The organism is Paraburkholderia tagetis (genome assembly GCF_022213065.1).
GTDB lineage: Bacteria > Pseudomonadota > Gammaproteobacteria > Burkholderiales > Burkholderiaceae > Paraburkholderia > Paraburkholderia tagetis.
Map to the genome: position 1 here is coordinate 1 of NZ_JAKLJA010000040.1, position 57551 is coordinate 57551.

Below are 57551 nucleotides of genomic sequence, written 5' to 3' on the forward strand. Positions count from 1 at the left end.
TCTGAACCCCGTTTCGCGCTCTGCGTGATCGTGTGCATTTCCATCAAAGCGCGAGACGACTCGATTCGTTTCACCCCGAATAGCGCGGGACGTCACTTCTTAAATATCCCGGGACGTTACAGTTATCAACGATCCTGAGAATGAGTTGAGCCGATGCGTTGCACCAGACCCCATCAAGCTCGAAGATGCCGCGCCCTGTAACTGGCAACAGCCGGACTTTACTGAATTTGTCAGCATGGAGCGGGAGACGCCGACTTATCAGAAATATGGCTGGACAAGAACTGAGCGCATTGTGGATGGTAACAATCCTGTGATGTGCTCGGGAACGGATACCACGACGTGTAAATTCACTTACGACTCCAGCAGCAAGACTTTGACGGCAAAGGTCGTTACGGCGCTGGTGCCAAAACTGCTAGTTAGAAAGAACCCTTCAACCGGAGAGCCGTTGCGTGACGAGAAGAACAACTACGTGGTCGTGGAGTATGAAACTTTTAAAAACGGAGCGAATTCTCGCAAGACTTTTGCAGCGCAAGGCTTAATGCTGGTGGAGCGTGATCCAGCGGAAGTCGATGCTTCGACGTATAAAAATATGATCGAAAAAACCCTGAATCAGGGGAACTACAAGCTGATCCTTGATGAATGCCAGAAGGGGGGCGCTTGTGGTTGCCGGATTGCGGTCAAATTCTGCGTAGATGTGCATGTTGTCAGGGAGGCTGACGCGCCAGCATTGAATCCAAATATCACCATTAATTTGTTTCCGACAACTGCGCGTGCGGATGCAAAAAATTGGCCGGAATCAGAATACGAACTTGACAGCAGTGGTAACGGAAAGGTGCCAAAAATAACTCAAACCAAAGCTCACGAGACGGGGCATCTGTTTAACTTCCCTGATGAGTATTGGGAGCAAGGTGGTTTTGTACATTCGATATACGTCAAGAGTGGCAGGGATATAGACTTCACTCTCGCGGACGCCAACAAGGCGGCGAACAAGATTTGGGTTATTGAAACTGACAATAATCTTATGGGTGGGGGTTGCGCCAAGCCAATTGCAAGTATTCCACCTTATTACCTTGAATATATACGCCGATGGTTCTCGGCGCGCACTCATAAGCTGTGGCGGGTGGGATACAACGCTCCTGCTGCCGCTGCAAAGAAAACTGAAATCAGTAGCGGAAGCTCTGCTGCAAAGACGAAGGTGGCCCATGCCAAAAAGTAACGGCAATTCGAGATTTCGAAATATATGGCGGGTGGTTTTGTTGTCCTTCATGGTGCTGTGGATAGGAGGTAGGTCTGCGATGGCGAATGATTCGAATAATGGTGTCCTGCGACCAGATGCGTTTTCTCTGTCGTGGTCAGGTGGACTTGAATATGGTTCGAGGCAGTTTAGCTTCGATGGTGTTGATAAGGTTTACTTTGCCAAAGGGGACACCATCAACGAGGACACGCAAACCGGTGTGGGCGTCTTTATGCTCAGTTTGCAAAATCGCGACGTGGAGCAACTGAAAGTGGCGGCACAGACCTTGTGTCGTGAAGATATCCAGACTGGTGGCCCGGAAACCTATGACCCCTCAGCGACATTCAGTGTTGCATGTCTTGAAGATGGGAAGGTGGTGAATCGACAGGGCTCTATACGAATGATTCCTGAAAAATTCAACAGCGAAATTTTCGACGCGCCGTTCAGGTTGTCGGAGGAGGCGTGGAAGCATGGTGCGAAGTTTATTAAGCTTGATTTTTCTGCTTATAAGATCGAGCACGGTAAAAACGGTTTTACCGTATCGGTGCGTTTCACAAATTCAGGAAATAGATGGATAAAATTTAAAACACCAGATCAATGGGGTAGCACGTCCACCGATGGTCGTCTAGGTACCGGTGCGATTGCTAAATTTAATAATCTTGGTGGCCGTGAAGAAGTAAAGCAGTCGTGGGGATTTGCGTTAAGTGGGAAAAAATTGCTTAACAAGGATGAGTTTCATGAGGGAGTTGTGCTACTGCAACCAGGAGACAGCAAGATACTGCAATTTCAGACGAAACCGGATTATAGGGCTGCAAAAGGGGAGTACGAATTCTCAGGAATTGCATTTATGAGGATCGAATATGAAGGAGACGGTTGGGGCCTCTCATCACAAGTGGATTTCAGAGGTGTCAATAGTCGCATCACCATCGACCGAGACTACCCCTCAACGCCCGAAGAGCGCGAGCAGTGGGAAGCCACCCATCGCAAGGATATGTCCTGGCACCCGGTCAAGCCCGGTCAGACCTTCACCGAAGACGGCCTGTACCGCCCCGTGCGCACCAGCGGCGGCTATCGCGGCCTGCTGCTGAAGCCGTTCAAGGCCGGCGACGTGGCAACGACGGACGACGTGAAGATGCCCATGGACACGAAGTACGGCGACATCAACATCGATGGCCCGGTGCAGTGGGTGTGGGAAGCCACCGCACCCACGCCCGTCAAGCAGTGGTCGCTGGACATGATCGCGGACACCGTGCAGTTCTGTGAGCCGGGGGCCGAGTGTCCGCGAAGCGGGCGCTGGGTCAGGCGCATCCGCCCGCATGACCTGTACCGACAGGAACCGACCTGGTACGACCTCGCGAGCGTCGTGACGCTGAGCCGGGGCCAGCGCATGCCGTCGAGCCGCGACGACACGGACAGGACCGATTGGGAATGGGTGGGAGCGGCCCATGGCTGAACGTGCCTGCATTCTCCGGCTGGATCGCACTACGGTACAGGGCACCGTGCTGGATGGCATCGACGGCACGGGCGTGGATGAACGCGGCATGAGCTACCTTGGCGCGCGCGTGCAGTGCCCCGCCTGCGGCACCGAAGGGCGCATCGAGGCCGACGGGCCGCGCAACGCCGAGGACGCCATCGATGAGAAACTGCCCGCCCTGGAGAACGACCTTTGCCGCTGCGGCTGCAATCCGCCGCCCCGGCTGATTGCCTCGCAGCGCGAGTGGACCTACGAGAGCTGACGGGGAGACACACTGATGAGTTTTCGATGGGACCCGTTGATACCGGACGAACTGGCAGACGTGAAGCCATTGTCCGTGTGGGTGTACGTTGCGCTGTTCGTCGTGATCGAACTGATTGCGGTTGCGCTCACCGTAACCAGTTGGCCCAAGGGTGTGCCGGTCGCATCGAGCCAGTTCGCACGTTATGCACTGGCGACTCCACTCCTTGTGTGGTTCAGTCTTGGCGCGATGTTGTACCTGCTGTCGGACGACAAGCTGGCTTTCAACGCCGCAGTCAGAAATGCCTGCCGCTGGAATCTGGTCACGGACTGGCAGCAGAGCAGCCGCATGGGTGTTGCCGTCCTTGACAGTGTGGTTCTCTCAGCCGAACCCGATCTGGCCGTGCGCATGCTGGGACTGGAAGGAGCGGCGCCGGAGAATCCGGGGCGTGTCATGGAACTCGATGATATCGCTGCGGCGGAAGGTGTTTCGCGGGAATCGGCTCTGGCCGAAAAGCTGTTGGCCCCTTTTGCTTCCCGGCTCGCACGGGCGATACGCGAGGACGCGCTGGAGATTGTGCTGCAATGCGACCGGCACGAAATGACGGGTGAAGTTGAGGCCGCGTGGGAGCGGCTGGCGTTGCCGGAGCGACCACGCATCCGCTGGATCGACAACAGCCGGGAGATCGATTTCGCGGAAGTCTGGTTCGAGGACGATCACCGCACCCTGCCGTACACCAGCTACTTCGTTGACGAGACGCCCAAATACCGGCTGCTGCTTGCGTGGCATCTGAACGATATGGCAAAGGCCGAACCGGCCATGTCGGAGGCAGCCGTGGCGTTGCTGGTCGCCTCGCGCAAGCTGATGGCGGAGCAGAAAGACACGCTTCGTCCGCAGGCCTGGCTGCTGCGTCAGATCGTTGGGGATGCGGACCAGGTGGACAAGTCGCTTGGCCTGCTTTTGAGGGCGAATCAGGTGCCCGCGAACCGCATTCACCACTTCTGGCACGGACGTCTGAAGGGACTGGCACAGCACGCCACCATGGGAGCGGTCAGGGACAGCGGCCTGACGCTGGCCGGGCATGACCTGGAACAGGCGGTGGGGCCGCAGGCGCCGGTGGCCCGGTGGGTGATGCAGGCGCTGGCAGCGAAGATGGCGCACTACGGGCAGGGGCCGCAGCTCGTGGCGCTGCCCCGTGAGCGTGGCGTCGTGCTGAACTTTGTTGCGAAGGAGCCTTCCGCAGTGAAACTGCCGTGGAAGGAAACCTATGACGCGAACCTGTTTCCAGGTCCTGAACTCATTGCGTTTTCTTCTTTCTGGGTGCTCGTCATGCTGGTGGCTCCCAGCAAGGCGTGGGGCACGCTTGAAACAGTCGCTACATGTGTCGTTGTGTTCCTGATTGTTTTGAGTTTTGTGCTGCGTTTCTGGGAGCACCGGCTACTGGTCAACGGCTTCTGGGAAGAATACGGAGGACAGACGTGAGTAGACGTTTCTTTGCCGGGATTTCCCTTTTTCTTTGGCTGTTGTGGGGTATGCAGCTTGCTATTGGCACGCTGCTGACGGTGAGTGGCTGGTTCATGGCGGAAGACCTGGGCACAACGTTTTACGTGCAGTTCGGCCTGGTGCTCCTGGGCGCCGCGCTGGGTCAGATTGCATGCAGCCTCTATGGCATGTGGCAGTGGCGCGTGGCATGCCAGCTTCATTTCGAGGATGTCTGGGATGGCGTATGCCCCGATAGTGGCGATGACATCGAAGATGTCTGGCGCTGGTACGTGAAGCGGGGCAAGCCATGGCGGCTCGATCCGAACCGCCCCCGGCCACTGGTGCGCTTTCAGGACGGGTGGAGACGCATGGAAGCCTACTCGCGTGCAAGCAACGCCGACCAGAATCACAGGGTGTGATTGGTAACGGATGGGGACAATCACGATGATTTCCGAACTGAATCACACCCTGTGATTTCCCTGGCATCGCGCGCGCTGGGGAAGGCCGATGCCGCTCCCACGCGTGCACGCACCGCAACCTGGGGTTATCCCGCATCACGCATGCAAGCATGCCGGCCAACGCGCGCCCGCACGCTCCCGACTGTGCCGATTTCGTCTTTTTGAGTCGCGAAAGCCCCCAAGCTTTAGTTGCGCTGGATAGCGATACTTCTCCACATCGCCACACCGTGTTGGCGCATTCATTCAACGAAGGAGATTGTCACCGTGAGCCGTAACGCTATCCAATGGAGCGGGGTGTTTCCCGCCGTCAGCACCCAGTTCAAGCCGGACTTTTCGGTCGACATCGAAGCGACCCACCGGGTGGTGAGCAACCTCGTCAAGGACGGCGTGTCGGGCCTCGTGGTGTGCGGCACCGTGGGCGAGAACACATCGCTCAGCACGAACGAGAAGCTGGCCGTGATCGAAGTCGCACGCGACGCGGCGGGCGGCAACGTGCCGGTGATCGCCGGTGTGGCCGAGTTCACCACCGAGTTCGCGCGCCAGACCGTGCGCGAGGCGCAGCGCGTGGGCGTGGACGGCGTGATGGTGATGCCGGCGCTCGTGTACTCGGCCAAGCCGCACGAGACGGCCGCGCATTTTCGCGCGGTGGCGTCGAGCACCGATCTGCCGGTGATGGTCTACAACAATCCGCCGATCTACAAGAACGACGTCACGCCCGATGTGCTGATCGCCATTCAGGATTGCGAAAACATCGTCTGCTTCAAGGACTCCTCGGGCGACACGCGCCGCTTCATCGACCTGCGCAACGCCGTGGGCGACCGCTTCGTGCTGTTCGCGGGCCTCGACGACGTGGTGGTCGAGAGCATTGCCGTGGGCGCGCAGGGCTGGGTCTCGGGCATGTCGAACGTGTTCCCGAAAGAAGGCGAGACGCTGTTCCGCCTCGCGAAGCAAAAGCGCTTCGACGAAGCGCTCGCGCTCTATCACTGGTTCATGCCGCTGCTGCACCTCGATGCGCGCCCGGACCTCGTGCAGTGCATCAAGCTGTGTGAAGAGCTCGTGGGCCGTGGCAGCGCGCTCACGCGTGCGCCGCGTCTCGCGCTGGAAGGCGATGCGCTCGCGCATGTGAAGGCCGTGATGGAAAAGGCGCTCGCGACGCGCCCGCAACTGCCCGACGTGGGCCTCTAAAACCTTCCGGCGCCCTTGCCGCGAACCAGCGGCAAACAACGGCGAGCGGCGCAATCCGCATCGCCGTGCCTGCCGGTTCTTTGCAGGCGCGGCTGCTGGATTCCAATTCGTTTTGAAATCGGGCCTTGCTGGCCCGGTTTGCTTTTTTGCAGGGGCAATATGACCATCACCGGCCAGTCGCTGATCGGCGCGGCAAGCGTGCCAGGCAAGAACGGCGCATTTCACGGTATCGACGCCCGCACGGGCGATGCGCTTGAACCCGCATTTGGCGGCGCGACCCAGCAAGATCTGGAGCGCGCCTGCGCGCTTGCAGAGACCGCTTTCGATGCTTACCGCGAGACCACGCTGGAAGCGCGCGCTGCTTTCCTCGAAACCATCGGCGAGCAGATCAATGCGATCGGCGATGCGCTGATCGAACGCTGCATGGCCGAAACCGGCTTGCCGCGCGCGCGTATCGAGGGGGAGCGCGCACGCACGGTCGGGCAACTCAAGCTCTTTGCGGCGCTGCTGCGCAACGGCGATTGCGTCGATGCACGCATCGATCCGGCGCAGCCCGAACGCAAGCCGCTGCCGCGTGTGGACCTGCGGCTGCGCAACATCGCGCTCGGGCCTGTGGCGGTGTTCGGTGCATCGAACTTTCCGCTCGCGTTTTCGGTGGCGGGCGGCGATACGGCTTCGGCGCTGGCGGCTGGCTGCCCCGTGGTCGTGAAGGCGCATGGCGCGCACCCGGGCACGTCCGAACTCGTGGGGCGCGCGATTCAGCGCGCAGTGCAGGCTTGCGGCCTGCCCGAAGGCGTGTTTTCGATGCTGTTCGACAGCGGGCTCGCCATTGGTCAGGCGCTCGTGGCCGATCACCGCATCAAGGCGGTGGGCTTCACGGGCTCGCGCACAGCGGGCGTGGCGCTCATGAAGATCGCCAATGCGCGCCCCGAGCCGGTGCCGGTCTATGCGGAAATGAGCTCCATCAACCCCGTGGTGTTGCTGCCCGGCGCGCTGGCGGCGCGCGGCGCGGCGATCGCGCCGCCGTTCGCGGCCTCGCTCACGCTGGGCGCCGGACAGTTCTGCACGAACCCCGGCCTGGTGCTGGCCGTGCGGGGCGAGTCCTTGCACGCATTCGAGCAGGCCGCGAGCGCGGCGCTTGCCAGCACGGGCGCATCGACGATGCTCACGCCCGGCATTCATGCGAACTATTGCAAGGGCGTCGAGCGGCTCGCCGCGAACCCCAGCGTGGAGCGGCTCGCAAGCGGCGCGGCGGGCGGGCGTTTCGACGCCCAGGCGGCGCTCTTTGCGACCACGGCCGAGGCGTTTCTCGCGCTGCCGGCGTTGCGCGAGGAAGTATTCGGCCCGGCGTCGCTCATCGTGCGCTGCGAGGATCTGGACCAGTTGCACGCGGTGCTCAAGGCGCTGGAAGGACAATTGACGGTGGCCGTGCACCTCGACGCCGCCGATCATGAAGCTTGCCGCACGCTCCTGCCGACGCTCGAACGCAAGGCCGGCCGCATCCTCGCGAATGGCTTCGGCACCGGCGTGGAAGTGGCTCACGCGATGGTGCACGGCGGTCCATTCCCCGCGACCTCGGATGCGCGCACGACTTCGGTGGGCAGCCGCGCCATCGAGCGCTTCCTGCGCCCGGTCTCGTATCAGGACTTGCCGGACGCCTTGCTGCCCGTGGCGCTGCGCGAAGGGAATCCGCTCGGCCTCACGCGGCGCGTGGACGGCGTAATCCATCGCGAGGGAAATCTGGATGACTAATCAAAAACCAGGTGAACTACCGGGCGTCGTGCTTTCGCTCGACGAACTCTTTGCGCTGGCGCGCAAGGCGCTCATGCATCACGGTCTGTCGGCTGCGCACGCGGATGCGATCGCGCGCGTCATCACCCAGGGGCAGCGCGACGAATGCCATTCGCATGGCATCTATCGTTTGCTCGGCTGCGTGCGCTCGGTTCGCAGCGGCAAGGTCGATCCGGTCGCGGAGCCCACCTTGCGCGATGTGTCGCCGGGCGTGCTCGCCGTGGATGCGCATTACGGTTTTTCGTTGCTCGCCTTCGAGACGGGTCTGCCAGTGCTGGCGGAAAAGGCACGCACGCAAGGCCTGGCGGCGATGGCGATCAATCGCTGCTTCCATTTTTCGGCGCTCTGGCCCGAGGTGGAGGCGATTGCGGCGCAAGGCCTGGTCGGCCTCGCGATGAACCCGAGCCATAGCTGGGTCGCGCCGGCTGGCGGCACGCGCGGCGTGTTCGGCACCAATCCCATTGCCTTTGCGTGGCCGCGCGAGCACGGGCATCCGTTCGTGTTCGACTTCGCGACCAGCGCGATTGCGCGTGGCGACATCGAACTGCACGCGCGCGAGGGCAAGCCCATTCCCGACCATTGGGCGATCGACAGCGAAGGCAAGCCGACCACGGATGCGCGCGCCGCGCTGGAGGGCGCGATGCAGACGTTCGGCGGCCACAAGGGCTCGGCGCTGGCGGCCATGGTGGAACTGCTCGCGGGCGCGCTGATCGGCGATCTCACGAGCATGGAGTCGCAGGCCTTCGACGATGGCGCGGGCGCGGCCCCTTGTCATGGCGAACTGGTGATCGCGATCGACCCGCGCCGGTTCCTGGGTGCCGATTACGGTGCGGGACAGGAAAGGGCCGAACGGCTTTTTGCTGCCGTGGTCGGGCAGGGCGCGCGCTTGCCTTCGCAGCGGCGCTTCGAGGCGCGCGAGCGCAGCGAGCGCGATGGGGTGCGCATTCCTCAGGCGCTGTATGACGATGTGATGCGGTTGTTCGAGTGATGCAGGCGGAGTGATTGCGCCCTATAAAAATCTTCACGTGGAGATTTATTGGAAATTTGGCAAATTTCCGCGCAGCGCGATCGGCAAGATGCTCAAGCGCACGTTGCGCGAGAGCTTCGTGCCTACCAAAGCGCCATTAGTGGATCGGCTCCAATAGCTGATCGCCGGGCACGCTTGCGCGGGCTTGCCGCCCGCGCTTCGCTGCGGCGAGCCGCGCTCAGAACATGTGACGAATGCCGATGCTCGCGCCCACCGTCGAGCCGGACACTTCGAAGAGCGCGTTGTTGATCGACAGGCCCGTGTCCATGTGCCCGTGGTTGTTCACATAGCCGACCTGCCCGTAGAGCGTCGTGCGCTTCGAGAGGAAGAACTGCACGCCGCTCGAGGCGAGGATCGAATGATTCGCGCCTTCGTTGCCGTCGCGTGTGTAATAGACGCCGGCGTTGACGTCGAGGTAGGGCGTGACGAAGTAGCTGAGGCCGCCCGAGTAGACGCTGTTGTCGAACGAGTGGGCGACCTTGTAGAGCGCATACGAGGCCGAAATCGTGAGGCTGTTTTCGAAGCGATAGCTCGCGCCGATGGTGCGCCCTACGAACTCGACCGTGCTCGGAATGGGCGTGGTGGCCGCGCTGCCGCCCGCATTGCCGTCATAGAGCGCGGCGCTCAGCGTGAGACCGCCCAGGTGGTAGCGCAGGCTCGCGGAGTATTGGCGGCCCGCCTGGAAGTTGCCCGCGCTACCGCCGAACGAGAACATGCCCGACGCCTGCAGACCCGCGATTTCCGGCGACGTATAGGTGATCGCATTGCTGTTGAAGAGGCCCGTGACATAGACGTTGTTCACGTAGCTCACGAGCCCGCTGCCGAAATACGACATGCCGCGCGCATCGGTGTCGTAAAGCGAGAGGAAGAACGGCGAGTACTGGAGGCCGGCCTTGAGCGAACCGTAGGCGCTGTCCACGCCCACCCAGGCCTGGCGGCCGAACAGGTTGCCGTTCGAATTGGCGAACCGACCGTTCGCCACGCTGATGCCGCTTTCAAGCATGAAGACCGCGCGCATGCCGCCGCCCAGATCCTCCGCGCCGCGCAGGCCGAAACTCGAACCTGTCATGCCGCTGTCGGTGAACGAGAACTGATGCCCCGCGTTCTGGCCGGTTTGCGTGTTCAGCGTATGGCTGGTGTAGAGCAGCGAGGCGTCGACGATGCCATAGAGCGTCACGCTGCTTTGCGCGTGGGCGGTGCCCGCAGCGCCCATCATTCCCGTGGCGGCCACTCCGGCGGCAAGCAGTGTTCTGCGTAGCATCTTGCGTTTTGACATTCTGGAATCCTGATTAAATGGCATGGCCTGGAAAAAAGCGGGATTCGCCCCTTCTTTCGTGGCGCGTCAGTTCACGCGGACATGGCGCAAGGGCGCCGTCCGTGCGGGTTGCAGAACTGGCCTCGCAGGGTGAGGCCAGCTTTGACGCGTCACTTGGACGTCGTTACGGGAGTTGCAGCAGTAAATCGGGAAAGGACGCCGTACCGGTGAGGCGGGCCGGGCGCGCGCAGGAACGACGGCGCGCCGCGAGGCGGCTTCGGATTACAAGTTGATGCGGATGCTCGTTCACCGATTGCCGCTCCATGTACCAGATGGCATTGCAGGGTCGTCCGGGTGTCTGTCAGACAGTGATTATTTTTGTACGGTCGTGCGGAAAGTGTCACCCTGGGGGAAATACTCCTATGTCCTGGCGTCCACGGGCGTCCGCGCGCGCATCACGCCGCAGCGCCTGGGGCGGAACGCCGAACCCGCGCAGGAATGCTTCGCGCAGATGCCGCCGGTCACGAAATCCCGATTCCCTGGCAATGACTTCGAGTGGATGGCGGCTCTGCTCGATCATCAGCCGCGCCGCCTCCAGGCGCAGCCTTTCGATGGCCTTCGCTGGCGACTGGCCCGTCTCCAGTGCAAACACACGGCTGAACTGGCGCGGACTCAGATGCACCGTCTCGGCCAGTTCCTCCACCGTGAGCGGGCGGGTCAGATTCTGGCTCGCGTAGTTCAGCGCACGCTGGATGCGATCGGACTTTGGCGCGAGTTCCAGCATTTCCGAATGCTGCGACTGACCACCCGCCCGGCGCTGATGCATGACCAGTTTGTGCGCCACCGATCGGGCCGTTTCCGCACCGAGGTCCTTTTCCACCATCGCAAGTGCCAGGTCGAGGCCTGCCGTCATGCCCGCAGACGTCCAGACCGGGCCGTCGACGATATAGATCCGGTCGGCCTCGACGCGAATGTCCGGATAGCGCTTCTGCATCTCGCTGCTGTACGCCCAGTGTGTCGTGGCTCGGCGCTGCGCCAGCAGACCCGCCTGCGCCAGCACGAATGCCCCCGTACAGACCCCGGCGATACGCCGAGCGCGGGTAGCTGCCCGGCGCAGGAACGCAAGAACGTCCCTCGGCGCCGGCGAGGCGAGCGGGTCGTTGACGCCCGCAACGATCCACGTGTCCACGTCGATGCGCCCGCGTAGCGACCGCGTGCCGACCGCCAGGCCGAGCGACGAGCGCACCTCGCCACCGGCTGCCGAGTAGTTCTCCAGCCTGTAAAACGTTTCGCCCACAACGATGTTTGCATACTCGAATACGGACTGTGGCGCGAGCGCCATGACCTGAAAGCCGTCTCCGAGCAGGAAGCCGATCCGGTGCATGTCCATTCTCCGTCAAGCGATGTCCTGAATCATACACATCTACGTCATTCACGTCATGGCCGGTCGAATCCAGAATGGACACACGCAAACCCCTTCAATCTTCATAACGGAGTGACATCATGGTTCAGGCACATCAAGGTACGGCTCTCATCACCGGCGCTTCCTCGGGCATCGGCGCAATCTACGCCGAGCGTCTCGCACGCCGGGGATACGATCTGATTCTGGTCGCGCGCAATCGCGACCGGTTGATGGACCTGGCCCACCGCATCACGGAGGAGACGCGCCAGAATGTCGAGATCATCGATGCGGATCTCAACGACCGCGCTGCGCTGGCCGGTGTCGAGAGGAAGCTCAGGGAGGATGCGAGCATTACCCTGCTGGTCAACAATGCGGGCGTGGGCACCCACACGCCGCTGCTCGATAGCGATGTGGATGCAATGACGCGTCTGATCGATCTGAACGTCATCGCACTCACCCGCCTGACGTATGCCGCCATCCCTGGCTTCGTCGCGCGCGGGAAGGGTGCCGTCATCAATATCTCGTCCATCGTCGCGATTTCGCCGGAGACGCTTAACGGCGTCTACGGTGGCAGCAAGGCCTTCGTGCTCGCCTTCAGCCAGTCGCTGCATCACGAGCTTGCCGGCAAGGGTGTGCAGGTGCAGGCCGTGCTGCCCGGAGCAACCGCCACCGACTTCTGGCAGACCGGCGGACTACCGCTCGAGCACTTGCCCGAGGGCATCGTCATGTCGGCTTCTGACATGGTCGAGGCAGCCCTGACGGGCTTCGACCGACGCGAACTCGTGACGATCCCGTCACTGCATGCCGGCGAAGAGTGGGACGCCTACGAATCCGCGCGCCGCACGATGGCCCCGCACTTGTCGACGGATACTCCCGCGCCGCGCTATAGCAAGGCGCGCTAGGCCCCGCTAAGTCCCGGGCATCGGCAGGACCGGTCTGCCATCGGCTGGTTATATGCAGTCGCATCCGTTATCCGCATCGAAAGCATCGAAACGGGCTGCGGGTTGCCAACCCGCTTGCCAACCACGACTCCGCGCCTATACTTAACGTCGCCTGAATGGCGCACGCCCAGGCCCCACGCTGCACGCCGACAACAACCACGACGTCAATCGACAACACGGCACGCGATTCACGTTTTGCAATCGCAGTTCTTACATAACAGGTGGGGCCTCTTATGCCAGATCGTGCATTTGGCGCAGTGATTTCATCGTTGCTCGTGGCCGGTGTGGCCGTTGCACCCGCCATCGCGCATGCCGAAGACAGCTTCGCGCCGGACGACGGCGCGTCGCATGGCCGTCCGGTCAAGGTGATGATCGTTTCGATGTTCGGTCCGGAAGGCCAGGTGTGGCTCGATCATCTCGGGCCGTGGGAGGACATCTCCGTCGCGGGTCTGTCTCCTGACTACCCGGCCGTGCATTGCAATCGCCAGGACGTCTGCGTGATGACGACGGGCATGGGGCACGCGAATGCAGCCGCGTCGATCATGGCGCTGACGTTCTCGCCGCGTTTCGACTTGCGTCGCACCTACTTCATGGTGGCGGGCATTGCCGGTATCGACCCGCTTCAGGGGACCGTCGGTTCCGCTGCCTGGGCGAACTGGCTCGTCGACTTCGGCATTCAGTGGGAAATCGATGGGCGCGAAATTCCACCGGGCTGGAACACCGGCTATCTCGGCATCAACACGACGAACCCGACGCAGAAGCCGCCGCTCGACTATCGCACCGAAGTGTTCCAGCTCAATCCGGCGCTCACGGACGCGGCATTCGCGCTGTCGCGCAACGTGACGCTGAGCGACGATCCACAGGCGCAGGCGGCCCGCGCCAAATACAGCTATGCGCCCGCGAACCGTCCGCCGACCGTGATCCAGTGCGACACGCTGGCGGGCGATACCTGGTGGTCCGGCACCGACATCGGCGAGCGCGCGCGGCAATGGACCAAAATCCTGACCGATGGCAAGGGCACCTATTGCACGACGCAGCAGGAAGACAACGCCACTTTCGAGGCGCTGACACGCGCGGCGAGCGTGCATCGCGTCGACCTGAACCGTGTCGCGGTGCTGCGCGCCGGCTCGGACTTCGACCGGCCCTACGCGGGTCAATCGAGCGCGGACAATCTGCTCAACTATGCGTCACAGGGCGGCTTCACGATCGCGATCGGCAATCTGTTCCTCGCGGGCAATCCGCTCGTGCAGGAAATCGTCAAGCATTGGGGCGAGTGGCGTGACGGCGTACCGAAGCGTTAGCGGGCTACGCGGCAGGAGACTAATGCCGGTGCCGATGATGGATATCCGGGAAGTGCGCGTGCGAATGCGTGATGGGGAGGTGCACGTGCGGATGCGTGTGCGGCTCATCACCTTCGTACGGGAAGTCGTGCGCATGCTGATGATGCTCGTCGTGCCGGTGCCGATGCGTGTGCTCCAGCCTTTCATGGCTATGCTCGTGCTCGTGCCGTTCGCGCACGTGCAGCCAGATTCCCAGCGCCATCAACGCGGCGGCGATCCAGAAGGTCGCGGGCGGCATCTCCGGCCAGATCAGTAGCGATAGCGCGACGCCGAACAGCGGCGCGACCGAGAAATAGGCGCCGGTTCGCGCGGTGCCGAGATGGCGCAGCGCGATGACGAACAGCACGAGACTGATGCCGTAGCCGCCAAGGCCCGTCAGCATGGCGGCCGCCGTTGTCGTGAGGGCGGGCAGCGTGGCGCCGGTCGCGACCGCGATGGCGATATTGACCGGACCGGCGATCAAACCTTTCAGACAGGCAATGACCATCGCGTCATTCGCCGAGACCTTGCGCGTGAGATTGTTGTCGATCGCCCAGCACAGGCATGCGCCAATGATGAGCAGTGCGCCCACCGGCAACCCCGCCCCGCCGGATTGCCACGACAGCAAGACGCCACCCGCAACAATCACCACCATCCCAAGGAACACCTGCAGGTCGACGTTCTCGCGAAAGACGATCCACGCGATGACGGCCGTCAGCACGCCCTCGAGATTGAGTAGCAGTGCGCTCGTGGCAGCGGGCGTGCTCGACAGGCCGAGCATCAGCAGCGCCGGCCCGGCGACGCCGCCCGCCGCAATCGCACCAGCGAGCCAGGGAATTTCGGCCTTTTTCAGTCGATGGCCAGCGTCCGTATGCGCAGCCGGCTGCCCCAGCCGGCGAACGACGATGCCCAGACCGAGGCCGATACCGCTGCCGAGATAGAACAGCCCGGCCACCATGAATGGCGACATCGAGCCGAGCAATGCCTTGGCCAGAGGCGTGGCGGCGCCGAACAGCGCGGCAGCAGTCAGGGCGATGACGATCGCATTGATTCTCGAGTTCATGTATTCGGGAGCAGCGTTGATGACGCACTTCGCGGGGGTTGAGCCGCCAGTTTACCGAACGGCCTTGACGGTTCTCCGCGATCGTTCGCCCGCAACGATCGGAATGCGATAAAAAAGTTAACTTGTAGAGATCATAACGAGTGAGTAGGATTCACTACATGGATACTATTTCGACATGGTCGGTCTTCGTTCTGACCCTGCCCACGGAAAACGCGACGGCCCGCATGCGCTTCTGGCGCGCGCTCAAGGCAAAGGGCTGCGCGGTGTTGCGCGACGGCATCTACTTGCTGCCCTACACGGAGGCGCGCGAGGCGATGCTGCGCGAACTCGCGGGTGCGATCGCCGACAGCGGCGGCACCGCCCATCTGCTACGCGCGCCAAGCCTCGATGTGTCGCAGGAACGGGAATTCCGCGCGCTGTTCGATCGCAGCGAGGATTACGCCACCTTCACCCAGGCGCTCACGGAAGCCCGCAAGACGCTGGCCGGGCAGTCCGCCACGGAACTGGCGCGTCTGCTGCGCCGGCAACGCAAGGATTTCGACGCCATCCGCGGGATCGACTTCTTTCCGGGCGACGCCGCCACCCGCGCCGAAGTCGCCTTGCAGGATTTCATCGCGCTCGTCGACACCGTACTGTCGCCGGGTGAGCCGCACGCGGCAGAGCGCGCGATCCGCCTGCTCGCCATCGACGAGTATCAAGGGCGCACCTGGGCAACGCGTCAGCGCATGTGGGTCGATCGCGTCGCCAGTGCCTGGCTGATTCGCCGCTTCATCGACGCGCGTGCGCGCTTCATCTGGCTCGCTTCGCCCGCGGACTGTCCACGTGACGCGCTCGGCTTCGATTTCGACGGTGCCGCGTTCACCCATGTCGGCGAGCGCGTGACGTTCGAGGTCTTGCTCGCGAGTTTCGGGCTCGACACGGATCCTGCGTTGATGCGGCTTGGCGAGATCGTGCATGCGCTCGACGTGGGCGGGAGCGCCGCGCCCGAGACGGTCGGCTTCGAGGCCGTGATGTCGGGCACGCGCCAACGCGTGGATAACGACGATCAGTTGCTGGAACAGATGGGCGTGGTACTTGACTCGCTCCATGCGCACTTCGCATCGAACGGGAAGAACGATGCGGGAGGACGGTCATGACCACGACTATCGCCACGAACAAGCCGACCTACTCGCTGGGTCAACTGGTCGGATACATGCTGCGGCTCGGCGCGTTCGGCTTCGGTGGCCCGGTCGCGCTCGCCGGCTATATGCGCCGCGATCTCGTCGAGAAGCACGGCTGGATTACGGAAGCCGACTACAAGGAAGGACTCACGCTGGCGCAGCTCGCGCCGGGGCCGATGGCCGCCCAGCTCGCGATCTATCTCGGCTTCGTCCATTACCGGATTCTCGGTGCAACGCTCGTCGGCTTCGCTTTCGTGCTGCCGTCGTTCCTGATGGTCGTCGCCCTCGGCTTCGCGTATGCGCACTTTGGTGGGCTGTCGTGGATGCAGGCCGTGTTCTATGGCGTCGGTGCGGCCGTGGTCGGCATCATCGCAATGAGCGCGTACAAGCTCACGACGAAGACCGTTGGCAACGACAAGCTGCTCTGGGTGATCTTTCTGACGCTTGCGGCAGTGACCTTCATCACCGAATCGGAAATTGCGTGGCTCTTCATCGTCGCCGGTCTGATCGGCTGGTTGTGGCGCGCGCCACCCAAATGGCTGCACAAGAGCGGGTTGAACGCACTCGCCGGCGCCAACCTGCCGGCGGCAAGCGGCCTGCTGAGCGGCATCGATCTGCCGCAACTCGCACAGATTGGCGTGTTTTTCGCCAAAGCGGGCGCGTTCGTGTTTGGATCAGGACTCGCGATCGTGCCGTTCCTGTACGGCGGCGTCGTGACTGAACACCACTGGCTGAACGACAAGCAGTTCGTCGACGCGGTTGCCGTCGCGATGATCACACCAGGGCCGGTCGTGATCACGGTCGGCTTCATCGGCTATCTCGTGGCGGGTTTTCCGGGGGCGCTCGTTGCCGCGCTCGGCACGTTCCTGCCGTGCTATCTGTTCACCATCATCCCCGCGCCTTACGTGAAGAAGTACGGCCACCGGCCTGACGTCAAGGCGTTCGTCAACGGCATCACGGCGGCGGCCGTGGGTGCGATCACGGGGTCCGTGCTGGTCATTGCGAAGCGCTCGATCGTCGATATCCCGACCGCGCTTGTCGCGCTCGTGACGATTGCGCTGCTGTGGCGCTTCAAGAAGCTGCAGGAGCCAGTAATCGTCATGGCGGCAGCACTCTTCGGGTTGGTGGCTTTCCCGTTACTCCACCATTGACTCGCATTTCTGGGCGTACTGGATTTTCCGTGCATTCGGACAGGAGAATCGCCATGAAATGGATTACACACGACGGCGAACGCTTCGATGCGTTTCCCCAGTGCGATGCATATGCCTAGCGGCCGCGGGGCCGTCTCGTTCGCGATCCGTTTGTCACGCCGGCTCCTTCCGGCCGGCGTCGGGCACGCTGCGTGGATCATCCTCGTGAGCCGAGGTCTACGCGGGTTCTGCGACGGCTTTATCGCGGTGCTGCTCCCCGCGTACTTGCTGTCCCTCGGCTTCGCGCAACTCGATGTCGGACTGGTCAGCACCGCGACGTTGATGGGTTCGGCGGTCGCGACAATCGCGGTCGGCATCGTGGCAAGCCGCTTCCCGCACCGTCGCATGCTGACCCTCGCGGCGATCCTGATGGCCGCCACCGGCATCGGCTTCGCCAGCTTGTCGACCTTGTGGCCGCTGCTTGTCGTGGCTTTTGTCGGCACGCTCAACCCGAGTTCCGGCGACGTCAGTCTCTTCTTGCCGCTCGAGCAGGCGCGTCTTGCCGAAGCGGCGAGCGGCAACGCGCGGACCGCGCTGTTTGCCCGCTACAGCCTGGTCGGCGCCGTGTCGGCCGCATTGGGATCGCTCGCCGCAGGCCTGCCGCTTTGGCTTGCTGCACATGCCGGGATTTCGCTGCTGGCCGCAATGCGCGCGATGTTTCTCGTTTATGCAGCGACCGGCCTCGCGGTCTGCGTGTTGTACACCCGATTGCCGCGTACACGATCACACGCCACGGCGGCCCCACCTCCGCTCGGGCCATCGCGGCACATCGTCATGCGGCTTGCGCTGCTATTCAGCGTCGACGCGTTCGCGGGTGGCCTCGTCGTCAACTCGCTGCTGTCGCTCTGGCTGATGCAGCGCTTTGGGTTTTCCGTCAGCGCGGCTGGGCAGTTCTTTTTCTGCACCGGACTGCTGGCCGCAGGCTCTCAACTCGCGGCGGCGCCGCTCTCACGCAAGATCGGCCTGCTCAACACCATGGTCTTCACGCACATCCCCGCGAGCCTCTGCCTGATCGGTGCGGCGCTGGCCCCGTCGCTGCCGGTGACGTTGACGCTCCTGCTCATGCGCAGCGCGATGTCGCAAATGGATGTGCCGACCCGAACGGCATACGTCATGGCCGTCGTCACGCCAGTGGAGCGCCCGACAGCCGCAAGCTTCACGTCCGTGCCACGTAGCCTCGCGGCGGCGATTGCGCCGACATTGGCGGGCGGCCTGTTCAGCCTTGGATGGCTCGGCGCACCGCTTCTCGCATGCGGTGCGCTGAAGATCGCCTATGACCTTTCACTGCTGGCCGCTTTCCGCCACATCAAACCGGACGAAGGGGCCAATCCATAGGGACATCCACGACCATGCCGCGAGGAGCCAACACGAAGCGGCGCGTCATCACATGAACCAGAATGCGCGCGTTTCACTTACCTGCCATCAATGGAGCGATGACTTATGTTACGTCCAAGGAAACTCACGCAGGCGGCCGCCGCCGCGCTGGTTGCCTGCGCTATCGCTGGTCAGGCCGGCGCGCAGAAGCATCCCGCGATCGATACCGCGCAGATCGAGCAGATCACCGGCATGAAGGGCGCCTGGTCGGCGAAAGAGAACGTCTTCAAGGTCTCGAAGCCACGCAACGATGTGAAGGTACAGGTCGATGAGTGGGCGATGCCGCCATTCATGGGGCTGACGTCGTGGGTCGCGTTCACGCCGGCGCATCACGGGCAGGCGATGATGATGGGCGACACCGTGCTGTTCGAGGACGAAGTCAATCCCGTGATGAGTGCTGCGCTCGATGCCGGGCTCGAAGTGACGGCGCTGCATAACCATTTCTTCTTTGACCGGCCCAAAGTCTATTTCATGCACATCGCGGGTACGGGTGACCCGGCGAAGCTCGCTGAAGGTGTGAAACAGGTCTACGACAAGATTGCGGCGATCCGCGCCGCGCACCCGACTCCGGAAAGCGTCTTCCCCGGCCATATCGCCGAGCCGAGCACCATCACGGCCGCACCCCTCGAGGCGATCTTTGGATCGAAGGGGCAGACGAACAATGGCATGTTCAAAATCGTGATCGGCAAGCCGTCGAGCATGCACGGCGTCAAGATCGGCAACGAGATGGGTGTCAACACGTGGGCGGCATTCGCGGGTTCGGACGACGAGGCCGTGGTCGACGGCGACTTCGCGATGCGCGAAAGCGAATTGCAGCCGGTGCTAAAGGGCATGCGTGCATCGGGAATCAACATCGTTGCGATCCACCAGCACATGGCGGGCGAAGCGCCGCGCATTCTGTTCCTGCATTACTGGGGCAAGGGTAAGGCCGTCGATCTGGCGAAGGGCGTGAAGGTTGCCCTGGACGCCCAGGCGGCCGCTGGTCAGTGACCTTCGCGGCATCGCGTTGCCGCCGCTGCACAAGGCTGGCAGGTGCAGCGGTGGCGGTTGTCGCAGGATGAATTTATGAAACACATCCGAAACTGGCGTTTTCGCTTTCTCGTGGTCGTTGCAATGTCGGTGGTGCTGGTAGCGGCGGGCGTTGTTGTCCAAAGGATCGACGCCGCGGCGGACGATCTCTCGCTCGGCAGCCTGCCATTGAAGCACGTCGCGGATATTGCGCTCCCAGGGCGCACGACACGGCTCGACTATGCGAGCCTGGATACGCGCCGCAACCTGCTATTTATCGCTCACCTCGGCGACAGCGAAGTGATCGTATTCGATACGCGAGCGTCACGCGTGACCGCGCGGATTGAGAATGTGTCGTCGGTGCACGGCGTCCTCGCCGTTCCGGAGCTATCGCGCGTGTACGCATCCGCAACCGGCACGGACGAGATCGTCGCGATTGACGCTGCGACGCTGAAAATCGTCGCGCGCATGCCAGGCGGGCATTATCCCGACGGGATGGCCTACGCGCCCGACGCACACAAGCTGTATGTTTCCGATGAATACGGGAAAACGGAAACCGTCATCGATGTCCAGAGCAACCGGCGCGTCGCAACGATTCCGCTCGACGGCGAGGCCGGCAATACGCAATACGACCCGGTCTCCCGTCATATTTTCGTGAATGTCCAGACGCACCGTCAGCTTGTCGATATCGACCCGACGACGGACCGTGTCGTCGGTCGCTTCGATTTGCCCGGTGCCAAAAACAATCACGGCCTGTTGATCGATTCGCGTGGACGTCTCGCCTTTATCGCCTGCGAGGGCAACGACAAGCTGATCGTCTTTGATATGCGCACGCAGCGCGTTCTCCAATCGTTCGATATTGGCAGCGAACCCGATGTGCTTGGGTTCGATTCGGCATCGGGCACCCTCTATGTTGTGGGCGAAGCAGGCATTGGCTCGATGTTCAGCGTCAGAGGCTCTGATGTCACCAAAATCGGCGAGGGCCGCCTCGGGCGGAATGCGCATGTCGTCGCAGTCGATTCGACCACACACCGGTCGTACTTCCCGCTGAAGGATGTTGGCGGCCGGCCGGTGCTGCGTGTGATGGAACCCAGATAAGCGCGGTGGCTCGCCGTCGTGTACTTTGCATACCGCTGCGTCCGGGACCGTCGCTGCTCCTGGAATCTCGTCATACCCTATGTCGCTGACGAGGGAGCGCGGTCCTGTTCGCTGCTGGCTGGCCGGCCGGTCTTGACCGCTTCGAGCGCCGAAATTGCAGCCACCAGCCGCCTGGACGAAGCGGAATCCAGCAACTGCAGGCCGGCGCGCAGAAGCTCACTTTTCTTTACCGCGACACCCGCTTCGAGGCACTTGCGCTTGAGCTGGGCGATGCGCTCGTAGTCGGCCTTGGGCATCGTGAAGCTATCCCGAATGACCTTGTCCTTCTTCGCACGCTTGGCCTTGGCCGTTCCCGCAGCTTTGCGTTCATGCGCCGCCAATTCCGGACTTGCCGTTGCCGTTGCCGTGCTGTTCGCCCCGGATTTTGAGCGTTTGGCTTTACCCGGGTGCACGTCCGCTGCGGGCGTTTCCGCTTCGCTTTGCTCGGCGCCCGGATTCGCCGACTTCGGGAGATGAGATGCTTTCTTTGTGGGCTTGCGCGTAGCTGCTTTGACCATGTCAGGCTCCAGACAGGAAAATCATATAAACAGTATATACGGTTTATGCCACGATTTTTCCGTTCAGTGTCCGGGATCGCTCGCGGATCACGATCCGCCACCTCTGGCTGAATTCTTTGCGTTTGCTTTCAGGCTGGTTTCGATGGAGACTTGGACCGAGTTCGAGGAGAAAACGCCATGCTGCCGATTGGATCCCTGGCCGACACCACGGCCGAGCTTGCCTCCACTTTCCGTGGACAGCTCCTGCACCCCACGGACGCTGGCTACGAGGACGCGAGGAAGGTTCATAACGGCCTGGTCGACAAGCGGCCCGCCTTGATCGCCAGATGCCGCGGCGCGGCCGACGTGGTGGCGGCCCTCGATATGACCCGCGCTCTCGGTCTCGAAGCCGCCGTTCGCGGCGGCGGCCACAACGTGGCGGGAAGGGCGACGATCGATGGCGGGGTGGTCATCGACCTGTCGTTGATGAAAGGTATCCGCGTGGATCCGCAGCGCAGAACGGTCTGGGCGCAAGGCGGCGTCACCTGGGGCGAGCTCAACCGCGAGACGCAATTGCACGGCCTGGCGGTCACCGGAGGCGTGGTCTCCAGCACGGGCATTGCCGGGCTGACCCTCGGAGGCGGGATTGGCTGGCTGATGGGCAAATACGGCCTGGCGCTCGACAACCTGCTCGCGGTGGAACTCGTCACGGCCGATGGCAAGGTCCTGCAGGCGAGCAGGGAGCAGGAGCCCGAATTGTTCTGGGCACTGCGCGGCGGCGGCGGGAATTTTGGCGTCGCCACCGGCTTCGAGTACGCGCTGCACCCGGTCGGCCCCATCATCACCGGCGGCCCGATCGTCCATCCGATCGAGCGCGCCCGCGACTTGCTGGAATTCTTCCGCGATCGCACCCGCGCCCTGCCCGACGAGCACACGCTGTTCGCCTCGCTGACGCATGCGCCGGACGGCTCCGGCACGCCGGTTGCCGCCATGGTGACTTGCCACTGCGGGCCGCTGGAGGACGCCGAAAGCGCCATGCGAGCGCTCAAGCAGTTCGCCTCGCCCCTGCTCGATGCCGTGGGACCCATGCCCTACACCCAGCTCAACGGCATGCTCGACGCCAATTACCCCAAAGGCGCGCTCAACTACTGGAAGTCCAATTTCCTCACCGAACTGAGCGACGCCGCGATCGACACCATGATCGATTGCTTCGCGCGCTGCCCGACGCCCAAGGGCCAGTTGCTGCTCGAGCATTTTCACGGCGCGCTTACCCGGGTCGATGTGAGCGACACGGCCTTCCCGCATCGACGCGAAGGCTACAACTTCCTCGTGCTCGGCCAATGGATGCAGCAGGCCGACACTGGCGCATGCGTCGCCTGGGTCCGCGACACCTATGAAAAGATGCGGCCTTTCTTCGCCGTCGGCCGCTACGTCAACTACCTCGATGACGACGAGGCGGACGACCCCGTTGCAGCGGCCTACGGCCCCAACTACCGGCGGCTTCAGCAGATCAAGGCCCGCTACGACCCGGCGAACTTCTTCCGCATGAACCAGAACATCCAGCCGTTGCCCTGAAGGTCGTGCCCTGAAGTTAGTGTCCTGAAGGTAGGCGCCCCGCGCCGGTTGTACGCGAAAGTAAATTGAAAGATTTGTGACCCGTGCAGCGGCGATTGTTGTCGGCGCGGTCATAAAGTGATGCCGCGCGCGACGGTTGTTTTCGACCGCCAGGCTGTCTAACCTGTGCATATGCACACGTCGTGCGGGCCGCTTTCAATCGCACGGCGGCATTTTTTGTTTTCAAAAGTGCATATACACAGGTGATCCTCATGTCGAGTCCTTCCGTTCCTGCCCCAGCCTCGGCACGCCTGCCCTGGATGCCGCTCGCGCTTGGCGCCGTGGCGCTCGTGCTCGCGGTGGCGGGCGGCTACTGGTTTTTCGTGCTGCGCTTCATACAAACCACCGACGACGCCTATGTGGGCGGCAACGTCACAGTGATGGCGCCACGCGTGAGCGGCTTCGTCTCCGAGATCCTCGTACAGGACAACCAGCGCGTGCGTGCGAACCAGGTGCTCATGCGGCTCGATGCGCGCGATTACGACGCGAAGCTCGCGCAGGCCGACGCCGAGTTGGCGAGCGCGCGCGCCGCCGTCTCAGAGCTCGAAGCGCAGCGCACGCTGCAGGCTGCGGTGATCGGCCAGCATCAGGCCGAAGTGCGCGCTTCGGACGCCGAACTCACGCGCAGCACGCAGGATCAGACGCGCTATCGCGAACTCGTGAAGAGCGATGCAGTATCGAACCAACTCGTCGAACGCGCCGACGCCGACTACGCGAAAGCGCAGGCATCGGTGGCGAAGAGCGGCGCGTCGGTGGTGGCCGCGCAGCGCCAGCTCGACGTGATCGCCGCGCAGATCGAGGATGCCCGGGCACGCGTGGCGACGGCCGAGGCGAACCGGCGCGTCGCCGCACTCAACGTGGAATACACGACGATCCGCTCGCCGGTGGACGGCTATATCGGCAACCGCACGGCGCGCGTGGGCATCCTCGCGAACGTGGGCGCGCCGCTGCTCTCAGTGGTGCCAGCCGCCGACCTCTGGGTGGATGCGAACTTCAAGGAAGACCAGTTGAAGAAGATGCACGCCGGAGATCGCGCCGACGTCACGCTCGACGCCGCGAGCGGCACGCTGCACGGCACGGTGGAGAGCCTCGCGCCCGCCACGGGCGCGACCTTCAGCGTGCTGCCGCCCGAGAATGCGACGGGCAACTTCACGAAGATCGTGCAGCGTGTGCCGGTGCGTATTCGCGTGCAGGTGCCGCCAGGCACGGAGGGCGTGCTGCGACCGGGCCTCTCGGCCACGGTGACGGTGCATCTGCGCAATGGCGGGAAAACCGCTTCCGACGCGCATTGAAAGAGGACGCAACGAAATGAGCGACACCACTTCCGCCGTAGAAGTCCGGCCCGTAAAGACGGCGCAAGAGGTGCGGGAAACGCACCGCAGGCTTGCACCGCACGAGCAGCCCATGGCGCAGCGTGCCTTTGCCTTCGCGCTGATGTGCATCGGCTTTTTCATGGCCACACTCGACATCCAGATCGTGGCTTCTTCGCTGCGCGACATCGGCGGCGGGCTCTCCGCGAGCCAGGACGAGCTCTCATGGGTGCAGACGGCCTACCTGATCGCCGAAATCATGGTGATTCCCATGTCCGGCTGGCTCTCGAAGGTGTTCTCCACGCGCTGGCTCTTCGTGGCCTCGGCGGTGGGCTTCACCCTCACGAGCATGCTGTGCGGCCTCGCATGGGACATCAATTCGATGATCATCTTCCGCGCGCTGCAAGGCGCGTTGGGCGCGGCGATGATCCCCACGGTATTCACCACGGCCTTCGTGCTGTTTCCGGGCAAGCAGCGGCTCGTCGCCTCCACGACCATCGGCGCACTCGCCTCGCTCGCGCCCACGCTCGGCCCCGTGATAGGCGGCTGGATCACCGACCAGTGGTCGTGGCACTGGCTTTTCTACCTGAACCTCGTGCCGGGCATTGCGGTAGCCGTGCTCGTGCCGAAGTACGTGCATATCGACGAACCCGATCTCACGCTCATCAAGCGCGGCGACTATATCGGCATCGCGCTGATGTGCGGCTTTCTCGGCTGCCTCGAATACGTGCTCGAAGAAGGGCCGCGCAAGAACTGGTTCGGCGACGACGCCATCGTGGCCTGCACGTGGATCTCGGCGATCTGCGGCTTTCTCTTCATCGTGCATGCGCTCACCGCGAAGGACCCCATCGTCGACTTGCGCGCGCTTGCGGTGCGTAATTTCGGCATCGGCAGTGTGCTCTCGTTCGTCACGGGTATCGGCATCTTCGTGGCGGTGTTTCTCACGCCGCTCTTTCTCGCCGAAGTGCGCGGCTTCAGCTCGCTGCAGATCGGGCTTTCGCTGCTCTCGGTAGGCGTGTTCCAGATGCTCGCGCTCGGCGTCTATGCGTTTGCCACACGTTTCTTCAGCCTGCGAGCGTTGATGCTGTTCGGCCTCGTGTGCTTCGGCCTCGGCTGCTATCTGTATGTGCCGCTCACGCACGACTGGGGCTGGCAGCAATTCCTCCTGCCTCAGGCGCTGCGCGGCGTGGGCCAGCAGTTCGCAATTCCGCCCATCGTCACCATGTCGCTCGGTTCGCTGCCGCCCTCGCGGCTCAAGTCGGCAAGCGGCCTTTTCAATCTGATGCGCAACCTGGGCGGCGCGATCGGCATTGCGGTGAGTGCAACCATGCTCAACGACCGGCTCAATTTTCACTATCTGCGCCTGAACGAGAGCGTCGTGCATGGCGTACCGCAAGTGGAGACGTTGCTCGCCGGGAGCTCGAATCATTGGGTCTCCGTGGCAGGTAACACACTCGACGCGGCGCAAGCGGGCCTCGCGCAACTGCATGCGCTGGTGCTGCGCGAGGCGCTCGTGATGACGTTCTCCGATACGTTCTTCGTGCTTTCGCTGTGCTTCGTGGTCGCGCTTGCCTGCGTGCTGTTCTCGCATCCGATCCACGGCGCGCCGCCGCCCGATGCCCATTGAGTCATTGAGGTTTCCTATGCAATCGCAAGACCACCCTGTCCTGAAGCCGGCGCACCTCGTGTGTACGGTACGCGCGGGCCTCACAGCGCTCGCTGCGGCCGTACTTGCTGCGTGCGCCGTGCAGCCCGCGCAGCACGCCGACCTGCCTGCCGCGGTGCACGCGACGGCGCCCGCGGCCTGGCGCATCGACGCGCCGCAGGACGCCATCGACGCGCGTGCGTGGTGGGCCCAGTTCGACGATCCGATGCTCGACGCGCTGCTATCGAGCGTGCTGAGCGGCAATCTCGACTTGCAGGCGGCTGCCGAGCGCGTGAAACAGGCGCAATCGATCACGACGCAGAAGCACGCCGCGCTGCTGCCGCAACTGGACTTCACGGCGCAAGGCGTCTACGAGCGGAAGAACACGCCACCGCCACTAGGCTACGTGAAGCAGGCGGGCGCTGGCGTGACGCTGAGCTGGTCGCCCGACGTGTTCGGCGGCGAGCGTCTGGACCTGCTCGCGGCGCAGGCGAATCTCGTAGGCCAGCAACACGCGCTGGACGCGGTGCGGCTCGCACTCGCGGCGGATACCGCATCGGCCTATGTGGATCTGCGCTGGACGCAAGCAGAGATGAAGATCCTTGAGGATAACGTATCGATCAGGCAGCGCACGTTGCAGTTGACTCAAGACCGCCTGAAATACGGCCTTTCGACACAGCTCGACGTCACGCGCGCGAAAACCCAGCTCAGTGAGTTGCAGGCGCGCATTCCACGCGCGCAGGCGAGCATCGATCATCAACTCAACCTCATTGCGGTTTATACCGGCCGCACGCCCGAGTCGGTCGCGCAGCTCGCACTGACGGCGCCCGCGCCCATTCCCACGGCGCCCGCGGGCGTGCCGCAATGGCTGCCCTCGGAGGCGCTGCTGCGCCGCCCCGACGTGCAGGCCGCTTACGCAACCGTGCAGCAGCGCGCGGCGGAAGTGGGCGTCGCACGTGCAGAGCGCTATCCGAAGTTCTCGCTGAATCTCACGGACGGCGTGCTCGCCTCGTCGTACCTCGGCATGCCGACGCTCACCGACAATTTGTTCAGCGCGGCGCTCGGTGCGACCAGTCCGATTTTCAACGCGGGCCGCATCACCGCCGATATCGAGCAGAGCGAGAGCCGCATGCGCGAATCGCAACTGAACCTGCAGCAGACGATGTTGCAGGCGCTGCGAGAAGTGGAAGACAGCCGCAGCGACCTCGTGAGCACGGCAGGGCAGACGCAGCAGTTGCGCGACGCCGTGGCGTCTTCCGAACAGGCGCTCAAGCTGGCGAATCAGCTCTACAAGGGCGGCGCGGCCGACTTTCTCGATGTGTTGAGCGCGCAGCAAACCTGGCTTGCCGACGCCGATCTGCTCAACGACGCGCAGCGCGAACGCGCGCTCGCGGTGGTGGCGCTTTACCGGTCGCTGGGCGGCGGATGGAGCCAGAGCGGCGACGTGGTTGCGGCCGGCGCGGGCACGCCCGTCCCGCGCGTGGCGCAAGGGGGATGAGCAGCATGAATTCAGCACGCGAGATTTGCATCGGCGGCGGCCAGGGTATCGCGCTTGCGTTCGAGAAAGTATGATGGCCGTTCGCGTACAGGGCGAGCAGGGTGCATGACGAACTAAGCAAACCAAGGTGAGCGCAGATGGCAAAGCGAATGACACGTGAAGAATGCAACTGTTTCGCGCTGCGGCAGGCAGCGCGCTTCGTCACGCAGCTTTATGAGCGCCATCTCTCGCAGGCGGGCGTGACGGCCGCGCAATTCACGATACTTTCGCGTCTTGCGGGCCGTCCGGACGCCACGGCGGCCGAGCTCGCCGACGACCTCGTGATGGACCGCACGACGCTTGTGCGTGCGCTCAAGCCCTTGCAGCGCGACGGACTCGTGCTCGCGTTCGCGGCCGAGCACGACACGCGCACGCTCGTTTATCGTCTTTCGGCAGACGGCGCACGCCGCTACGAGAAGGCGCACACGTTGTGGCTCGACGCCCAGGCCGAATTCGAGCAGCATATGAAGCGCGACCGTGCCAGGGCGCTGCGCGCCGAACTCTTCGCGCTCACCCATGCAGCGGCGCAGTGAGCGATACACCTTCATTTCCCGTTCATATCATCCTGGGGGGAACGTTAGGGACAATCACCGGACTCAACTGCAACGGAGCGGCCCCATGGCGCTTTTCGAAATCAACGGCATGCGTCCTCGCGTCGATGCATCCGCGTATGTACACCCTTCAGCGGTCGTGACTGGAGACGTGACCATTGGCGCGCATTGCTATATCGGCCCGCATGCCAGATGAAGCGGAGATCGAAGGCAAGGCAGTGGGCACGCGGCTTTATCAGCAACTCGCAAAGGATTGCCTGCGCTCGATGAGAGAGGTCGATGAAAGATGATGAGGCGGGGGCGGCAGGTTCGGGTTGCCATGCAACGCATGGCTGCGCACACCACCACCAATCAACAGCGTCCCTCACGCAACGCCATTTCCCATTCGGGCCGCCCGTTGGCGCGCGCCAGATTCGCCGCCGCGTTCCAGTCGTACTCGATCGCATGAAATGCGACGTCCCAGCCTGACTTCGTGCGCATGACCATTGCATAGCGCGCGTGCGGCGAGCCCGTTTCGATACGATGCGGCCACGGGCGGTCGTCCTCGTAGGCCTGAAGTCCCACGCTGCCCGGATTGACGACGAAACGCCCATCGCCAAGCCTCATGCTGCGCGGCACGTGCGTATGTCCGCAAAGAATCAGGCGCTCGGCGCCATGGCCCGCACGGTCCTCGACTTCCTCCCGGGTGGCGGCGCGGCATCCTTGCTCGGTCACGGTTTCGAGAAAATAGTCGAGATCGCTTTCGGGCGTGCCGTGCACCAGGAGCACGTCGTCCGCGATGCGCAGCGTCTCCGGTAGCTGTGCGATCCAGTCGAGCTGATCGGCGCGCAATGCTTCGCGCGCGAAGCGGTCGGACTGCCGCATGGCATCGACGTCGCTGGCGAGCAGTTGCCGTTCGTGATTGCCGCGAATGGTGGGCAGATCGAGCGCCATCAGGCGATCGACCGTTTCGGACGGCGAGAGCGACCCCGACACGATGTCGCCGAGATTGACGATCAGGTCCGCGCCCTGCGAGCGAATATGGCGCAATACGGCGTCGAGCGCAGTCAAATTGCCGTGAATGTCCGAGAGCGCGGCGATTTTCATGGCAGTGCGGTGAGTGAGAAAAAGCGGTGAGAGGAAGCCTCCATTCTCGACGATGCCACCCAGGGCCTGCAAGCCGTCGCGCGCGCATGCGCGCGCGTGCCGTTCAGGCGCATTCGTACCAGTTCTTCGAGCGGTTGACGATGCGCACCACGAGCAGCATGACCGGCACCTCGATCAACACGCCGACCACGGTTGCGAGGGCGGCGCCCGAGTGAAAGCCGAACAGACCAATCGCCGTGGCCACGGCCAGTTCGAAGAAGTTGGACGCGCCGATCAGCGCGGACGGGCAGGCGATATTGTGCTTCTCGCCCACGGCGCGATTGAGCCCATAGGCCAGCGCCGCGTTGAAAAATACCTGAATGAGAATGGGGACGGCCAGCAAAACAATCACGAGCGGCTGCTCGATGATGGCCTCGCCTTGAAATGCGAACAGCAAGACGAGCGTCGCCAGGAGGGCGGTGATGGACCAGGGGCCGATCTTCGCCATGAGCGCATCGAATGTCGTTTTCCCGCGGGCAAGCAGTAGCTTTCGCAGGATTTGCGCGAGCAGCACCGGGATCACGATATAAAGCGCGACAGAGGTGAGCAGCGTCGCCCAGGGCACGGTAATGGAGGAGATGCCGAGCAGCAGGCCGACCAGCGGCGCAAACGCGAGCACCATGATGCTGTCGTTCAAGGCGACTTGCGAGAGCGTAAAAAGCGGGTCGCCGCCGGTCAGCCGGCTCCAGACGAACACCATCGCCGTACACGGCGCGGCGGCCAGCAGGATCAGGCCGGCCACGTAGCTGTCGAGTTGCGCGGCGGGCAGCAGCGGTGCGAATACATGCTTGATGAACAGCCAGCCCAGAAACGCCATGGAGAACGGCTTGACGAGCCAGTTCACGACGAGCGTGACGCCGATGCCCTTGATGTGCTGGCGGACTTCATGGAGGGATCCGAAGTCGACCTTGACGAGCATCGGAATGATCATCACCCAGATGAGCAGGCCGACCGGGAGATTGACCTGGGCGTATTCCATGCGACCGATGGACTGGAACACGCCGGGAAAGACCTGACCCAGGGCGATGCCCGTCACAATGCACAGCGCGACCCAGACGCTCAGAAAGCGCTCGAAGAAGCTGATGGCGGGTTTCTGCACTGCATTCGCGGCAGTGCCGGTGTGGGGAATATTCATCGCGTTTCAGTGCCTGTCAATTTTTCTGAATGTCGTTCAGTGCTTGCTGAAGTTCGGCATTCCTTAAGTTATCCAAAGGAAGTGCCAATAGCTGAAGCATGCGATAGCCGATCGCCTGACGCGTGAGTTCGAATGCCTGTCGCTTGCCTTCGTCGCCGCCAGGCGCGTTGGATGGGTCGGGGTAGCCCCAGTGCACCGTGACCGGGCTACCCGGCCAGTACGGGCACGGCTCCGCCGCTGCGCTGTCGCACACGGTAATGACCACGTGCATGGGCGGAGCGTCATTCGCGGCAAACTCGTCCCAACTCTTGCTGCGATAGCCTTGCGTATCGACGCCCGCGTTCGACAGCGCCTCCAATGCGAACGGATTGATGCGCCCGCTCGGAGCGCTGCCTGCGCTATGCGCGCGGACGTTCTTGCCGAGCTTGTGCGCCCAATGGTTCAACATGCCTTCGGCAAGCACGCTGCGTGCGGAGTTGTGGGTGCAAAGAATGAGTACGTTCGTGGTCATCGCGAAGACCCGCGATTGCCGCCGCAGGCGTTGGAAAGCGTGCTCGCGGCGCACGTCGCGCCGGCGCAGCAGTTCTCGGTGAGAAAGCCAAGCAGATCGTTCATCGCGTCGAAGTTCGCCGTGTAGATGACAAAGCGTCCTTCCTGGCGCGACTTCACGAGATCCGCGTGGGAGAGATCCTTGAGATGAAATGAGAGGCTCGAAGGAGCGAGCCCCAGTTGCTGCGCGATTTCGCCGGCAGCCATGCCGTTTTCCCCAGCGGCGACGAGCACGCGGAAGATCGCGAGGCGCGAATCGTGGGCAAGCGCGCCGAGCGCGCGTACAGCGAGATTGGAGTCCATGGCCGCAAGAGTACACGTTACGTTTCGATATTTCAATATTTATCGAAATGATGTGCATGGCGCCCATGGACGCACGATTTATTTCTCCACGCTAGCGCTTTTGCGCCCACGCGCCGCCGTGTGCGCTACCGTCTGCACCGCAAGGCGCGGCGACACCATCTTGCGGCCGCGATGACGAATTTCCTTGCTGAATTGAAGGCAGGTCTGCGTCATCAGATCGGGCGAGCGGTACACCATGAACACGTGATAGTCCGGCAGCTCGTCGCGGATCGGCAGGGGCTTGAGCGCATCGGGATTCAGCGTGAGCGGGCCGGTGCGTCCATAGAACACGAAATCGGACCATACGCTGATGAGGTCCGTGCACGTGGCCAGTTGCAGCCCGAGCAGGTTCGAGCTGCTCTGCACGACATTGCGCGGCATCTCCAGCCGGTGCAGGCGCATCAGGCTCGCGAGCGGGCTGCCGGGGTCGTCGAGCGGGTCGAGCGAGAGCCACTCGGCGTCGATGAGCGAACGGATGCGCGTCGTGCGTGCGAGCGGGTGGCCGGCGCGCGCGGCCACCCGCATGCCCACCGAAAAGAGCGGCTCCCACTGAAACGCCGTGGTGCCGGGGCCGCTGTTCGTGGAGATGAGCGCCAGATCGAGATGACCTTCGCGCAGGCCTTCGAGGATCTGTTGCGGGCGCATTTCATAGGCGTGAATGGCCACTGCGGGAAAGCGCGCGCGAAAGGCGGCGATGGCCTCCGGCAAGGGCCCGCTCGACGCCACGGCGGAGAAGCCAATATTGAGCTGCGCCTCGGCGTGCCCGCGCATGGACTCGATGTCTTCGAGCGCGTGACGCAATTCGTGCTCGACCACGCTCGCGCGCTTGACGAGTGCGCGTCCGTAATTCGTGAGGCTCACGCCGCGCACGGAGCGGGAGATGAGCGTCACGCCCAGTTCCCGCTCGAGTTCGGCAATCGCCTTGGAAAGTGCCGGCTGCGAGACGTGCAGGCTGCGCGACGCCTCATGCATGCTGCCGTGCTGCGCGAGCGCGAGCAGGACGCGCAACTGGTGCAGTTTCATCCGATGATTTCCTCCGGAGCATCGCCCGACAGCGAGGGCATGGCGTCGGTACTTTTCCCGATGGCCGCTGACCAATGGTTATGACGGCGATTCTATCTGGTTATCACGATAAAAATTTCTCACTTTTTTCAAAAAGGGACCTTGCCTGAATATCGACTCGCGCATGACGAGTCCGCGCCACGGCGCACGACGAATGCCACGAACGCGACGTTCCACCCTGCCTGCGGAGATCCGCCATGAATGACGCTACGCTCAGCGCCGCCGACGACACGGGCGCCATCGCGCGCGCCGCCGCCTCCAGCCACACTCCGGCGCGCCAGAGCCAGTTCCGCCTCATCGCCGCATGCTCGATCGGCAATGCGCTCGAAATGTACGACTTCACGGTCTACAGTTTCTTCGCGATTCTGATTGGCCGGCTTTTCTTTCCCTCGGACAATCCTTTTGGATCGCTGCTGCTCGCAGTGGCCACCTTCGGCATTGGCTTCGTGATGCGACCGCTCGGTGGCCTCGTGATCGGCAGCTATGCCGACCGGCGCGGGCGCAAGGCGGCAATGACGCTCACCATCGCGCTGATGGTGGCGGGCACGCTGTGCATTTCGCTGGCGCCCACCTATGCGCAGGCCGGCGTGTACGGCTCGCTCGTGCTGCTCGCGGGGCGCTTGCTGCAAGGCTTTTCTCTTGGCGGCGAGATTGGCGCGGCGACTTCCATGCTGATGGAATCGGGTTCAGTCGGACAGCGTGGCTTTCGTGTGAGCTGGCAATTGGGCAGCCAAGGCATCTCCGCGCTGGTTGGTGCGTTCACGGGCGCCATGCTTTACGCAACGCTTACGCCGCATGCGCTCGAAAGCTGGGGCTGGCGCTTGCCGTTTCTCGGCGGCCTCGCGATCGCGCCGGTGGGGCTTTATATCCGCGCGAAGCTCGACGAGACGCACGAAGCCGCGCCCGATGCACCCAGCCCGCTCGGCACGCTCATGCGTGAGCACGGCGGCAAGGTGCTCAAAGGCATTCTCTCGGTCACGGCGGGTACGGTCGGCATGTATCTCGTGGTGTTCTTCATGCCCACCTACATGATTCGCGTGCTGAAGATGCCGCCGTCGCTTTCGCTGCTTTCGGGTTGCGCCACGGGTATTACGATGCTCGTCGCCTCGCTTGTTTCGGGGCGGCTCGCCGACCGTTTCGCGCGCCGCAAGCCGCTCGTGATGGGGGCGCTCGTTTTCAACCTCATCGCCGTGGTGCCTGCGTTCTGGCTCATGACGCACTTTCCCGGCGTGCCGCTCGTGCTGGCGCTTTCGGTGTTGCTGACGGCGAGCGCGAACCTCGGTTCGACGCCCTTGCTGCTCGTGCTTATGGAGATGTTGCCGGCCGGGGTGCGGGCGAGCGGCCTTTCGGTGATTTATAGCGTGGGTGTGACGGTGTTTGGTGGCAGTTCGCAGTTTATTGTGATCTGGCTCATTGCGAAGACCGCTAACCCGCTTTCTCCGGCGCTTTATATGGTAGCTTGCGGGTTCGTTACGCTGCTTGCTGTCTGGAGCATTCATGAGCGTCGTGTCGATTGAATTCGGGGGCGATGCTGCATTTTATTTTTGGCTTTTGTTTTTTGCGCTTTCGCGTTTTCTTGTTTTCGTGTCGCCCCGCACAGGGGCAACGCTAGCAGACCGACACGAAAACAAGGAAACGCGAGAAACAGCGAGATACAGCGAGATACAAAGAAACGCGAAAACCACCAAAAACTACAACAAAAAACAACCCACCTTTCAAGCAAGCACCTGAAACCCTCCAAACACCACAAGGATCTCACGAAAATGAAACGCGAACCCGCACCCGCACTCATGCCGCTGCCCACGCTGCTGCCCGAAATCGAAATCGATGCCGAGACTTTCATTGGCATCCGCAGGCAGATCCATTCGCAGCCCGAACTAGGATTCGAGGTAGGCGCCACCGCGAAACTGGTAGCGATGCTGCTCGAAAAGTGGGGCTATGAGGTCCACACGGGCATCGGTCGCAGCGGCGTAGTGGGGCAGTTGAAAGTGGGCAAGGGAACGCGGCGTCTTGGCATACGCGCCGACATGGATGCGCTGCCCATCATCGAGAACACGGGCCTCCCGTATGCAAGCCAGAACGCGGGCAAGATGCACGCATGCGGTCACGACGGTCACACGGCAATCCTGCTGGCGGCGGCCAAAACGCTTGCGCAGCGGCGTGACTTCGACGGCACGCTCAACCTCATCTTCCAGCCTGACGAAGAGAACCTGTGCGGCGCGAAAGCGATGATCGACGACGGGCTGTTCGAGCGCTTCCCGTGCGATGCCGTCTACGCGCTGCACAACTTGCCGGGCGTGCCCGCCGGCACGTTCCGCGTGCTTGCGGGGCCGGTGAGCCTGTCGTCCGATGTGGCCGACGTCACGGTCAAGGGCGTGGGCGGCCATGGGGCCATGCCGCACCTCACGAAGGACCCCATCGTGGCGGCAGCCGCGATCGTCACGGCGTTGCAGACGATCGTCGCACGCAACGTCGCGCCTGACGACACCGCCGTGGTCTCGGTGGGTTTCATCAAGGGCGGCGCTACCCACAACGTGATACCGGAGACGGTGACGCTAGGCATCAACGTGCGCGCGGCGCGCCCCGAGACGCGCGAGCTGGTGGAGCAGCGCGTGCGCGAGATCGTGGCGGCCACGGCACAGGCGCACGGGGTTCAGGCGGATATCGATTACCGGCAGCTCACCCCGTCGATGATCAATACGCCCGATGAAACGTTGCTTGCGCAACGGGTTTGCGCGGAGCTGGTGGGGGAGCAGAACGTCGTCGTGCAGGGGTCGAAGGGCTCGAACGGCAGTGAAGATTTTGCGTGGATGCTCAAGGCGGTGCCGGGCTGTTATCTGCTGCTCGGCAATGGCGAAGGCGAATTCGGCGGTTGCATGATCCACAATCCCGGCTACGACTTCAACGACCGGGTGCTGCCGCTCGGCGCGGCGGTGTGGGTGCGGCTCGCGCAGCGCTTTCTTGCGGGATGAAAACGTTGCGCTGACGAGTAGGTGTTTTGCGGCCGGACATGATGCGGGTGGCGACCGGGCCTCCGGCCCGCCGGCCCGCTTATTCTTCGCGACCCATGCCCGCGACGATGAGCATGCGCTCGGCCAGCACCGCGTCGCGCTTCGCGAGCAGGTGGCCGCGCAGGATCTTCGCGAGCGCGGGCCCGTTGCGGGCTTCGAGCGGGGTGCAGGAGCGTCTGCCATCACTCGTGTTCCGCCGGAGTGACCAAGGACTCATACCTCCGGCGGCGCTGCGCGCGCCGTGGGGCATAACTCAATACACCCCACCGGATGCGCGCCTTATTCCTCCATCAAGCGTGCGCGGATTTTCTTGCCTTTCACCTTGCCGGCGTTGAGGCGGTTGACCGCCTTGCGCGCGATGCTGCGCTCCACAGCCACGTAGGTCGAAAAATCCGTGACGTTGATCTTGCCGATCTGCGCGCCGCTGAAGCCCGCCTCGCCAGTGAGCGCGCCCAGCACGTCGCCGGGTCGGATCTTTTCTTTGCGTCCGCCGAGAATCTGTACGGTCTCCATGGGCGGCAGCAACGGCGCGTCGCTCGCCGGCGTGAGCGCCGCAAGCGGTTGCCATTCGACTTCGCGTTTGAGCGCTTGCTCGATGCCGCCCACGCGGCCCATTTCGTTCATGCTCGCAAGGCTCAGCGCCCAGCCGTCCTGATCCGCGCGTCCCGTGCGGCCGATGCGGTGCACGTAGACCTCGGGGTCGGGCGTGACGTCGACGTTGATCACCGCTTCGAGTTGCGCGATGTCGAGACCCCGCGCGGCCACGTCGGTCGCCACCAGCACCGAGCAGCTGCGGTTCGCGAACTGGATCAGCACCTGGTCGCGCTCGCGCTGATCGAGCTCGCCATGCAGCGCGAGCGCATGAAAGCCCTGCGCGCGCAGCACGTCGAGCAAGTCGCGGCATTGCTGCTTGGTGTTGCAGAACGCCAGCGTGCTCACAGGACGATAGTGATTGAGCAGCATGCCCACCGCGTGCAGGCGCTCGTCGTCGGCGACTTCATAGAAACGCTGGCGGATCTTGCTGTCGTCGTGATGCTCTTCGAGCTTCACTTCCTTGGGATTGCGAAGGAATTGCTGGCTCAGCTTCGCGATGCCTTCCGGGTAGGTGGCGGAGAAGAGCAGCGTCTGGCGCTCCTTGGGACATTGCCGCGCCACCTTGGCGATATCGTCGAAGAAACCCATGTCGAGCATGCGGTCCGCTTCGTCGAGCACGAGCGTATTGAGCGCGTCGAGCGAAAGGATGCCGCGCTCGAGGTGATCCATGATGCGGCCCGGCGTGCCGACGATGATATGCGCGCCGTGCTCGAGGCTCGCCGTCTGCGGCTTCATTGGCGTGCCGCCGCACAGCGTGAGCACCTTGATGTTCTCTTCGGCGCGCGCGAGACGGCGGATTTCCTGCGCGACCTGATCGGCTAGCTCGCGCGTGGGGCAGAGGATCATCGCCTGCACGTCGAGGCGGCGCGCATCGAGCTTCGCAAGCAGCGCGAGCGAGAAGGCGGCGGTCTTGCCGCTGCCCGTCTTGGCCTGGGCGATGAGATCGTGGCCCGCGAGCGCGATCGGCAGGCTGGCGGCCTGGATGGGCGTCATCTCGACATAGCCGAGCCGCGTGAGGTTCTCGAGCGCGGCGGGTGCGAGCGCAAGCGCGCTGAAGGGCGTGGCGGTGGGTGTGTTCGTCATGTGGTCTTGCGCCCCGGAGGCGGATGCCGCGCGGCGGTCGCCCGGAGGGCGAGGCGCGGCTGGGATGGATCGGGCGGCGATGGGACATCGCGCGTGGCGCAATTCTAGCCGATGCGCGCTGGCGGGCGTTTCGTTTGTCCATTGTCAACGGGATGGGTCTTTCCCGCGACCTTGTGTGCCCCGAATCAGCGAACCCGCTGAATTTAAGAATTTTCGTGTTTAAAGATAAAACTCGCTCCTTCAAGATAAATCCCGGGCGACCCGGACGGCCGCTCGTGCATTGCAAGTTCTATCTTCGGAAAGGAGCGGCATATGAAGGATGCAGTGACGGGGCGTGATTTCGCCCGTCTGGGGCCGGGCGCGGACGCGCCCCGAGAAACCGCAGAGAAGCCAACGCTTCGGTTTGACCAGCTAATTGCCCAACTCGCGGCACCTGCGAGTGGCGTCGCCGACCCTTCTCACGGACAGGCTGGCCGCCGATACGGTCCAAGCATTCGGGAGGCGAGCAAAGATCGTCAATGGACGCCGGAGAATATTGCGCTACTCGGGACAATGGCCGATGCACAGGTGGCAAAGCGAATCGGCGGTATTTCTTTTATCACCGTGCAAAAGAAGCGGCAGGCATTGGGCATTCCTCCTGCGACGCCCGCGTCCCGCCCGTGGACACCCGAGCACATCGCCATGCTCGGTGCGCGATCCGATGCCGAATTGGCGCGGCTTACGGGCCGCTCGACAAAAGCCGTCAATCAGAAGCGCATCAAGCTTGGCATTCCCTCGGTGTGCGAACAGCGCAGCGCAGGTCGTCACAAGTGGACGCTGGAACACCTCTCGATGCTGGGAACGCTGCCTGACAAGGAGGTCGGCGCACGGATCGGCCTGAGCGCATACACCGTTTGTATAAAGCGCCGCAGCCTGCGGATCCGTGCCGCAAAACCGCACGATGGCTGGCACAACGACGATATCGCGCTGCTTGGCACGATGTCCGATGCGCAAGTCGCGCAGCGCCTCGGCGTGAAGCGGCATGTCGTTACTCGCAAGCGTCGCGTGTTGGGAATTCCATCGACGCGCGCTCGATCATGTGCAGCCTCTCATCGTTGATGCGTGTGGCTTCAGCCCTCGGCGAGAATCTGCTTGATGGCGTTCTCGAACGTTTCCACGGGCTGGCCGCCGCTCACCAGATACTGCTGGTTGAAGACGATGGCCGGCACCGACTGGATGCCCATTGCCTGCGCGTGCTGTTCTTCTGCGCGAACCTCGTCGGCATAAGCGCCGCTTTGCAGTACGGTGCGCGCCTGAACCGCGTCCAGTCCCACCGATTGCGCGGCCTGAACCAGCATGTCGTGGTCGCTCGTGTCCTTGCCTTCGCCGTGATAGGCGCGCAGCAGCGCGAGCTTGAGCGGCAACGGCTTGCCTTCGAGGCTCGCCCAATGCAGCAGGCGATGGGCGTCGAAGGTGTTATAGATGCGCGTGCGCGGCCCGAACGTGAAGCCCACGCTTGCACCGCGCTCGCGGATTGCTTCTTGCGTTTGCGCGATCTGCTCCGGTGTGCGGCCATATTTCTTGCCGAGATAATCGACGATGGCCTCGCCGCCCGGCCCCATGTCGGGGTTCAGTTCGAACGGGTGTACGGCGATGGTTGCGTCGACGGTGTCGCCCAGGTTCTTCAGTGCCTGCAGCAGCGAGGAAAGGCCAATCGCGCACCAGGGGCACGCGATATCGGAGACGAAATCGATTTGAAGCGCTTGTTTCATGGCTTTACCGATGGAGTGAAAGTTTTTTTGGCGCATCGGCTGTGCCAATGCGGCTCACGCGAGCGGGCATACTGGGATTCTCGCACGTCCTTGAGAGCGGGCGCGTGGCCGCGCGGGATCTGGCGAAGCTCGGGCAGCGAGATCGTTCGCGTTTCCTTGTGATCGTGTCGGTCTATTAGCGTTGCCCCTGTGCGGGGCGGCACTAATAGACCACCACGAACACAAGGAAACGCGAAAAAACCAGCCACCACAAACCAGACCGATTGCAAAACAGCCCCACGCCACCGCATCAGAAGTTATCAAAGAAGCCGCGCGCAGCGACCATACAGAACGGCGCGACGATATCGGGGTGATAAGCCTGCAGGACGGCGGAAAGCCCATTATCGGTTGCACCGGCCTGAACGGCGTGCGCTGCGACGGCAGCTTTGGCCTGCGCAAAGCCGGTCTTGAGCGCAGCAAACGGATCATTCGCACCGGGCGCGGAATCGACATCGAGAACGCTCGTCAACCCTTGCGCGACATGAGCATTTTTCCAGTAGACCTGCTCGATTTCCGCGTTGAAGAAAAACACCATCGGGTCGAGGTGGCCGCCGCACAGGAGTACCGGCGCGCGCGGCACCCAGTTGCGCAGATCGTTGCGCTTGAATGCCTGACGCAGCGGTTGAGCCGGATTGGCAGCGGGCGCCATCGCCGTGGTTGGCGCGGGGTAAGCGCCATCGGGATTGACGACCTGGTCTTCGAGCATGCTCAGGCGATAAGCATTACGCACGAGATTCGACGTGCCGAATCCCGACGCGAACAACGGCGTCAATTCCGCAGGCACGAGCGGTGGCGCACTGGGCGGCGTGAGCGAAGCGAACTGCGGTGCGGGCGGCTGGCTATTGAAGAGTTGCGTTGCAGGCAGCTTGCCTTTGGCAAATAGCGTATCCGTTGGCACGACGCTCGGCAGCAGGTTTTCTATGCCGGGGGCATACGCCGCCTCGTAAAAATCGCCGGGCTGGCGATAGAGGTTGCCATACGCGTGCTGGTAGCTCGTGGTCACCAGCACTGTGAAGATCGTGGAGCCGAGGTCGACCTCGCCCTGGACCATCGCGTCGGCCATTGCGGCCAGCGCATACGGGCCCGAGCCGGGCGCGGAGGCCGTGACCTGAATGCCGGCCGCCTGCAATGCGCGATGCGTGGCGAGCGCCACGTAGCCGCCCTGCGAATACCCGGTGACGAACAGCTTGCCGTTTTCGCGCGTCCTGCTTCCATGGCCCGGAAGCGTCATCACGAGGCGAGCCGCGTGCAATGAATCGATCACGTCGGCCGATTGCTGGTCGCCGTTCAGGTAGGGGTGGTACGGCAACGGCGAGCCCGAGTAGCCGGCATAGTTGCTCGCCACCACGATGTAACCTTGCGCGGCGTAGATCGCTGCCACGGCGATACCTTCGCCCGCGCCGTCGCCGTTGGCCGGGTCCGTCTGGGTAATGTCGGCGATGTTGTAGTTGCGGTAGGTCGTCGTTCCGTGGGCATACAACATGAGGGGATGCGGACCCGTGCAGGACGCGCCGCCGCCGGGCACCATCAAGGCCGCGCTCGACACCGTGGGTTCGCCAGCGCCACCTGTCGTGCGATAGCGGAAGTACTTGATTTCGATGTCGCAGCGCGGTGTGCCGGCAATCTGGAGCAATTGCTGACCGGTCGCGCTGGTACTCAGCAGCTTGGTGAAGTCACGCGCGCTCAGGCGCAGGCTCGTCCGCTGCTCGATCAACTGGCCTCGGGAAACACAACTCGCGCCACTACAGGTCGAACCCGCCTGCACCATCGTACAGGCACTCGATAACAGCAACGTCAGCATGGCCACGCCCACGTTTCGCATCGCTCCTTGCATCTCAAGCTCCGTATTTATTGGTGTTCGAAAAATGGGGCTGCCTGCTGAGTGAGACGAGTATAGATCAACGCATTCTTTGGCTGTCACTTATCGCCGTCGCCCGGTCTGCTTACAAAAGTATTTCTGCGATCCAGGAGGCTATATTTCAAGAATTACTTAATATTATTCGCTTCTCTGAATTTTTAATAAAACATGCGGCATGATTTAGGCTTTTTCTGCCTGCGCTCGTGGACACAGGCAACTTCATTTCGGAATCCATGAATGGTTGAAAGGTCGTGGAACAGGACCTTCCGCGCGTATGGGAATGCCCTGAAATCGCGATTCACTCTTGTTTGCAAATTTAAGAAAAATCGGTTAGCGAACATTTTGCAATTGCGCACGTCGGTTGTTTTTCGGGAATTTATTAGTCAAATTGACATTCGCAATGTGTCGCCTATATTGTCCTCACCTGTCGGATAACAGGTGTAAATGCATTCTGCGGCAGCTACGCAAAAGTCAATGCGCTTTGGGTTTCGCACCTTCCGGGGAGGGGCGATCATGCGTTTACCGTTCAGTTCACCAAGCGGGCGATCCGCGCTGGCGTGGCGGCATCGTATTTCGCAGCCGGTAATCTTGAGTGTGTTGCTTCTCTCGTCCTGCATGTTGGCATGGAGGGCGGCGCATGCCGCTGGCACGGCGGCAGAACTCGAGCATGCGATCGAACGCTATCCGGCTGCGTCGGTTGCACCCACGCTCGCGAAACACGCCCCAGCGGAAGGCGAGGTCGAGAAGGATGCGCCATTCGATGAGGCCGGGGCCACGAAAACGGTGGGTGGCGTGCGTCTGTTTCCACGTAACGAACAGTGCTTTCCCACCGAGACGCGAAACATCTTCAGCGAGGTCGACAAGGTCGTGACCGGCGACGATCATACGCCGCGCCCGATGGACTGGTTCGACGGACACACCGTTCCGAAGACCGCTCGCTCCGCCATCATGGGGCAGAACACCTGGATGCTCTGGGGCGAGGGTAATGAAGCGTTTTGGGGCTGGGTCCAGGAGAATGGTTACGGGATCGCGGATTTTCTCGTCCTGCTCAATTCGAAGAACCGGGAGCATCGTTTCAAGGATGGCGGGTTGATCAATCAGCCCGGCATGGTCGAGCGCGACACGCCTTTGACCGGGCTGGGCCTGTATATCGACGGCCCGGACGGCGACAAGATCAAGATGCATGCGCCCGAGAATGACGTCGGCGCGGACGGGAAACCTGTCGAGCGTGTGGAGAAGCCCGGCGGCGCGGAGCACGATCACCAGACTTTTTTCGAGGTCGGCGACCAGTCGCTGTATGACCAGGCCATCGCTCAGCTCGGCGACGATGGCGTCGACCCGCTCGTCTATGGTTATCCATCCGGCGTCGTGGGCCTGCGGCTATGGCCGAATCCGGATTTCTTCGGCAATTCGCCGGCCGCGAAGAAAGCACGCGAGCACTGGAACGAGCAGGTCGTCAGCGATCAGGGCAAACGTTATTACTCGACTGATCCCAGGGACGCGGCCTTTCACGCCGATCCTTTGCTGGTGCGGCCATTTCGCGTCAGCATGGCGTGCTCGTTCTGTCATATCGGCCCGCATCCGCTCGCGCCGCCGAAGGATCTCGAGCATCCGGAATGGGGGGAGATGTCGAGCATGATTGGCAACCAGTACTGGCTGCCTTCGAATGCCTTCACGAACCTGAAGAAGCCGGAGAGCTTCCTCTGGCAGTTCGTCGCGAGCCAGCAGCCCGGCACCATCGACACCTCGCTCGTGGCCACGGACCACATCAACAATCCGAATACGATCAATGCGATATTTGAAGTGAAGGCGCGCCTCGAGCGCGCCGCCGTCAACCCGCCGGAGGAGCAAAGCAAGCGCAACCTGATGCTGCGCGGCATCGAGGACGCGCCTCTTGTTACGCTCGATCCGCGTCATACGCCGCGTGTGTTGCTCGATGGCGCGGATAGCATCGGCATCGAAGGCGCGCTATTGCGGGTGTATCTCAACATCGGCGCGTACTCGGAGCAATGGCGCCGTGTGCAGAATACGATTGTCGGCTTCGTGCCGCAGCGGCCGTTCGATATCGCGACTATCAAGGCCAAGTCGGTCTACTGGAAAACGACCGAACACTTTCGCGCTGAAGAGCTGGAGAACTTCTTCACCTATGTCACGCAATCCGGCGCGACGGTGGCGCAGCCGATGAAACTCGCCTCGACCGAAGAGGGGCTTGCGCGTATCGCCGCCAACAAGGTCGATAGCGACAAAGGCCGCGACGTATTCATTCAGAACTGCGCGATCTGTCATTCGAGCAAGCAGCCGCCGAGCCTGCCGATCACCTTTTCGCGCGATTGGCGCACCGCAAAGGCGGATAGCCTGGGCGGCATCACGCTACCGATGGACTTCGCCGATTGGGACGCGTTCAAGCTGAGCAAGCCCTGGCTCGACTATGTGAATCGGCTCAAGCATTACATCGATGCACAGCCGAACAACGGGCAGGATTTTTTCGCGAAGGATAACTATCTTTCTACGGATGTGCGCGTGCCGATCACTCTCGTCGGCACCAATTCACAGCGCGCAGTCGGCACCAACGGGATGCGCGGCCAGGTCTGGGACAACTTCTCGTCGGAAACCTACAAGTCGCTGCCAGCCGTGGGACTCGTCCACTTCTTCAATCCGTTCAGGAAGACCCGCGCCGTCGACAAGTGGGGAAACAACGACGAATATGCGCCGCCCGGCGGCGGCCCGGGCTATTACCGGCCGGCCTCGCTCGTCAGCATCTGGGCAACGGCGCCATTGCTGCACAACAATGCGCTCGGCATCTATAACCGCGATCCGTCGGTCAAGGGCCGGCTCGAAGCCTACGACGACGCGATCGACAAGTTGCTCGACAATAGCAAGCGTGCCGTCACCGACACGTCCGCGCATGGCGCTGCGCGGCTCGTGAACGTTTATCCCGCACAGAAGGAAGCGTTCTGCCGCGACCACCCAGCCGATCAGAGCATGGAGTGCAGTGCGCTGCGCGGCGATTTCCGCCGGTCGTTCGCGGCGGCGGGCGTGGCCGATCAACCGGGCTTCAGGGACACCGGCTTTATCTATAGAACAACGAAGGATTCGTGGATCGATTTCGCGCCGCGATATATCAAGCCGCTCGTCACCGGCGTCCTGGGCGAACGCTGGGCCGCCTTTCTGTTCCTCTATGTGTGGCTGTTGCTGGGCGTGATCGCCATCGTGCTGATTTTCGTGGGGCAAGCGCGTCTTGCCGGCGGTCTGCTCGCCTTGCTCGCGGCGGTGCTGGCGGCCTTGTTGCGCGTGTCGGGCGTGGACACGATCTTTGCGTGGCTGTGGTTGATTCCCCTTGTCCCGCTGGTGTTTGCGGTCGGGTTCTTTCGCTTTCCCAATTGGCGGTTCGCAGCGCGCGTGTTCTTCGTATTGAGCGCCGTGGTGTTCTTCGTCATCGGCGGCACGGCGAAGGCTTTCCTCGACGGGCGCCTTATCGGCATCAACATCGGTCCTATTCCGCGCGGTACGCCGGTGAATCTCATCATGAACATCAACCCGGACGCGCCCACGGTGGATCTTCTCAACGCGGTCGCCGGCCTCACGCGCGGGGTGCTGCTGATGCAACGCGACGACGACCCGGAGGATCACAGCTTCAAGGCGCTCGACGAATTCCAGCGCGAGGTCGGTCCTGCGCTGCTCAAGGCGAGCAAGTGTCCCGACTTCGTGCTGGACCGCGGGCACTGGTTCGGGCAGGCGCTGACCGATGATGAAAAGCGGCAACTGAAGGCCTTTCTAGAAACGCTCTGAGTCGTCAACTTCGTCCGCCGGAGTCGCGATGAACCCCGATGACCCGCTGTCGAAAGCCCGGGATCCGCACACCACGCCCTTCGACTATGTGATCGTGGGATCGGGCGCGGGCGGCGGCCCGCTCGCCGCGCGGCTTGCCTCGAGCGGGCGCAGCGTGCTGCTGATCGAGGCCGGCAACGACCCCGCCGTCGCACAGCCCGATGCGCAGGCCCAGCCCATGACGCAGGGCGCGCCCGATGTCGCCCAGCAGCAGATGCGCCAGGTGTACGCAGTGCCCGCCTTTCATGCTCGCGCGACCGAGGACCCGGAAATGAGCTGGGAATTCTCAGTGCGCCACTACACGAGTACTGCGCGCCAGAAAGTCGATTCGAAATATAACGAGGCGAAGGACCCTTCCGCGACTACGCCAGGGCAGGCGCAGGGACAGCGGCAGGGCGGCATTTTCTATCCGCGTGCGGCGGCCCTTGGTGGCTGCACGTCGCATCACGCCATGATCATCGTTCGCCCGAACGATGCCGATTGGGATCGCATTGCCGAATTCACTGGCGACGATTCGTGGCGTTCGCAGAATATGCAGGGCTATTTCGCCAAAATCGAGAACTGCCTTTATTACGCGGTTTACCGGACCTTCGCGGGTAAAACGCTGGGGTGTCTATTTCAGTTTCTGGAATGGTCGGCGCGCGTGATCGATCCGCGCGGCCAGCTCGATCCCGGCGGTCATGGTTCCGCGGGCTGGCAGAAAACGAGCTTCATCGACCCGCTCGTGATCGCAGGCATCGCCCGTGGCGACCGCAGCTTTCTCGGCGTGCTCAAGGACGTGCTGTTCGCCTCGCTGGCGGATCGCAACGCGGCCACGATGTTTGGCCGCGCGCTCGCCCGGCTGCAGATCCTGCAGTTTCTCGACCCCAATGTCCGCTCGCCGGATATTCAGAGTCGTGCCCATGTTTCGCTGATCTCGATCGGCACCGACGGCAAGCGCCGCTGCGGTCTGCGCGACCATCTGCTAAAGGTGAGAGCCGAATTCCCGGACCGGCTCAAGATTCTGAACCCGGCGCATGCAACGCGAATCGTGTTCGACAAGGGCGCCAACGGCATACCGCGTGCGATTGGCGTGGAGGTCCGCATCGGCCCGTATCTGTACGCGGCCAGTCCAATGCATGGCGGCAACGGGAGCGAGCCTGTCACGCAGCAAGTGTTCGCACGGCGGGAAGTGATTGTCTGCGGCGGCGCGTTCAACACGCCGCAACTGCTGATGCTGAGCGGTATTGGCGACGCGGCGCATTTGAACGGCGTGGTCAAAGGTCCATGCGGCCGCGACGGAAACGCTGTTGCCCCGGTCGTGCATCTTCCGGGCGTCGGCTGCAATCTTCAGGACCGCTACGAAGTTAGCGTGATCAACGAGGCGCGCGAGCCGTTTTCCACGCTCGATGGCGTGAGCTTCGATCCGGGCGACGCCACGGACCCCATGCTGCGCCAGTGGCTCACCGACCAGAGCGGCCTTTATTCGACCAACGGCGGCGCGCTCGCCATGATGATGTCGTCCGCGCGCGGCGCCTGTGAGCACAGCGACCCGGACCTGTTCATCTTTGGTTTGCCGGCGGCGTTTCGCGGCTATTACTGGAATTACTCGCGGCAGTTGCTGTGCCGGAGCATGGCGTCGAGCGAAAGGACCCGCAATTTATGGAGCTGGGTGATTCTCAAGGCGTACACCAATAACAACAACGGTACGGTTCGCCTGCGTAGCGCCAATCCATTCGAAACGCCGGAGATCAATTTTCACTCGTTCGACGACACGAGCGAGGGCGTGCAGGACTGCGACAGCGACCTGGATGCGCTGTGCGACGCGATCAAGCGCACGCGCGAGATCAATCGCCGCGTTTCGGCGTTCACTTGCGAGGTTCAGCCCGGCCCGGACAAACCCGACTGCTCGCCAACGTTGCGCCAGTGGATCAAGGACGAAGCGTGGGGGCATCATGCATGCGGCACGTGCCGGATCGGCCACGATCCGTGGCGCGCCGATCCAGGCAAATTGCAGGACCAATATGCCGTCGTGGACAGCAATTTTCGCGTGCATGGTGTGGAGGGGCTGCGCGTCGTCGACACATCGGTCTTTCCGAACATCCCCGGTTATTTCATCGTGACGCCTACCTTCATGATCAGCGAAAAGGCCGCCGACGTGCTGCTGGCCGACTCGGAGAGCTATCCGCGCGCCTTGGAGGGCATCGAGGCGAGCAAGGTGCGCGAGCGCCGTGGCTCGTCCCGGCCTGAATGGGATGATCCCGCTGGCGCGGATCCCACACGACTGCCGGAGGACACGGTCGGTCTCGCCTTGTCGGGCGGCGGCGTGCGCAGCGCCACCTTCTGTCTCGGCGTGCTTCAGGCGCTCGCGAAAACGCAGCGCCTGCGCGAGATCGACTTCATGTCCTCGGTATCGGGCGGCGGCTATATCGCGTCATTTCTCGGCAAGCTGTTTACGCAGATGCCGGTGCAGGAACGCCAGGTGCCGGTGGAGCGCGTTGAAAGGACGCTCACGAATCTGGGCTCGTCGACCATCCAATGGCTGCGTTATAACGCTCAATATCTCGCGGGCGGCGGGCGTCAAGACACGTTGTTCGATATCGCGGTCATCATGCGCAATCTCGCGGCGGTGCATGTATGGATCGGCGCGCTGCTGTTTGGCGTGCTGGGCGCGTTGCACTGGTTCGTGCTCGACTGTTCCAGGTTCCGCTTCCTTTCGCTGGTGTGCGAGACGGCGCCACCGCAATGGTACGGCGTGACGTTGTCGGCCTGGTGGTGGCTGCCGCTCTGGCTCCTCGTGATCGGCGTGCTGCCGCCTGCCATCGGCTACTGGCTCACCATGCGGCAGCGCGTGAATGGCGACTGGCGCGCGTGGATGCCTTTCGTCTTGTGGCTCGTGATGCTCGGGTGCGCGATCCATGGACTGACGCTGCCCGACATTCAGCTCTGGAGCGCCGGCGCGCTCGGTGTGCTGCTGCTCGCGTGGTTCGAGCAGCAAGCGGCAGGGCTGTTCGTCGCGAACCCCACGCTGCCCGGAACGAGTGCGCCGCCGCTCAATCCCGGCACGGCGCGGCCCGAGGGCGGAACGATCGTCATACGCAACCGGCTGACGCGATTGCTCGGCGCGGCGCTGTTCGGTTTTGTCGCGAGTGCGCTGTTCGTGGCAGTCGATACGCTTGCGCAATATCTTCCCGCGCAAGGGTTTCGCGCGATGACCTGGTCCATGGCCGGCATCGCGCCTGCCCTGGTAGTGCTAAGGGGGATCGTGGCAAGCATGTTGAAGCGCCAGGCGAGAACGGACGCACCGCCCGCGCCAGAAGCGGGAAAGACCTTCGTGGGTGGCTTCATCCAGGAATTGCTGCTTGCGCTTCTCGCATTCGCATTGGCAATCGTGCTGTTCCTGTTTCTCGATCTGCTGGTTTATCTGGTCTTCAGCCTCGATTCGAGCACCGCGCGTTTTTGCGTGGTGGCCGCATTGCTCATTTCGGCCGTGAAGGGCCGGGTGCTGTTCTTTCTGAACCTGTCCTCGCTGCAGCACAGCTACGCGCAGAAACTGGTGCGGACTTATCTGGGTGCCTCCAATGATGCTCGCGTGAATCCGCCTGGCGCTAGCAAGCCCGTGCCGGTTGGCGTGAGCGACCTGGGCGACGATGTCCTGTTCGACGAATATCACCCCGAAAGCCATGGCGGACCGTTGCATCTGGTCTGCACCTGCCTGAACAACACGGTGGATCCGCTCTCCGGCAATCAACTGCGCGACGACAAGGGCATGCCAATGTGCGTCGGGCCCGCCGGCATCAGCGCGGGCAGGCGTTTTCATGCGCTCTGGGGCGCGCGCGATGCGAAGAAGACTCCCGCGCGCGCCGCGCCCATTACCGCCGTGCGCGTGGGCCCCAATCCGAACGAGTTCAACGCATTCGCGCGATCCGATGGCGCGCCGGTCAGCGTCGAGCGGCTCAGCCTGGGCCAATGGATGGCGATCTCGGGCGCCGCCGCAACAACTGGCCTCGGCCGCAACACGAAGCTCGCGGAGTCGCTGCTGCTCGGCCTGCTGAATTTCCGCATCGGTTACTGGTGGAACAGCGGCATTGCAGCGGGCGACCGGCCGGGGCGCTATCCGCCGCCACTGTGGCGCCGGATCAAGTCGCTGCCCTCGGCGGTCTTCACCCTGCAAGCCAGGCTGCTGGACGAATGGCGCGCCTATTTCGAGGGACCTTCCGCGCGGATGTGGTATCTGAGCGATGGCGGGCACTTCGACAACACCGGTATTTACGAACTGATACGCCGCAGACTCCCGCTTATCGTGGCGATCGACGCGGCCGCGGACCCCGATTACCGCTGTGAATCGCTCGCACTGCTGACGAGGCAGGTGCGCTACGACTTCTGCGCGACGATCACCTGGCTCGATCCGCGCGCCGTGCGCGAGCACCATCGGCCACACCAAGCGGAATGGGGCGCCTTTGACCGTGGCCCAAAAGCGCCGGGCGTGCCGGAGTGGATCAAGCCATTGCTCGATCCGGAAGCCATTGGTGCGTTTCCCGAACTGAAGCGCGATGGTTTGCGTGGCGCAGCGCTTGCCTGTATCACCTACTCCAACCAGCCCGAGCGCCCGAGCTGGATGCTGTACATCAAACCCAGTGTGGGCATCGGCCCGCCCACCGACGTCAGCACCTACGCGGAAAACAACGCTGATTTTCCCCAGCAGACCACGGTGAACCAGTTCTTCAACGACAGCCAGTGGGAAGCCTATCGCGAACTGGGCTACTGTGCGGGAATGAAGGTATTCAGTACACGTTCCTGAATTGACCAGAATACCGGCGAGTGGCGATGAACATATTCAGGTTTCAGTCGGCGACGGAATCGAAATTCCTTAAACGCTCTGCCGCGCCGGGCGCGATTCGAGCGTGGCTGGTCGACATGCTTTGCTGGCCAGCCAGATTCGAGGATCCGCGCGTCGAACAGGAATTCACGGAAGACTATGGCCGGCGTTTCGCCGACTTCCGCCGTGCGGCGCTCGTGCTCGGAACGCTGATCTGGGTGTGTTTCGGCTATTGGGAAATCAGTCTTGCGCGAACCAGTGCGGTGTTCCGACCGTATTTTCCAGAGGTATTCGCATTCCGTTGCGCAGGTGCGCTTGTCGCGACCGTCGGTATCGCGCTGGCCTTCAGGCTCGCATTTCATCGCGACAAGGTTGCACACTGGATCCTGCTGGCCGGGCTGGCGTTCATGTGCCTGTGCCTGCTGATGCAAACGTTCCTGGCGCCACGGCCGTTCAATTTCACGCATTTTTTTGTTGGCTTTTATTTGATTCTTTTCTATCAGTTCGGCTTTCTTCGCTTGCGGGCCAAGGCAACGCTGATGCTGACCGCGTGCGTGATCGCCCTGATCGTAATGGCGCAACTGGCCACTCAGGCGCTCGAGCCGGACAACTTTGCGGCGGGCATGTTCTATCTGCTGAACGTCGCCGTTCTGGGGCATAGCGTCAACGTGAATGCCGAGCGGCATGTGCGCGACCGCTACGTCGCGGTCCAGGCGCTTGCCCATAGCAACGATGCGCTGCAAGGCGCCAACGCCGAACTCGCGCAAAAGCACCACGACCTCGAACGCGCACGGCGCGACCAGCAGGCCAAGTCGGACGCACTGATCGCCTTGCGCGAGCAGCAGCGCGAAGCCGCCGAGCAGGCGAGCCGGGCGAAGTCGCGCTTTCTCGCGGCAGCGGCGCATGACCTGCGGCAGCCCATGCATGCGCTAAACCTCTTTCTTGCCGCCGCCGACGAAGCGCTCAATGCGCGCGACGTCGAAGCCTCGGGCCGGCTGATCGGCGAGGCGCGCAAGGCTTCGGGGTTGACGGCGCGTCTCTTCAATGCGGTGCTCGACCTGTCGAAGCTCGAATCGGGGCATGTCAAACCGAACTATACGAGCGTCGACCTGAGCCGGGTGACGGAAGAGACGATCGAGCAACTCGCGCCGTTTGCTGCGAGCCGTGGCGTCGCGCTGCGCTATGCAAAGACGCAGCAAAAGCCCGCATGGGTGCGCACCGACGCCGACTGGATTCCCCGCGTGCTGAGCAACCTCGTCTCGAATGGGATCAAGTATTCGGATCCGTCGAAAGCCGGTCGCTCGGCGGTAATCGTGAGTTTGGTACGGATGCCGAATTATGTGCGGATTGACGTAATCGATAACGGCATAGGCATCGCGCCGGAGCATTGGGATACGATCTTCCAGCCATTTGTGCAGATCGGCAACCCGGAGCGGGACCGTGAGAAAGGGCTCGGACTCGGTTTGTCGATTGTGAATGCGGTGGTGTCGTTGCTCGAGGGACATCGTCTCGAACTGAAGTCGATTGAGGGACGCGGATCGCGATTTTCGGTGCGCCTTCCGGCGGCGGATCCGTTTGCGCTTCAGGACGCTGCGATATTGCCTGACGATGCGGCGTCGTTGCCGTCAGCGTCGTCGCTGCGGGGGCTTTATGTGTTGCTGGTCGAGGACGACAGCCTGGTGCGCGCGTCGATGGAGGCGCTGCTTGCACGATGGGGTGTGCTGTTCGATTCGGTGCGCTCGGTGGTCGAGCTCGATGAGTTGTTGCGGGCGATCGAGCGCGTGCCGGACCTGGTGATGAGCGATTATCGGTTACCGGAAATGTCGACTGCGCATGATGTGGTGCGTTTGTTGGGTGAGTATTTTTCTCGGCCCGTGCCGTGCCTTGTGGTGACCGGAGAAGCTGGGGTGGGTACGCAAGGTGTGTTGCCGGAGCGCTGCGTGCTTAGCAAGCCGCTGGCGCCTGATTTGCTGATTGCGAGGATGATTGAGTTGGTTGAGGGCTCTGCTCGCGGGGGTAGTTAGGGGTTCGGTGGTGCTATTGGGTTTTCGTTTTTCGCGTTTCCTTGTGTTCGTGTCGGTCTATTAGTGTTGCCCCTGTGCGGGGCGGCACCTACTTTTCTTTGCAGCGGCAAAGAAAAGTAGGCAAAAGAAAGCCGCTCAAACCGCTAGTGTTACGCCGTCCACCACTTGCCTTTAATCGGAGCGGTTCCGGAGCGTCTGCCACCACGCGCCGTATAACAGAGTGACTAAGGGCTCATTCCTCCGGCGGCGCTACGCGCGCCGTGGGGCATCATCCAAAACCAGAGGAATGCATACGAATCGATGCAGTGCGTGCGCCTTTGAGTGCCCAGGCAGAACCCGTGGTTTCCCATGCAGACCCTACCGCTGCGCGCGTAGCGAGCAGCGGGATGCATGAGTCCTTTGTCACTAACGTTGAAGGTGCGAGGTGACGGATGCCCCGGAACCACTTCGATTAACGGCAAGTGGTGGACGGCGTCACACTAGCGGTTTGAGCCGCTTTCTTTTGCCTACTTTTCTTTGCGGCTGCAAAGAAAAGTAGGTGCCGCCCCGCACAGGGGCAACGCTAATAGACCGACACGAACACAAGGAAACGCGACCACTACCAAACGAAGGAAGCACGACTCAACCACGCTGCTTCAAGCAGCACCATTCACAACAATAGGAATCTCAACCCCACGCCGCGCCATTTCAACGATCAAAAAAGTGCGCCGCGACACATTAAAGCGGCTCAGCAAATCACTGATGTACTCCTTAGCGGTATTCTCCGAGATATTCATCTTCCGAGCGATGGCCTTGTTCGACATGCCCTGCAACAGAAACCGCAAGGTTTGCGCAAGACGCGGCGGCAGGTTTAACGAGTCGATCGGAATGCCCTTGTTCGGGGCCGTGGGCTGCGGAGTATGGCCGCCTTTGCCGAGTACGCTGTTGGGCAGATAAACACGCCCATTCAAAATCGTCTGTAGCGCTTCGCGGAAAACCGCGCCGCCTTCTTCGCTGGCCTTCGAAATAAAGCCGCCGGCGCCATTCTTGATGCAGTCCAGCACGGTCTCGCGGTCGTCCTGCGCGGACAGCATCACCACATGCGCGGCGCGCTCGTTTTCCTGTAGCCAGCGCAGCAGGTCCAGTCCGGTGTGATTGCCGCCGATCTGGTAGTCCAGAAAAACCAGGTCGTAAGCCTTGTTCTGCAACCGCTCGACAGCGGCCGTGTACGAGCCGGCCTCGTCGATGTCGAGCGTCGGCTCCGATGTCAGGATCAGGCTCTTCATCGCGATACGCGTCAAGCCTTCGTCTTCCACGAGCAGTACGTGGCGGAAATACAGGTTGTCCATCGGCGCTTCTCCAGTCGGGTTCATCGTACCCGTATTCGGTCGGGTTGCGATCCCCCCGAAGCGGGGGACTCCTTTGGGGACTCCTTTGGGCACCCATTTGGGGCCGCCTTCTGGAGGCGTTTTTCCCCTCGCATGGCCGGTATTGCGCGAGCCTCGGGCGGCGCACGATGGAGTCGTCGCAGATCGGACGATGGGGGACACCACCATGCAAACGTCACATCCGGACTTGAAAAACCCACGGCACATTTTCCGCTTCATGTCGAATGACGAAACACGTCGCGCGTCATGAGTGCAATCCCCGAAACTGAATACCGCAAACACGCAAGCCTGGCGGGGCACAAGCGGGCAGAACGCGAGGAGACCAATCGCGTAGAGCGTGATGAGACCACTCGGGCAGGACGCGGGGAGTCCAGCCGGGAGAGGGCAAAGTCAGAGAAGACAGAGATCACAACCGAACCCGGGCTGCGACCTCTCAGCCCCTACACAATCCAGAATCTCGACGCCGCCATTGCTCACCTGGAATTCGCGATGAACGCGGACAAAACGATGGCGATTTTCGGTCAGAGCTATTGGCACGGGCGCGTGCTCGAACTCCGTTCCACACCGGGCATTATGTATACCCAGGAGCGTCGGCTACTGTGTTTGATGGATCGGTTCGCGGCCACGGGTTAGTGGTGACAGGGAGCGGCGCTGCGTGTTTCCATACGACACAATAAAATGGCGAAACTCCACGCACCCTCCAACCCGACGAGGTGAATCGATGAACACGAAGAGGAACGCCGCGCGCCTGCGCCTGCTCGACAGGCTGCAACTCACGAAGCCCATCGTGCAGGCGCCGATGGCCGGCGTCACCACGCCTGCGCTCGCCGCTGCGGTGTCGAACGAAGGCGGGCTCGGCTCGCTCGGAATTGGCGCGATGAATGTCGAGACCGCGCGCAAGACGATACGCGAGACTAAAGCGCTGACCGGCAAGCCGTTCAACGTCAACGTGTTCTGCCATCGACCCGCGCACGCGGACGCCGAAGTCGAGCGGCACTGGACCGACTGGCTCGCGCCGCGTTTCGCGCAGTTCGGCGCGACGCCGCCGCAGGCGCTCAAGGAGATCTACGTGAGCTTCGTGGACGACGCGGCGATGCTCGCGATGCTGATCGAAGAGCGCCCGGCGGTGGTGAGCTTTCATTTCGGGCTGCCATCGCGCGCGGCGATCGACGCGCTGCACGCGGCCGGCATCGTGCTGTTCTCAGCGGCGACCAATGTCGACGAGGCGGCCCAGGCGGTGGCAGCGGGCGTGGACGTGCTGGTCGCGCAGGGCATCGAGGCGGGCGGCCATCGCGGTGTGTTCGATCCCGATGGCCGCGATCCGCTGCTCGGCACGTTTGCGTTGACGCGCCTGCTCGCAAGCGAATTCGATGTGCCGGTGGTGGCTGCGGGCGGCATCATGGATGGCGCCGGGATTGCGGCGGCGCTCGCGCTGGGCGCCGAGGCCGCGCAACTGGGCACGGCTTTCGTCGCGTGTCCGGAGAGCGCGATCGACGAGGGCTACCGGCGCACACTGCTAGGCGAGGCCGCGCGGCAGACCACCTTCACGACGGCGATCTCGGGGCGCGTCGCGCGCAGCATCGTGAACCGTTTCACCGAACTGGGCGAGGCGCCGGACAAGCCCACGGTGCCCGCCTATCCGGTGACCTACGACGCGGGCAAGGCGCTCCATGCGGCCGCCAAGGCGCATGGCGAATTCGGCTACGGCGCGCAATGGGCGGGACAGGCGGCGGCGCTCGCGCGCGCGATGCCCGCAGCGGAGCTTACGCGCACGCTTCAGCGCGAGACTGAAGCGGCGGTGGCCGCACTGCGCGAGCGTCTGTCGATCTGAACCCGATCAAGGCGTCCAGCGGTGCACGATCACGCTGCTGCCGTTGTAATTGTCCTTCGTGATCACGTACTGCCCGGTCGAGGTCAAATACGCGCGCAGGCCATACATCGAGTCCACGTCGCTGCCCACGTCCACCGTGCCGGGATTCGCATTGATCAGCGTGGTGACCTGCTGGCCCGTCGTGAGATCGAACACGTCGATATTCGGCACGGTATGCACGTAGCCGACAAACAGATAATGGCCCGCCGCCGCGATCGATTTCGGATTGGCGCTGGTGAGATTGATGACCGGACCCGGCGTGCGATTGCCCGCCGCCCAACCGTGATAAACCTCGATGTGGCCATTCATGGCGGTCCAGTCCCAACTTCCGGCCAGCCCTTGGGCGAGGATCATCGTGTCGCTTTCGGGTTGATAGACGATACGCGTGATCGGCCGCGCGCTCATGGGCGTCGAGATGGTGATGGCGTGCCCCCATGAGGGTTTGCCATTGCCGTCGAAACCGGTGAGCGGATAGTGATAGATGTGGTTCGTGCGGTCGAGTCCGGCCCACACGTCGCCTTTGCTGTCGATGCAGAAGCCGCCCGTCACGGAGAACGTGGTATTGAACAGCGCGCCGGGCAGCGAGCCGTCGGGAATCGCGATATAGCCGCTCGCGGGATTGAAGTGGAAGAAGTAGAAGATTGCGGGATTCTGGCCCGACGCCACGAGAATGCGGTTGCCGCCCACCGAAGCGAGCTGCCCGAAGTGCTCGTCGCGCTGCGTATCGTTCATGTTCAGGCGCGGGTCGCTCGGGTAGGTGAACGGATCCACCGTATTGGCGACGAAGGTGCCGCCCGCTGTGCCCGTGAAGATAGCGGTGCCGCTATGGAACAGTGAGGCGTCGGTGGCTGGATCGGGTGCGGCCACGCCTTCGAAATTCAGCGCCTGAAGCTTCCAGAGCAGATTGCCGTTGGGATCGTAAGCGTGAATGTCGGTGCCGCCATTGCGGCCCAGGTCCCAGGCGCCGCCCCACGGATTGTTGAGCACGTAGAGGTTGCCGGTCGTGTCCTTGCCAATGCCCGTGATGCGCGTGAAGCGTTGGGCGCCCACCTGGCCTTTGGCGCCGGTGGTGGTGTCCAGGTAACCGCCCTTCACGCCAAAGCTGCCCGTGAGCGCGGGCGTGCCCGCAAGGCTGTAGAGCTTGATATTCATGTCGGGGCCTTGGTCGCCCACCATAAGCAGTCCCGTGGACGCATCGAAGTAAAGCGCGGAGGGTTTCGAGCCCGCGGGCATCTGGATCGTCTGCAATGGCGCGCCCGCGGGGCTGAATTCCGCAATCGTTCCCGCGCTCATTTGCGCGACCCAGACGTTGCCGGTGCTATCGAGCGCGAGTGCGCCCGGGCTTGCGATGGCGATGTCGCGCTGCCATGCGCCATCGGTCGTGAAGATGCGCACGCGGTTGCCGTAGAAGTCGCTTGCGTAGAGCAGCGCGTTTTGCGTGGCGAGGCCCGTGATGGCGTCGGCTTTGCTGACCGTGTTCCATGTGCTCACGCTGATGGTGAGGTCGCGCTGGCCGCTCGCGCGGTTATAGCGCCCGACCGTGCCGCTGCCGTATGCGGTGCCGGCCTGCATGGCCGCAAATACCGAGGTGAGGTTACCGGTGATCGCGCCGCCCTGAAATTCGTTATGCAGGCCGATCGAGCCGAGACTTTTGCCGTTCTGGTAAATAGCCATGCCACCCTCGTTCTCGTCCCAGAACGACGCCGTGTAGATGACCCCGTCGGGCGAGACCCACATCGAGCGCGCGCCATTGCCTGCGTGGGCCGCAAGGGTTCCGTAGGTGTTGGCGAGCCAGTCGGTGGTGTATTGCTGCGCTTGCGCGGCAGGCGCGAGTGCGGCGCCGGAGGTGGCGAAAATCGCAGTCGACAACAGGGCGCAGAGGCGCTGTTTGTGCTGCTTGTGCTGTTTATTTTTGTTCATGAGAAAAATTCCTGGTGCAACGAGTCTGAACAGCGTCGAAGGTCGAGGTTTGCTGTGTGCGATGTCGAGTGTTGCGTGGTGCTTGCGTGGTGCGCGTTGCGCGTTGAATTCGGCGCAACGGTTCATATTTCTGGAAATCCGTGTCGTTTGTTTTAATCGTCGGCTGGGTTCTCGTTTTCAATTCAATCGATCTGCGCTGCGGGCGAGAGAGCAATTAGCGTGCCGGTGCCGTCGCGCCGCCAGGCAAACAGCTTTCGTCGAGCTTGCGGGTATTTTCCGCGCTCATTAATCGGATTTAATTCATTGCGCATGCAACGTATTTTTTTTATTGCATTGAATTGATGCGGCGCTTTGCAAGGGCGCCGGATTGCGCGCGCGTTGCCGGGACGAGCCATTTCGATGCAGAATGCTTGCATTTGCCACGTCCGGCCATAGCTATGAACGCTACGGACCTATGTCTGGAAACAGGGACAGTAAGCCAGTGAAAACGGAATTCGTCGAAGCGAGCAGCGCCCGACCGGACCTGCTTTGCTACCTTGTTGCCATTGCCGCGTCGTCTTACGCGTTGACGCAGGAATGGCGCGTCGATCACGTCGTCTCCTGCTGCCGCGAATGGCTGCAAAAGGGCGGCTTGACGATGCATTGGCTCGATCGCATCCGCCTCGGCCAGCTAGCGCTCAAGATCGCCAGCCGCGATTTGCTGGGCGCGGGCATTGCCGTGCGGCTCTCCAGCGTCTCGGTGCTTTTTACGAACGAAATGGAGCTCAACGAGGCATCGACCATGGTTCAACGCATGATGTCGTTGTGCCAGGAGGCGCTATAAAGGCGCTGTAAAGGCGCGGTTGGCCGCGGTTGGCTTTATACGGCCGTCGCGGCGAAGCGTTCGAGCCATGCCCACGGGAAAATGCCCCGGTCGTGGCCGTCGCTGAAGGCGAGTTGCACGCCGTAACCCATCGGGACAATGCCGGTCAGCGCGAGGTTTTCATGCGCGATGTCGCCGGAGCAGTCGCTCATATCCCCGCTTATGTTTCCATTCATGCGCGCGCGGCGACAGCCTGCGCAGGGGCACGCACGCCGCAGGCTCGCGAGCGGGAGACGCTGACTCAGGCCGTCCGGCCATACGAGGATGAGCGCGCCCGCCTCGGTGCGCATTTCGACGGGCACGTTCATGGCGCGCCGCCTTCGAGCCAGACGGCGAGCCGACCGTCAAGCCGACCGTCGAGTCGTTGCGCGAGTTGCTGCAAGGCGATGCGCACGGCCTTGCGCACCTCCGGATCGCGGTCGTCCAACGCCGCTCGCA

At 62.7% G+C, this 57551-nt stretch carries 49 protein-coding genes and 1 pseudogene (1 of these 50 running past the window's edge); 31 read left to right on the plus strand and 19 right to left on the minus strand.

Features of this window, described 5'->3' with window-relative positions; translation table 11 throughout:
• Positions 1–145 precede the first annotated feature (145 nt).
• The 8 genes from L5014_RS30730 (at position 146) to L5014_RS30765 (ending at position 8853) form a co-directional block, all read left to right on the plus strand.
• Entirely contained in the window at positions 146–1216 is a 1071-nt protein-coding gene (locus L5014_RS30730; protein ID WP_238467567.1) for a hypothetical protein, read from the plus strand.
• 79 nt (positions 1217–1295) lie between these two features.
• On the plus strand, positions 1296–2687 hold the full coding sequence (locus L5014_RS30735; protein ID WP_238467568.1) for a hypothetical protein: 1392 nt from the start codon (positions 1296–1298) through the stop codon (positions 2685–2687).
• Positions 2680–2970: a PAAR domain-containing protein gene (locus L5014_RS30740; RefSeq protein ID WP_238467569.1), complete on the plus strand. Its 291-nt coding sequence runs from the start codon at positions 2680–2682 to the stop codon at positions 2968–2970. Before L5014_RS30735 ends, L5014_RS30740 begins: the two co-directional genes overlap by 8 nt.
• 15 nt (positions 2971–2985) lie before the next feature.
• Positions 2986–4431, plus strand: a complete 1446-nt coding sequence (locus L5014_RS30745; protein WP_238467570.1) for a hypothetical protein — start codon at positions 2986–2988, stop codon at positions 4429–4431.
• Positions 4428–4850 (plus strand): hypothetical protein, encoded by a 423-nt coding sequence (locus L5014_RS30750; RefSeq protein WP_238467571.1) that lies wholly within the window; start codon positions 4428–4430, stop codon positions 4848–4850. Before L5014_RS30745 ends, L5014_RS30750 begins: the two co-directional genes overlap by 4 nt.
• A 303-nt stretch (positions 4851–5153) precedes the next feature.
• Positions 5154–6074, plus strand: a complete 921-nt coding sequence (locus L5014_RS30755) for a dihydrodipicolinate synthase family protein (protein WP_238467572.1) — start codon at positions 5154–5156, stop codon at positions 6072–6074.
• Positions 6075–6233: 159 nt separating this feature from the next.
• Positions 6234–7826 carry an aldehyde dehydrogenase (NADP(+)) gene (locus L5014_RS30760; RefSeq protein WP_238467573.1) on the plus strand — a complete coding sequence of 531 codons (1593 nt, stop codon included), beginning with the start codon at positions 6234–6236 and terminating at the stop codon, positions 7824–7826.
• The gene (locus L5014_RS30765; RefSeq protein ID WP_238467574.1) at positions 7819–8853 is read left to right on the plus strand and encodes an Ldh family oxidoreductase; all 1035 of its coding nucleotides are present in this window, start codon (positions 7819–7821) and stop codon (positions 8851–8853) included. Before L5014_RS30760 ends, L5014_RS30765 begins: the two co-directional genes overlap by 8 nt.
• A 217-nt stretch (positions 8854–9070) precedes the next feature.
• Here L5014_RS30765 and L5014_RS30770 read toward each other — a convergent pair whose 3' ends face one another.
• Both L5014_RS30770 and L5014_RS30775 read right to left on the minus strand, forming a co-directional pair.
• A complete protein-coding gene (locus L5014_RS30770; RefSeq protein WP_420800170.1) occupies positions 9071–10168 on the minus strand; it encodes a porin in 1098 nt (365 codons plus the stop codon).
• Between the two features lie 379 nt (positions 10169–10547).
• On the minus strand, positions 10548–11531 hold the full coding sequence (locus tag L5014_RS30775) for a GlxA family transcriptional regulator (protein ID WP_238467575.1): 984 nt from the start codon (positions 11529–11531) through the stop codon (positions 10548–10550).
• A 119-nt stretch (positions 11532–11650) separates the two neighbouring features.
• Between L5014_RS30775 and L5014_RS30780 the strand changes: the two genes are divergently transcribed.
• Together L5014_RS30780 and L5014_RS30785 are read left to right on the plus strand one after the other, a co-directional pair.
• Positions 11651–12451: an SDR family NAD(P)-dependent oxidoreductase gene (locus L5014_RS30780; RefSeq protein WP_238467576.1), complete on the plus strand. Its 801-nt coding sequence runs from the start codon at positions 11651–11653 to the stop codon at positions 12449–12451.
• A gap of 272 nt (positions 12452–12723) precedes the next feature.
• Entirely contained in the window at positions 12724–13791 is a 1068-nt protein-coding gene (locus L5014_RS30785; RefSeq protein WP_238467577.1) for a purine-nucleoside phosphorylase, read from the plus strand.
• Positions 13792–13810: 19 nt separating this feature from the next.
• Here the strand turns inward: L5014_RS30785 and L5014_RS30790 are convergent, their stop codons facing one another.
• A complete protein-coding gene (locus L5014_RS30790; protein ID WP_238467578.1) occupies positions 13811–14872 on the minus strand; it encodes a DMT family transporter in 1062 nt (353 codons plus the stop codon).
• Between the two features lie 158 nt (positions 14873–15030).
• Between L5014_RS30790 and L5014_RS30795 the strand changes: the two genes are divergently transcribed.
• The 5 genes from L5014_RS30795 to L5014_RS30815 all read left to right on the plus strand — a co-directional run bounded on the left by L5014_RS30795 (position 15031) and on the right by L5014_RS30815 (position 20702).
• Complete coding sequence (locus tag L5014_RS30795) at positions 15031–16008, plus strand: chromate resistance protein ChrB domain-containing protein (protein ID WP_238467579.1); 978 nt, start codon at positions 15031–15033, stop codon at positions 16006–16008.
• Positions 16005–17183 (plus strand): chromate transporter, encoded by a 1179-nt coding sequence (locus L5014_RS30800; RefSeq protein ID WP_238467580.1) that lies wholly within the window; start codon positions 16005–16007, stop codon positions 17181–17183. Before L5014_RS30795 ends, L5014_RS30800 begins: the two co-directional genes overlap by 4 nt.
• Before the next feature lie 105 nt (positions 17184–17288).
• Complete coding sequence (locus L5014_RS30805; RefSeq protein ID WP_238467615.1) at positions 17289–18557, plus strand: MFS transporter; 1269 nt, start codon at positions 17289–17291, stop codon at positions 18555–18557.
• A gap of 105 nt (positions 18558–18662) precedes the next feature.
• Positions 18663–19586 carry a DUF1259 domain-containing protein gene (locus L5014_RS30810; RefSeq protein ID WP_238467581.1) on the plus strand — a complete coding sequence of 308 codons (924 nt, stop codon included), beginning with the start codon at positions 18663–18665 and terminating at the stop codon, positions 19584–19586.
• A gap of 75 nt (positions 19587–19661) precedes the next feature.
• The gene (locus L5014_RS30815; RefSeq protein WP_238467616.1) at positions 19662–20702 is read left to right on the plus strand and encodes a YncE family protein; all 1041 of its coding nucleotides are present in this window, start codon (positions 19662–19664) and stop codon (positions 20700–20702) included.
• Positions 20703–20779: 77 nt separating this feature from the next.
• On the opposite strand, the gene L5014_RS30820 is transcribed toward L5014_RS30815, so the two are convergent.
• On the minus strand, positions 20780–21259 hold the full coding sequence (locus L5014_RS30820; protein WP_238467582.1) for a hypothetical protein: 480 nt from the start codon (positions 21257–21259) through the stop codon (positions 20780–20782).
• A 177-nt stretch (positions 21260–21436) separates the two neighbouring features.
• On the opposite strand from L5014_RS30820, the gene L5014_RS30825 reads away from it, so the two are divergent.
• The 6 genes and pseudogenes from L5014_RS30825 to L5014_RS30850 form a co-directional block, all read left to right on the plus strand.
• The gene (locus L5014_RS30825) at positions 21437–22813 is read left to right on the plus strand and encodes an FAD-binding oxidoreductase (RefSeq protein ID WP_238467583.1); all 1377 of its coding nucleotides are present in this window, start codon (positions 21437–21439) and stop codon (positions 22811–22813) included.
• A 251-nt stretch (positions 22814–23064) separates the two neighbouring features.
• The gene (locus L5014_RS30830) at positions 23065–24144 is read left to right on the plus strand and encodes an HlyD family secretion protein (RefSeq protein WP_238467584.1); all 1080 of its coding nucleotides are present in this window, start codon (positions 23065–23067) and stop codon (positions 24142–24144) included.
• Positions 24145–24256: 112 nt separating this feature from the next.
• On the plus strand, positions 24257–25789 hold the full coding sequence (locus tag L5014_RS30835) for a DHA2 family efflux MFS transporter permease subunit (RefSeq protein WP_238467617.1): 1533 nt from the start codon (positions 24257–24259) through the stop codon (positions 25787–25789).
• Positions 25790–25805: 16 nt separating this feature from the next.
• A complete protein-coding gene (locus L5014_RS30840; protein ID WP_238467585.1) occupies positions 25806–27305 on the plus strand; it encodes an efflux transporter outer membrane subunit in 1500 nt (499 codons plus the stop codon).
• A gap of 137 nt (positions 27306–27442) precedes the next feature.
• Positions 27443–27877, plus strand: a complete 435-nt coding sequence (locus tag L5014_RS30845) for a MarR family winged helix-turn-helix transcriptional regulator (RefSeq protein ID WP_238467586.1) — start codon at positions 27443–27445, stop codon at positions 27875–27877.
• Positions 27878–27962: 85 nt separating this feature from the next.
• A pseudogene (locus L5014_RS30850) lies at positions 27963–28085 on the plus strand (phenylacetic acid degradation protein PaaY); the annotation flags it as partial.
• A 161-nt stretch (positions 28086–28246) separates the two neighbouring features.
• Here the strand turns inward: L5014_RS30850 and L5014_RS30855 are convergent.
• The 5 genes from L5014_RS30855 to L5014_RS30875 form a co-directional block, all read right to left on the minus strand.
• The gene (locus tag L5014_RS30855; protein WP_238467587.1) at positions 28247–28981 is read right to left on the minus strand and encodes a metallophosphoesterase family protein; all 735 of its coding nucleotides are present in this window, start codon (positions 28979–28981) and stop codon (positions 28247–28249) included.
• Between the two features lie 103 nt (positions 28982–29084).
• Positions 29085–30155: an ACR3 family arsenite efflux transporter gene (gene arsB, locus L5014_RS30860; RefSeq protein ID WP_238467588.1), complete on the minus strand. Its 1071-nt coding sequence runs from the start codon at positions 30153–30155 to the stop codon at positions 29085–29087.
• A gap of 16 nt (positions 30156–30171) precedes the next feature.
• Positions 30172–30666, minus strand: a complete 495-nt coding sequence (locus L5014_RS30865; RefSeq protein WP_238467618.1) for an arsenate reductase ArsC — start codon at positions 30664–30666, stop codon at positions 30172–30174.
• Complete coding sequence (locus L5014_RS30870; RefSeq protein ID WP_238467589.1) at positions 30663–31007, minus strand: ArsR/SmtB family transcription factor; 345 nt, start codon at positions 31005–31007, stop codon at positions 30663–30665. Before L5014_RS30870 ends, L5014_RS30865 begins: the two co-directional genes overlap by 4 nt.
• Before the next feature lie 78 nt (positions 31008–31085).
• Positions 31086–32069 carry a LysR family transcriptional regulator gene (locus L5014_RS30875; protein ID WP_238467590.1) on the minus strand — a complete coding sequence of 328 codons (984 nt, stop codon included), beginning with the start codon at positions 32067–32069 and terminating at the stop codon, positions 31086–31088.
• 236 nt (positions 32070–32305) lie between these two features.
• Here L5014_RS30875 and L5014_RS30880 point away from each other — a divergent pair, with 236 nt between their 5' ends.
• The 3 genes from L5014_RS30880 to L5014_RS30890 are packed head-to-tail and all read left to right on the plus strand — an operon-like array spanning position 32306 to position 35080.
• Positions 32306–33625: an MFS transporter gene (locus tag L5014_RS30880; protein ID WP_238467591.1), complete on the plus strand. Its 1320-nt coding sequence runs from the start codon at positions 32306–32308 to the stop codon at positions 33623–33625.
• Positions 33606–33839, plus strand: a complete 234-nt coding sequence (locus L5014_RS30885; RefSeq protein WP_238467592.1) for a hypothetical protein — start codon at positions 33606–33608, stop codon at positions 33837–33839. Before L5014_RS30880 ends, L5014_RS30885 begins: the two co-directional genes overlap by 20 nt.
• Positions 33840–33871: 32 nt before the next feature.
• Positions 33872–35080, plus strand: a complete 1209-nt coding sequence (locus L5014_RS30890; RefSeq protein WP_238467593.1) for a M20 aminoacylase family protein — start codon at positions 33872–33874, stop codon at positions 35078–35080.
• Between the two features lie 79 nt (positions 35081–35159).
• Here L5014_RS30890 and L5014_RS30895 read toward each other — a convergent pair whose 3' ends face one another.
• Together L5014_RS30895 and dbpA are read right to left on the minus strand one after the other, a co-directional pair.
• Positions 35160–35336, minus strand: a complete 177-nt coding sequence (locus L5014_RS30895) for a hypothetical protein (RefSeq protein WP_238467594.1) — start codon at positions 35334–35336, stop codon at positions 35160–35162.
• A gap of 62 nt (positions 35337–35398) precedes the next feature.
• The gene (dbpA, locus tag L5014_RS30900) at positions 35399–36796 is read right to left on the minus strand and encodes an ATP-dependent RNA helicase DbpA (protein ID WP_238467595.1); all 1398 of its coding nucleotides are present in this window, start codon (positions 36794–36796) and stop codon (positions 35399–35401) included.
• A gap of 312 nt (positions 36797–37108) precedes the next feature.
• Between dbpA and L5014_RS30905 the strand changes: the two genes are divergently transcribed.
• Positions 37109–37894: a hypothetical protein gene (locus tag L5014_RS30905; protein WP_238467596.1), complete on the plus strand. Its 786-nt coding sequence runs from the start codon at positions 37109–37111 to the stop codon at positions 37892–37894.
• Positions 37895–37905: 11 nt separating this feature from the next.
• Here the strand turns inward: L5014_RS30905 and L5014_RS30910 are convergent, their stop codons facing one another.
• Both L5014_RS30910 and L5014_RS30915 read right to left on the minus strand, forming a co-directional pair.
• Positions 37906–38547: a DsbA family oxidoreductase gene (locus L5014_RS30910; RefSeq protein WP_238467597.1), complete on the minus strand. Its 642-nt coding sequence runs from the start codon at positions 38545–38547 to the stop codon at positions 37906–37908.
• Between the two features lie 289 nt (positions 38548–38836).
• The gene (locus L5014_RS30915) at positions 38837–40420 is read right to left on the minus strand and encodes an alpha/beta hydrolase family protein (protein WP_238467598.1); all 1584 of its coding nucleotides are present in this window, start codon (positions 40418–40420) and stop codon (positions 38837–38839) included.
• Positions 40421–41032: 612 nt separating this feature from the next.
• Here L5014_RS30915 and L5014_RS30920 point away from each other — a divergent pair.
• Both L5014_RS30920 and L5014_RS30925 read left to right on the plus strand, forming a co-directional pair.
• Positions 41033–44233 carry a hypothetical protein gene (locus tag L5014_RS30920; protein WP_238467599.1) on the plus strand — a complete coding sequence of 1067 codons (3201 nt, stop codon included), beginning with the start codon at positions 41033–41035 and terminating at the stop codon, positions 44231–44233.
• Positions 44234–44261: 28 nt separating this feature from the next.
• The gene (locus tag L5014_RS30925; protein ID WP_238467600.1) at positions 44262–49052 is read left to right on the plus strand and encodes a GMC oxidoreductase; all 4791 of its coding nucleotides are present in this window, start codon (positions 44262–44264) and stop codon (positions 49050–49052) included.
• On the opposite strand, the gene L5014_RS30930 is transcribed toward L5014_RS30925, so the two are convergent.
• Complete coding sequence (locus L5014_RS30930; protein WP_238467601.1) at positions 49013–49651, minus strand: hypothetical protein; 639 nt, start codon at positions 49649–49651, stop codon at positions 49013–49015. The two genes, L5014_RS30925 and L5014_RS30930, sit on opposite strands and share 40 nt — an antisense overlap.
• Here L5014_RS30930 and L5014_RS30935 point away from each other — a divergent pair.
• On the plus strand, positions 49610–51094 hold the full coding sequence (locus L5014_RS30935) for an ATP-binding response regulator (RefSeq protein WP_238467602.1): 1485 nt from the start codon (positions 49610–49612) through the stop codon (positions 51092–51094). The genes L5014_RS30930 and L5014_RS30935 overlap by 42 nt on opposite strands.
• Before the next feature lie 635 nt (positions 51095–51729).
• On the opposite strand, the gene L5014_RS30940 is transcribed toward L5014_RS30935, so the two are convergent.
• Positions 51730–52422, minus strand: coding sequence for a response regulator (locus L5014_RS30940; RefSeq protein ID WP_238467603.1), 693 nt, complete (start codon positions 52420–52422; stop codon positions 51730–51732).
• 285 nt (positions 52423–52707) lie between these two features.
• Here L5014_RS30940 and L5014_RS30945 point away from each other — a divergent pair, with 285 nt between their 5' ends.
• Together L5014_RS30945 and L5014_RS30950 are read left to right on the plus strand one after the other, a co-directional pair.
• The gene (locus L5014_RS30945; RefSeq protein WP_238467604.1) at positions 52708–53094 is read left to right on the plus strand and encodes a hypothetical protein; all 387 of its coding nucleotides are present in this window, start codon (positions 52708–52710) and stop codon (positions 53092–53094) included.
• Between the two features lie 88 nt (positions 53095–53182).
• On the plus strand, positions 53183–54292 hold the full coding sequence (locus tag L5014_RS30950; protein ID WP_238467605.1) for an NAD(P)H-dependent flavin oxidoreductase: 1110 nt from the start codon (positions 53183–53185) through the stop codon (positions 54290–54292).
• A 6-nt stretch (positions 54293–54298) separates the two neighbouring features.
• On the opposite strand, the gene L5014_RS30955 is transcribed toward L5014_RS30950, so the two are convergent.
• Entirely contained in the window at positions 54299–56251 is a 1953-nt protein-coding gene (locus tag L5014_RS30955; protein WP_238467606.1) for an SMP-30/gluconolactonase/LRE family protein, read from the minus strand.
• 182 nt (positions 56252–56433) lie between these two features.
• Positions 56434–56667 carry a hypothetical protein gene (locus L5014_RS30960; RefSeq protein WP_238467607.1) on the minus strand — a complete coding sequence of 78 codons (234 nt, stop codon included), beginning with the start codon at positions 56665–56667 and terminating at the stop codon, positions 56434–56436.
• A gap of 38 nt (positions 56668–56705) precedes the next feature.
• Here L5014_RS30960 and L5014_RS30965 point away from each other — a divergent pair, with 38 nt between their 5' ends.
• Positions 56706–57074 carry a hypothetical protein gene (locus L5014_RS30965; protein WP_238467608.1) on the plus strand — a complete coding sequence of 123 codons (369 nt, stop codon included), beginning with the start codon at positions 56706–56708 and terminating at the stop codon, positions 57072–57074.
• 35 nt (positions 57075–57109) lie between these two features.
• On the opposite strand, the gene L5014_RS30970 is transcribed toward L5014_RS30965, so the two are convergent.
• Complete coding sequence (locus L5014_RS30970; protein ID WP_238467609.1) at positions 57110–57421, minus strand: DUF971 domain-containing protein; 312 nt, start codon at positions 57419–57421, stop codon at positions 57110–57112.
• Positions 57418–57551: the end of a HEAT repeat domain-containing protein gene (locus L5014_RS30975; protein ID WP_238467610.1), read on the minus strand. 907 nt of this gene lie beyond the right edge of the window; the window shows 134 of its 1041 coding nt (coding positions 908–1041); the start codon falls outside the window, past its right edge; its stop codon occupies positions 57418–57420. The genes L5014_RS30970 and L5014_RS30975 overlap by 4 nt, the downstream gene beginning before the upstream one ends.

Excerpts from the sequence above, each read along its gene's own strand:
- L5014_RS30840 (WP_238467585.1), top strand. The coding sequence starts at position 25,806 with ATGCAATCGCAAGACCACCCTGTCCTGAAGCCGGCGCACCTCGTGTGT.
- L5014_RS30785 (WP_238467577.1), top strand. The coding sequence starts at position 12,724 with ATGCCAGATCGTGCATTTGGCGCAGTGATTTCATCGTTGCTCGTGGCC.
- L5014_RS30905 (WP_238467596.1), top strand. The coding sequence starts at position 37,109 with ATGAAGGATGCAGTGACGGGGCGTGATTTCGCCCGTCTGGGGCCGGGC.
- L5014_RS30825 (WP_238467583.1), top strand. The coding sequence starts at position 21,437 with ATGCTGCCGATTGGATCCCTGGCCGACACCACGGCCGAGCTTGCCTCC.
- L5014_RS30740 (WP_238467569.1), top strand. The coding sequence starts at position 2,680 with ATGGCTGAACGTGCCTGCATTCTCCGGCTGGATCGCACTACGGTACAG.
- L5014_RS30765 (WP_238467574.1), top strand. The coding sequence starts at position 7,819 with ATGACTAATCAAAAACCAGGTGAACTACCGGGCGTCGTGCTTTCGCTC.
- L5014_RS30935 (WP_238467602.1), top strand. The coding sequence starts at position 49,610 with ATGCTGACCGCGTGCGTGATCGCCCTGATCGTAATGGCGCAACTGGCC.
- L5014_RS30880 (WP_238467591.1), top strand. The coding sequence starts at position 32,306 with ATGAATGACGCTACGCTCAGCGCCGCCGACGACACGGGCGCCATCGCG.
- L5014_RS30830 (WP_238467584.1), top strand. The coding sequence starts at position 23,065 with ATGTCGAGTCCTTCCGTTCCTGCCCCAGCCTCGGCACGCCTGCCCTGG.
- arsB (WP_238467588.1), bottom strand. The coding sequence starts at position 30,155 with ATGAATATTCCCCACACCGGCACTGCCGCGAATGCAGTGCAGAAACCC.
- L5014_RS30960 (WP_238467607.1), bottom strand. The coding sequence starts at position 56,667 with ATGCAAGCATTCTGCATCGAAATGGCTCGTCCCGGCAACGCGCGCGCA.
- L5014_RS30820 (WP_238467582.1), bottom strand. The coding sequence starts at position 21,259 with ATGGTCAAAGCAGCTACGCGCAAGCCCACAAAGAAAGCATCTCATCTC.
- L5014_RS30780 (WP_238467576.1), top strand. The coding sequence starts at position 11,651 with ATGGTTCAGGCACATCAAGGTACGGCTCTCATCACCGGCGCTTCCTCG.
- L5014_RS30885 (WP_238467592.1), top strand. The coding sequence starts at position 33,606 with ATGAGCGTCGTGTCGATTGAATTCGGGGGCGATGCTGCATTTTATTTT.
- dbpA (WP_238467595.1), bottom strand. The coding sequence starts at position 36,796 with ATGACGAACACACCCACCGCCACGCCCTTCAGCGCGCTTGCGCTCGCA.
- L5014_RS30735 (WP_238467568.1), top strand. The coding sequence starts at position 1,296 with ATGGCGAATGATTCGAATAATGGTGTCCTGCGACCAGATGCGTTTTCT.
- L5014_RS30835 (WP_238467617.1), top strand. The coding sequence starts at position 24,257 with ATGGCGCAGCGTGCCTTTGCCTTCGCGCTGATGTGCATCGGCTTTTTC.
- L5014_RS30940 (WP_238467603.1), bottom strand. The coding sequence starts at position 52,422 with ATGGACAACCTGTATTTCCGCCACGTACTGCTCGTGGAAGACGAAGGC.
- L5014_RS30745 (WP_238467570.1), top strand. The coding sequence starts at position 2,986 with ATGAGTTTTCGATGGGACCCGTTGATACCGGACGAACTGGCAGACGTG.
- L5014_RS30895 (WP_238467594.1), bottom strand. The coding sequence starts at position 35,336 with ATGAGTCCTTGGTCACTCCGGCGGAACACGAGTGATGGCAGACGCTCC.
- L5014_RS30855 (WP_238467587.1), bottom strand. The coding sequence starts at position 28,981 with ATGAAAATCGCCGCGCTCTCGGACATTCACGGCAATTTGACTGCGCTC.
- L5014_RS30910 (WP_238467597.1), bottom strand. The coding sequence starts at position 38,547 with ATGAAACAAGCGCTTCAAATCGATTTCGTCTCCGATATCGCGTGCCCC.
- L5014_RS30790 (WP_238467578.1), bottom strand. The coding sequence starts at position 14,872 with ATGAACTCGAGAATCAATGCGATCGTCATCGCCCTGACTGCTGCCGCG.
- L5014_RS30945 (WP_238467604.1), top strand. The coding sequence starts at position 52,708 with ATGAGTGCAATCCCCGAAACTGAATACCGCAAACACGCAAGCCTGGCG.
- L5014_RS30970 (WP_238467609.1), bottom strand. The coding sequence starts at position 57,421 with ATGAACGTGCCCGTCGAAATGCGCACCGAGGCGGGCGCGCTCATCCTC.
- L5014_RS30950 (WP_238467605.1), top strand. The coding sequence starts at position 53,183 with ATGAACACGAAGAGGAACGCCGCGCGCCTGCGCCTGCTCGACAGGCTG.
- L5014_RS30770 (WP_420800170.1), bottom strand. The coding sequence starts at position 10,168 with ATGTCAAAACGCAAGATGCTACGCAGAACACTGCTTGCCGCCGGAGTG.
- L5014_RS30760 (WP_238467573.1), top strand. The coding sequence starts at position 6,234 with ATGACCATCACCGGCCAGTCGCTGATCGGCGCGGCAAGCGTGCCAGGC.
- L5014_RS30775 (WP_238467575.1), bottom strand. The coding sequence starts at position 11,531 with ATGCACCGGATCGGCTTCCTGCTCGGAGACGGCTTTCAGGTCATGGCG.
- L5014_RS30925 (WP_238467600.1), top strand. The coding sequence starts at position 44,262 with ATGAACCCCGATGACCCGCTGTCGAAAGCCCGGGATCCGCACACCACG.
- L5014_RS30800 (WP_238467580.1), top strand. The coding sequence starts at position 16,005 with ATGACCACGACTATCGCCACGAACAAGCCGACCTACTCGCTGGGTCAA.
- L5014_RS30915 (WP_238467598.1), bottom strand. The coding sequence starts at position 40,420 with ATGCAAGGAGCGATGCGAAACGTGGGCGTGGCCATGCTGACGTTGCTG.
- L5014_RS30805 (WP_238467615.1), top strand. The coding sequence starts at position 17,289 with ATGCATATGCCTAGCGGCCGCGGGGCCGTCTCGTTCGCGATCCGTTTG.
- L5014_RS30810 (WP_238467581.1), top strand. The coding sequence starts at position 18,663 with ATGTTACGTCCAAGGAAACTCACGCAGGCGGCCGCCGCCGCGCTGGTT.
- L5014_RS30965 (WP_238467608.1), top strand. The coding sequence starts at position 56,706 with ATGTCTGGAAACAGGGACAGTAAGCCAGTGAAAACGGAATTCGTCGAA.
- L5014_RS30815 (WP_238467616.1), top strand. The coding sequence starts at position 19,662 with ATGAAACACATCCGAAACTGGCGTTTTCGCTTTCTCGTGGTCGTTGCA.
- L5014_RS30955 (WP_238467606.1), bottom strand. The coding sequence starts at position 56,251 with ATGAACAAAAATAAACAGCACAAGCAGCACAAACAGCGCCTCTGCGCC.
- L5014_RS30865 (WP_238467618.1), bottom strand. The coding sequence starts at position 30,666 with ATGACCACGAACGTACTCATTCTTTGCACCCACAACTCCGCACGCAGC.
- L5014_RS30870 (WP_238467589.1), bottom strand. The coding sequence starts at position 31,007 with ATGGACTCCAATCTCGCTGTACGCGCGCTCGGCGCGCTTGCCCACGAT.
- L5014_RS30890 (WP_238467593.1), top strand. The coding sequence starts at position 33,872 with ATGAAACGCGAACCCGCACCCGCACTCATGCCGCTGCCCACGCTGCTG.
- L5014_RS30795 (WP_238467579.1), top strand. The coding sequence starts at position 15,031 with ATGGATACTATTTCGACATGGTCGGTCTTCGTTCTGACCCTGCCCACG.
- L5014_RS30875 (WP_238467590.1), bottom strand. The coding sequence starts at position 32,069 with ATGAAACTGCACCAGTTGCGCGTCCTGCTCGCGCTCGCGCAGCACGGC.
- L5014_RS30845 (WP_238467586.1), top strand. The coding sequence starts at position 27,443 with ATGGCAAAGCGAATGACACGTGAAGAATGCAACTGTTTCGCGCTGCGG.